This window comes from Novosphingobium guangzhouense (assembly GCF_002896965.1).
Lineage (GTDB): Bacteria > Pseudomonadota > Alphaproteobacteria > Sphingomonadales > Sphingomonadaceae > Novosphingobium > Novosphingobium guangzhouense.
In genome coordinates, this window is record NZ_LYMM01000027.1 from 56813 (window position 1) to 112322 (window position 55510).

Annotated in this window: 50 protein-coding genes and 1 pseudogene (1 of these 51 only partly in view); 18 read left to right on the forward strand and 33 right to left on the reverse strand. The window is 63.9% G+C overall.

Features of this window, described 5'->3' with window-relative positions:
- The 3 genes in view from A8V01_RS08460 to plsY are tightly spaced (at most 11 nt apart) and all read right to left on the reverse strand, a layout consistent with a single transcriptional unit that may run on beyond the window.
- A protein-coding gene (locus tag A8V01_RS08460; protein ID WP_103095484.1) for a hypothetical protein crosses the window boundary here: on the reverse strand, positions 1-406 show its 5' portion. Its footprint begins 230 nt before the window's first position; 406 of the gene's 636 nt are visible here — the first part of the coding sequence; it begins with the start codon at positions 404-406; its stop codon lies off the left edge, out of view.
- Positions 407-417: 11 nt separating this feature from the next.
- Positions 418-1533: a DNA-processing protein DprA gene (gene dprA, locus A8V01_RS08465; RefSeq protein ID WP_342747358.1), complete on the reverse strand. Its 1116-nt coding sequence runs from the start codon at positions 1531-1533 to the stop codon at positions 418-420.
- Positions 1530-2117, reverse strand: a complete 588-nt coding sequence (gene plsY, locus A8V01_RS08470; protein ID WP_103095486.1) for a glycerol-3-phosphate 1-O-acyltransferase PlsY — start codon at positions 2115-2117, stop codon at positions 1530-1532. The genes dprA and plsY overlap by 4 nt, the downstream gene beginning before the upstream one ends.
- Before the next feature lie 107 nt (positions 2118-2224).
- Between plsY and murI the strand changes: the two genes are divergently transcribed.
- The 4 genes from murI to A8V01_RS08490 all read left to right on the forward strand — a co-directional run bounded on the left by murI (position 2225) and on the right by A8V01_RS08490 (position 6506).
- Positions 2225-3076, forward strand: coding sequence for a glutamate racemase (gene murI, locus A8V01_RS08475; RefSeq protein ID WP_425437294.1), 852 nt, complete (start codon positions 2225-2227; stop codon positions 3074-3076).
- 23 nt (positions 3077-3099) lie between these two features.
- A complete protein-coding gene (locus tag A8V01_RS08480; protein WP_245892389.1) occupies positions 3100-3897 on the forward strand; it encodes an MBL fold metallo-hydrolase in 798 nt (265 codons plus the stop codon).
- 128 nt (positions 3898-4025) lie between these two features.
- Positions 4026-5240 carry a 5-aminolevulinate synthase gene (gene hemA / locus A8V01_RS08485; protein ID WP_103095529.1) on the forward strand — a complete coding sequence of 405 codons (1215 nt, stop codon included), beginning with the start codon at positions 4026-4028 and terminating at the stop codon, positions 5238-5240.
- Positions 5241-5405: 165 nt separating this feature from the next.
- Complete coding sequence (locus tag A8V01_RS08490) at positions 5406-6506, forward strand: NADH:flavin oxidoreductase/NADH oxidase (RefSeq protein WP_103095489.1); 1101 nt, start codon at positions 5406-5408, stop codon at positions 6504-6506.
- Here A8V01_RS08490 and A8V01_RS08495 read toward each other — a convergent pair.
- From A8V01_RS08495 to A8V01_RS08520, 6 genes are all read right to left on the reverse strand, one after another.
- Positions 6496-7962: a hypothetical protein gene (locus tag A8V01_RS08495; RefSeq protein WP_245892390.1), complete on the reverse strand. Its 1467-nt coding sequence runs from the start codon at positions 7960-7962 to the stop codon at positions 6496-6498. The genes A8V01_RS08490 and A8V01_RS08495 overlap by 11 nt on opposite strands.
- Positions 7963-8122: 160 nt before the next feature.
- Entirely contained in the window at positions 8123-9346 is a 1224-nt protein-coding gene (locus tag A8V01_RS08500) for a type III PLP-dependent enzyme (RefSeq protein WP_103095491.1), read from the reverse strand.
- 414 nt (positions 9347-9760) lie between these two features.
- Positions 9761-10939 carry a carboxynorspermidine decarboxylase gene (locus A8V01_RS08505; RefSeq protein WP_103095492.1) on the reverse strand — a complete coding sequence of 393 codons (1179 nt, stop codon included), beginning with the start codon at positions 10937-10939 and terminating at the stop codon, positions 9761-9763.
- Between the two features lie 12 nt (positions 10940-10951).
- Entirely contained in the window at positions 10952-11302 is a 351-nt protein-coding gene (locus A8V01_RS08510) for a DMT family protein (protein WP_008828838.1), read from the reverse strand.
- Positions 11303-11306: 4 nt separating this feature from the next.
- Positions 11307-11735: a hypothetical protein gene (locus tag A8V01_RS08515; RefSeq protein WP_103095493.1), complete on the reverse strand. Its 429-nt coding sequence runs from the start codon at positions 11733-11735 to the stop codon at positions 11307-11309.
- Entirely contained in the window at positions 11735-12946 is a 1212-nt protein-coding gene (locus A8V01_RS08520; protein ID WP_103095530.1) for a saccharopine dehydrogenase family protein, read from the reverse strand. Before A8V01_RS08520 ends, A8V01_RS08515 begins: the two co-directional genes overlap by 1 nt.
- Positions 12947-13217: 271 nt before the next feature.
- Between A8V01_RS08520 and A8V01_RS08525 the strand changes: the two genes are divergently transcribed.
- From A8V01_RS08525 to A8V01_RS08545, 5 genes are all read left to right on the forward strand, one after another.
- A complete protein-coding gene (locus A8V01_RS08525) occupies positions 13218-14444 on the forward strand; it encodes a BtaA family protein (protein ID WP_103095494.1) in 1227 nt (408 codons plus the stop codon).
- 19 nt (positions 14445-14463) lie between these two features.
- Complete coding sequence (locus A8V01_RS08530; RefSeq protein ID WP_103095495.1) at positions 14464-15105, forward strand: class I SAM-dependent methyltransferase; 642 nt, start codon at positions 14464-14466, stop codon at positions 15103-15105.
- A 106-nt stretch (positions 15106-15211) separates the two neighbouring features.
- The gene (locus tag A8V01_RS08535; RefSeq protein ID WP_103095496.1) at positions 15212-16180 is read left to right on the forward strand and encodes a threonine ammonia-lyase; all 969 of its coding nucleotides are present in this window, start codon (positions 15212-15214) and stop codon (positions 16178-16180) included.
- Positions 16181-16269: 89 nt separating this feature from the next.
- A complete protein-coding gene (locus tag A8V01_RS08540) occupies positions 16270-16494 on the forward strand; it encodes a hypothetical protein (RefSeq protein ID WP_103095497.1) in 225 nt (74 codons plus the stop codon).
- A gap of 21 nt (positions 16495-16515) precedes the next feature.
- Positions 16516-16776, forward strand: coding sequence for a hypothetical protein (locus A8V01_RS08545; protein ID WP_103095498.1), 261 nt, complete (start codon positions 16516-16518; stop codon positions 16774-16776).
- Positions 16777-16785: 9 nt separating this feature from the next.
- Here the strand turns inward: A8V01_RS08545 and A8V01_RS08550 are convergent, their stop codons facing one another.
- From A8V01_RS08550 to A8V01_RS08580, 7 genes are all read right to left on the reverse strand, one after another.
- Positions 16786-18045: a class I SAM-dependent RNA methyltransferase gene (locus tag A8V01_RS08550; protein ID WP_103095531.1), complete on the reverse strand. Its 1260-nt coding sequence runs from the start codon at positions 18043-18045 to the stop codon at positions 16786-16788.
- 40 nt (positions 18046-18085) lie between these two features.
- Positions 18086-19483 (reverse strand): NAD(P)H-hydrate dehydratase, encoded by a 1398-nt coding sequence (locus A8V01_RS08555; protein WP_103095499.1) that lies wholly within the window; start codon positions 19481-19483, stop codon positions 18086-18088.
- On the reverse strand, positions 19470-19844 hold the full coding sequence (locus A8V01_RS08560) for a hypothetical protein (RefSeq protein ID WP_103095500.1): 375 nt from the start codon (positions 19842-19844) through the stop codon (positions 19470-19472). Before A8V01_RS08560 ends, A8V01_RS08555 begins: the two co-directional genes overlap by 14 nt.
- A gap of 83 nt (positions 19845-19927) precedes the next feature.
- Positions 19928-21784: a dihydroxy-acid dehydratase gene (gene ilvD, locus A8V01_RS08565; protein ID WP_103095501.1), complete on the reverse strand. Its 1857-nt coding sequence runs from the start codon at positions 21782-21784 to the stop codon at positions 19928-19930.
- 105 nt (positions 21785-21889) lie between these two features.
- The gene (locus A8V01_RS08570) at positions 21890-22612 is read right to left on the reverse strand and encodes an N-formylglutamate amidohydrolase (protein ID WP_211294990.1); all 723 of its coding nucleotides are present in this window, start codon (positions 22610-22612) and stop codon (positions 21890-21892) included.
- Positions 22613-22643: 31 nt separating this feature from the next.
- Positions 22644-23465 carry a 4-(cytidine 5'-diphospho)-2-C-methyl-D-erythritol kinase gene (locus A8V01_RS08575; RefSeq protein ID WP_103095532.1) on the reverse strand — a complete coding sequence of 274 codons (822 nt, stop codon included), beginning with the start codon at positions 23463-23465 and terminating at the stop codon, positions 22644-22646.
- A 94-nt stretch (positions 23466-23559) separates the two neighbouring features.
- Complete coding sequence (locus tag A8V01_RS08580; RefSeq protein WP_103095503.1) at positions 23560-25209, reverse strand: electron transfer flavoprotein-ubiquinone oxidoreductase; 1650 nt, start codon at positions 25207-25209, stop codon at positions 23560-23562.
- 92 nt (positions 25210-25301) lie between these two features.
- On the opposite strand from A8V01_RS08580, the gene A8V01_RS08585 reads away from it, so the two are divergent.
- From A8V01_RS08585 to malQ, 4 genes are all read left to right on the forward strand, one after another.
- Positions 25302-26048: a uracil-DNA glycosylase family protein gene (locus tag A8V01_RS08585; RefSeq protein ID WP_245892391.1), complete on the forward strand. Its 747-nt coding sequence runs from the start codon at positions 25302-25304 to the stop codon at positions 26046-26048.
- A gap of 68 nt (positions 26049-26116) precedes the next feature.
- Positions 26117-27895, forward strand: coding sequence for a lytic transglycosylase domain-containing protein (locus A8V01_RS08590; protein WP_211294991.1), 1779 nt, complete (start codon positions 26117-26119; stop codon positions 27893-27895).
- Entirely contained in the window at positions 27879-28406 is a 528-nt protein-coding gene (moaB, locus tag A8V01_RS08595; RefSeq protein WP_103095505.1) for a molybdenum cofactor biosynthesis protein B, read from the forward strand. Before A8V01_RS08590 ends, moaB begins: the two co-directional genes overlap by 17 nt.
- Before the next feature lie 190 nt (positions 28407-28596).
- Positions 28597-30591: a 4-alpha-glucanotransferase gene (gene malQ, locus A8V01_RS08600; protein WP_103095506.1), complete on the forward strand. Its 1995-nt coding sequence runs from the start codon at positions 28597-28599 to the stop codon at positions 30589-30591.
- Here the strand turns inward: malQ and A8V01_RS08605 are convergent.
- The 3 genes from A8V01_RS08605 to A8V01_RS08615 form a co-directional block, all read right to left on the reverse strand.
- Positions 30581-31747, reverse strand: coding sequence for an alpha-hydroxy acid oxidase (locus tag A8V01_RS08605; protein ID WP_103095507.1), 1167 nt, complete (start codon positions 31745-31747; stop codon positions 30581-30583). The genes malQ and A8V01_RS08605 overlap by 11 nt on opposite strands.
- Positions 31747-33051: an NtaA/DmoA family FMN-dependent monooxygenase gene (locus A8V01_RS08610; RefSeq protein ID WP_103095508.1), complete on the reverse strand. Its 1305-nt coding sequence runs from the start codon at positions 33049-33051 to the stop codon at positions 31747-31749. Before A8V01_RS08610 ends, A8V01_RS08605 begins: the two co-directional genes overlap by 1 nt.
- 151 nt (positions 33052-33202) lie before the next feature.
- Positions 33203-34837, reverse strand: a complete 1635-nt coding sequence (locus A8V01_RS08615) for an alpha-D-glucose phosphate-specific phosphoglucomutase (protein ID WP_103095509.1) — start codon at positions 34835-34837, stop codon at positions 33203-33205.
- 218 nt (positions 34838-35055) lie between these two features.
- On the opposite strand from A8V01_RS08615, the gene A8V01_RS08620 reads away from it, so the two are divergent.
- Positions 35056-36036 carry a sensor domain-containing diguanylate cyclase gene (locus A8V01_RS08620; RefSeq protein WP_103095510.1) on the forward strand — a complete coding sequence of 327 codons (981 nt, stop codon included), beginning with the start codon at positions 35056-35058 and terminating at the stop codon, positions 36034-36036.
- 3 nt (positions 36037-36039) lie between these two features.
- Here the strand turns inward: A8V01_RS08620 and A8V01_RS08625 are convergent, their stop codons facing one another.
- Together A8V01_RS08625 and A8V01_RS08630 are read right to left on the reverse strand one after the other, a co-directional pair.
- The gene (locus A8V01_RS08625) at positions 36040-37011 is read right to left on the reverse strand and encodes a cytochrome-c peroxidase (RefSeq protein WP_103095511.1); all 972 of its coding nucleotides are present in this window, start codon (positions 37009-37011) and stop codon (positions 36040-36042) included.
- Positions 37008-37547, reverse strand: coding sequence for a hypothetical protein (locus tag A8V01_RS08630; RefSeq protein WP_245892394.1), 540 nt, complete (start codon positions 37545-37547; stop codon positions 37008-37010). The genes A8V01_RS08625 and A8V01_RS08630 overlap by 4 nt, the downstream gene beginning before the upstream one ends.
- 118 nt (positions 37548-37665) lie before the next feature.
- Here A8V01_RS08630 and A8V01_RS08635 point away from each other — a divergent pair, with 118 nt between their 5' ends.
- Entirely contained in the window at positions 37666-39699 is a 2034-nt protein-coding gene (locus tag A8V01_RS08635; protein ID WP_103095512.1) for a TonB-dependent receptor plug domain-containing protein, read from the forward strand.
- Between the two features lie 2 nt (positions 39700-39701).
- Here A8V01_RS08635 and A8V01_RS08640 read toward each other — a convergent pair whose 3' ends face one another.
- The 6 genes from A8V01_RS08640 to A8V01_RS08665 all read right to left on the reverse strand — a co-directional run bounded on the left by A8V01_RS08640 (position 39702) and on the right by A8V01_RS08665 (position 46587).
- Complete coding sequence (locus A8V01_RS08640) at positions 39702-40220, reverse strand: JAB domain-containing protein (RefSeq protein WP_245892395.1); 519 nt, start codon at positions 40218-40220, stop codon at positions 39702-39704.
- A gap of 17 nt (positions 40221-40237) precedes the next feature.
- Positions 40238-40768 (reverse strand): hypothetical protein, encoded by a 531-nt coding sequence (locus A8V01_RS08645; protein WP_103095513.1) that lies wholly within the window; start codon positions 40766-40768, stop codon positions 40238-40240.
- A 36-nt stretch (positions 40769-40804) separates the two neighbouring features.
- Positions 40805-41143, reverse strand: a complete 339-nt coding sequence (locus tag A8V01_RS08650; RefSeq protein WP_103095514.1) for a hypothetical protein — start codon at positions 41141-41143, stop codon at positions 40805-40807.
- Positions 41144-41227: 84 nt separating this feature from the next.
- Positions 41228-41785: a helix-turn-helix transcriptional regulator gene (locus A8V01_RS08655; protein ID WP_103095515.1), complete on the reverse strand. Its 558-nt coding sequence runs from the start codon at positions 41783-41785 to the stop codon at positions 41228-41230.
- Between the two features lie 186 nt (positions 41786-41971).
- The gene (gene lepA / locus A8V01_RS08660) at positions 41972-43774 is read right to left on the reverse strand and encodes a translation elongation factor 4 (RefSeq protein ID WP_103095516.1); all 1803 of its coding nucleotides are present in this window, start codon (positions 43772-43774) and stop codon (positions 41972-41974) included.
- An 89-nt stretch (positions 43775-43863) separates the two neighbouring features.
- Entirely contained in the window at positions 43864-46587 is a 2724-nt protein-coding gene (locus A8V01_RS08665; RefSeq protein WP_245892396.1) for a putative bifunctional diguanylate cyclase/phosphodiesterase, read from the reverse strand.
- A 186-nt stretch (positions 46588-46773) separates the two neighbouring features.
- Between A8V01_RS08665 and A8V01_RS08670 the strand changes: the two genes are divergently transcribed.
- Positions 46774-48078, forward strand: a complete 1305-nt coding sequence (locus tag A8V01_RS08670) for an FAD-dependent oxidoreductase (RefSeq protein ID WP_103095536.1) — start codon at positions 46774-46776, stop codon at positions 48076-48078.
- Between the two features lie 73 nt (positions 48079-48151).
- Here the strand turns inward: A8V01_RS08670 and dnaN are convergent, their stop codons facing one another.
- The 5 genes from dnaN to A8V01_RS08695 form a co-directional block, all read right to left on the reverse strand.
- Complete coding sequence (gene dnaN, locus A8V01_RS08675) at positions 48152-49270, reverse strand: DNA polymerase III subunit beta (RefSeq protein WP_103095518.1); 1119 nt, start codon at positions 49268-49270, stop codon at positions 48152-48154.
- A gap of 191 nt (positions 49271-49461) precedes the next feature.
- The gene (gene fabG, locus A8V01_RS08680) at positions 49462-50226 is read right to left on the reverse strand and encodes a 3-oxoacyl-[acyl-carrier-protein] reductase (protein WP_103095519.1); all 765 of its coding nucleotides are present in this window, start codon (positions 50224-50226) and stop codon (positions 49462-49464) included.
- A gap of 81 nt (positions 50227-50307) precedes the next feature.
- Positions 50308-51243, reverse strand: coding sequence for an ACP S-malonyltransferase (gene fabD / locus A8V01_RS08685; protein ID WP_103095537.1), 936 nt, complete (start codon positions 51241-51243; stop codon positions 50308-50310).
- A 116-nt stretch (positions 51244-51359) separates the two neighbouring features.
- On the reverse strand, positions 51360-51887 hold the full coding sequence (locus tag A8V01_RS08690) for a VOC family protein (RefSeq protein WP_103095520.1): 528 nt from the start codon (positions 51885-51887) through the stop codon (positions 51360-51362).
- A 44-nt stretch (positions 51888-51931) separates the two neighbouring features.
- Positions 51932-52741, reverse strand: coding sequence for an LD-carboxypeptidase (locus A8V01_RS08695; protein ID WP_103095538.1), 810 nt, complete (start codon positions 52739-52741; stop codon positions 51932-51934).
- Between the two features lie 57 nt (positions 52742-52798).
- Between A8V01_RS08695 and A8V01_RS08700 the strand changes: the two genes are divergently transcribed.
- Positions 52799-54232: a glutamate ligase domain-containing protein gene (locus A8V01_RS08700; protein WP_103095521.1), complete on the forward strand. Its 1434-nt coding sequence runs from the start codon at positions 52799-52801 to the stop codon at positions 54230-54232.
- Positions 54233-54269: 37 nt separating this feature from the next.
- Here the strand turns inward: A8V01_RS08700 and A8V01_RS08705 are convergent, their stop codons facing one another.
- Complete coding sequence (locus A8V01_RS08705) at positions 54270-55214, reverse strand: DUF808 domain-containing protein (RefSeq protein WP_103095522.1); 945 nt, start codon at positions 55212-55214, stop codon at positions 54270-54272.
- Positions 55215-55400: 186 nt separating this feature from the next.
- Between A8V01_RS08705 and A8V01_RS29185 the strand changes: the two are divergent.
- Positions 55401-55510: pseudogene (locus tag A8V01_RS29185) on the forward strand (flagellin FliC); the annotation flags it as partial.

Sequence of the window (55510 nt, forward strand, 5' to 3'; positions counted from 1 at the left end):
AGTCCGCAGTGGCTGTCCAGCTCGACGAAAGCGATTCCTGCGAACGGTTGTCCTCGACGATGATGAAAGCGGGAACAAGCGACCAGCGCGCCATCAGAAACAGGCCGGGCAGGACCAGCAGGACAAAGCCAAGCATGATGCCAAGACCCGACAAAAGCTGCGCCACGAACAGCGACCCGAGCCGCCAACGCTCTCCCCAGTGGCCAAGCAGCCGCTGCAGGACCGCATAATCGAAAATCAGCGCGACTATGCTGCCGACGAATATCGTCGTCGTAGGCGAAACCATGTCTGACGCTGTGTAAATCACAGCCTGCAGCATGCCGATCACAATCAGGAACGGCAGGTTTTGCCCGGCGATGACGGCGATCTCGCGCGTCAAATCGCCGACGCTGAACCGTGAATTCATTCTCGTCCCCCTTACCCCAGACTAACCCGCCCGCCCGCATGGCGTACCAGATCCCCCCTTAGTTCCAGCTCGACGAGCGCCAGTTGAACGGCGGACGGCGACGCGCCTGACTGACGGATCAGTTCGTCCACGCCAACCGGAGCGGTCGTCAGCAATCCGGCGATGTCACAGGATGCATCGACCTGCGCGGCGGGCTGGCCTTCAATCCAGAAGACCGGCGATTCGCGCAATGTCGTGCGCGCCACGCCGGAAAAGTCCGTCAGTTCCTCGATCACGTCATGCGCAGTCTGCACAAGCGTCGCGCCGTCACGGATCAACTGGTTGCAGCCATGGGCGCGGGCGTCGAGCGGAGACCCAGGGATCGCCATGACCTGCCGCCCCATTTCGCCGGCAAGCCGTGCGGTGATGAGCGAACCGGACTTCGGCGCAGCCTCGACCACTACCGTGCCCAGACATAGTCCGGCGATGATGCGATTGCGCGCGGGAAAGTTACGTGCCAGCGGCTCGGCGCCGGGCGGCTGCTCTGCCAGCAGCAGGGCACGCGTTGCGATTTCCTCCTGCAGTGCCGCATGCTCGGGTGGATAGATCACGTCGATGCCGCTGGCGATTACGCCGACGGTCGCGCCAGCCCCGGCTCCGGCCAGCGCACCTTGATGTGCCGCGCCGTCTATCCCCCTCGCCAGCCCTGACACGACCGTCCAGCCCTCTGCCTCCAGTCCATGCGCAAATTCCCGCGCCAGACGGATAGCAGCCGCCGACGCATTTCGTGCGCCGACAATCGCCACGCAGGGCCGCGCCAGCACCGAAAGGTCGCCGCGCCAGGTCAGGATCGGAGGCGCACCCTCCGTTTCCGCCAGCAGGCGAGGATAATCGGGCGAATCATGGAAAAGATAGCGGGCGCCCGCCTTGCGGGTAGCGGCGATCTCATCGTGGATACGCCATTCATCCGCCGGCTTGTAAGCGCGACCAGAGCGTCCTGCGACGTCGGGCAAGGCGGCGATAGCCTTCGCCGCATCGCCGAAACGCGCGATGAGATGCCGGTACGTCATGGGCCCTACATTGGGCGAGCGCAACAGCCGGATGCGGGCGAAGGCCTCTTCCTGCGAAAGACCGCCCGATCCGCTCACTTGTTCTTGCCGCCCCCGACGCGCGGCTCCGTGCCCGTCCGCAAACGGCCGATATTCTCGCGATGCAAATACAGCACCAGCAGGGCGATGACGGTGAGCACTAGCCCCGCCTGCGGGTAGCCCAGTACGAATGCCGCCAGCGGGGCGACGACCGCTGCAGCCATTCCTGCAACCGAAGAGATGCGCACCGTCGCCAGCAGCCCCAGCCACGTCACCGCATAAGCCAGGCCCACCGGCCATGCGAGCCCGAAGGCGACGCCCGCTGTAGTGGCAACGCCCTTGCCCCCCTTGAACTTCAGCCAGACAGGGAAGCAATGACCAAGGAACGCGCCCAGCGCGGCCACCGGCGCCCACTCGGGCCAGAAGTGTGCAGCAATCAGCACCGCCGCCAAGCCCTTGAGCAGATCAAGCAGTAGCGTCGCAGCGGCCAGACCCTTGCGGCCGGTGCGCAGCACGTTGGTTGCCCCGATGTTGCCCGAACCGATCGAGCGCAAATCGCCCGCCCCGGTCGCACGGGTAAGGAGGAGACCGAAGGGCACCGATCCGAGGAGGTAGCCGAGTAAGAGAGGAAGAATCCAAGCCATGTCACGCGCCTTAGCGCCCTATCGCGCTTTGCAGAAGACAGGTTGCAGCATTCGACGTTGCGGGAACAACCCCCGGGCGGTTAACAGGTGGCAAGGTCCAGGGATTGATGATGACTTCCGATATCAAGAGCGTGCCGCAAAGGTCCGCCGACATGTTCGACAAGGTAGATGCGACCGCACCGATCCTGCTCTTCGATTCGGGCGTGGGCGGCCTCAGCGTGCTTGAAGAAGTGCGCAAAGTGCTGCCTGACGCGCCGATAATCTACGCTGCCGACACTGCCGGCCTGCCTTACGGCACCAAAACCGAAGCGCAGATCGCCGCAAGGGTCGCGGGGCTTCTTGGCCGCATGACCGAACGGCTGCGCCCGCGCCTTGTCTGCATCGCCTGCAATACCGCCTCCACGATCGCGCTGGGCATGGTGCGTGAAGTGCTGGAAGTTCCGATCGTCGGCACCGTGCCCGCGATCAAGCCCGCTGCCGCGATGACGCAAACGGGCGTGATCGGCCTGCTTGGCACCGAAGCGACGATCCGGCAGGCCTATGTGGACCGGCTCGAACACGAATTCGCGGCCGACAAGCGCCTGCTGCGCCACGGTGCGCCGGGCCTTGTCGAAGCGGCAGAGGCCAAGCTGCGCGGCGAGCGAGTGGATCCTGCGCTCATCCGCCAGGCCGCCGAAGCGCTGCGCGCGCAGCCAGACGGCAATCGGATCGATACCGTGGTGCTGGCCTGCACCCACTTTCCTCTGGTCGAGACCGAACTGGCCGAGGCATTCGGTCCCGGAGTGCGTTTCGTGCATGGTGCGCAGGGTATTGCACGACAGCTGGCCCGTCTCACCGCAGGGCAGGAATACTCTCGCCAAGGCCCTGACCTCGCGCTATTTACCGGCCAGGGAGACATGCCCGATGCCTATGCTGACAAGCTTGCGCAATACGGGCTTTTGAGGATCGAGAGGTTTTGACGCGACGACTCAATTTATGGTTGTTGTCGGTACTGCTCATCATCGCCATCCCCTACTACTGGTTCCTGGTAGATGCCGGGCCGGGGCCGGGGCGTAACGATGCGAAGGCAGTGCCGCTGACCATTTCATCTCTGCGCGATCTGGCTGCGGCAAAGGAAGGCCAACGTCCCATCGAACTGCGCGTGGAAACAGTCGGCCTGCGCATGACTTCACGCAATATGCTCGTCGCTGGAGGCGGGCTGCGGCAAGTCCCCAACATCATCCGCGCTTATGAATTCATTGTGCCCGGCGGCGGCCCCATCCTCATCGATGCGGGTATTTCGCGCGCTTCAGCCAAAGCGCATGATTTCGAGAAGTTCGACGCAGCGGCACAGTCCCGTATCGATCTGGCTTTGTCGAAAGCGTCTCACACGGTCCTTCTTGCCGACAAGCCGCCCCACAACGGAGGGCACGAGGCGGGTACTCGCCGGGCAGGCAAGGAACTCGGACCGGCCGGCAGCGCCCCCTATGCGATAGCTCCCGGCGTGGTCGTGATCCCGACTGGTAAAGTCGCGCCGGGGTCGCAGATGGTGTACGTCCGACTGGCGGACGATCGCGAGTACCTGTTCGCCGGCGATGTCGCCAAGCTTGCGGTCAACTGGAAGGAACTGCGCCTTCCTGCCCGCATCGCCACCCGCGACGAAGCGCCATCGTTCCGTCGGGAAAACCTTTGCTGGTTGATGACGATCAATGCCTTGCACCGCGCGGCGCCCCAGATGACGGTGGTCGCGGGACACGAACCTTCGGATATCCCGTTTTCCGCAGGCACGTTTTCCGATTAGCCCTCAGGTACAAGCGACTGGCAATGAGAGACGCGATAAGCTATTGGCCCCAGCAAATGCAGTCCGGACAACGGACGCGACGCTTTGGGCAGGCGCCGGAACAGGCAAGGCAGGACAAAGTCGACACCGTGAACTACGAGCACATTTTCGACCAGGCGATTGAGCGCCTTCACTCCGAAGGGCGCTACCGCGTCTTCATCGACATCCTGCGCAACAAGGGCGCCTATCCGAACGCACGGTGTTTCGCCGGCCACAACGGTCCGAAGCCGATCACTGTATGGTGTTCGAACGACTATCTTGCGATGGGCCAGCACCCCAAGGTTATCGAGGCCATGGAAGAAGCGCTACATGATGTGGGCGCAGGATCTGGCGGCACCCGCAACATCGGTGGCAATACCCATTATCACGTGGATCTCGAACGCGAACTGGCCGATCTTCACGGCAAGCAGGGCGCACTGCTGTTCACTTCGGGCTATGTCTCGAACGACGCCACACTGTCTACGCTGGCCAAGCTACTGCCAGGCTGCGTGATTTTCTCGGACGAATTGAACCACGCCAGCATGATTGCGGGCATCCGCAATTCGGGCTGCGAGAAGAAGGTCTGGCGCCATAACGACCTTGAACATCTTGAAGAACTTCTGGCCGAAACAGATCCCAACCTGCCCAAGCTGATCGCCTTCGAATCGGTCTATTCGATGGATGGTGACGTCGCCCCGATCCACGCGATCTGCGACCTGGCGGAAAAGTACAACGCCCTCACCTACATCGACGAAGTCCATGCTGTCGGCATGTACGGCCCGCGCGGTGGCGGCATCACCGATCGTGACGAGGCGGCCCACCGCATCGACATCATCGAGGGGACGCTCGGCAAGGCATTTGGCGTGATGGGCGGCTACATCGCCACCAATACCAAGATCATCGACTGCATTCGTTCCTATGCCCCCGGCTTCATCTTCACCACGTCGCTGTCGCCGGTGCTGGTCGCGGGTGTGCTCGCATCCGTGCGCCACCTCAAGAGTTCCAGCGTGGAGCGGGATGGCCAGCAGCGCTCTGCGGCAATGATGAAGCAGATGTTCCGCGATGCGGGGTTGCCGGTGATGGATTCGGTTACGCACATCGTCCCGCTCATGGTGGGCGACCCGGTGCGCGCCAAGCAGATCAGCGATATCCTGCTCGCAGAATATGGCGCCTATGTGCAGCCAATCAATTTCCCGACCGTGCCGCGCGGCACCGAACGCCTGCGTTTCACCCCCGGCCCCGCACACACCGAAGAGATGATGCGCGAACTGACCGACGCACTCGTCGAAATCTGGGACCGACTGGAAATGCGCCTCGCCGCCTGAGCGGCTGCGTATCACGCGCAAGCAGTTGCAAGATATTCCAGTCCGAAAGGCCCCTCTCATTACGTGGGGGGCCTTTTTTCTTATGCCCTGCGTTCCCAAGTGCACATCCGTTGCGGCGCAGCCCTGCGCGCCCTCTCCTGCAACGAAATGACCAGAGGACCATCCATGGCAAAGCTCTTCGAGCCCCTCACTCTCGGCGATGTCACGCTCGCCAATCGCATCGTTATTGCCCCCATGTGCCAGTACTCCGCCGAAGACGGCCGCATGACTGACTGGCACACCCAGCATCTCGGCCAGCTTGCCCAGTCAGGCGCTGCGATCCTGACGATCGAAGCTACTGCCGTCGTGCCGGAAGGGCGCATTTCCTACGCCGACGTCGGTCTGTGGGATGATGCAACCGAAGACGCCATGGCCAAGGTCCTTGAAAGCGTGCGCCGCTGGTCTCACATGCCCATCGCCATTCAGCTTGCCCATGCCGGTCGCAAGGCCAGCACCGCAAAGCCCTGGGACGGCGGCGCACAGATAGCGCCTGACGCCCCCAACGGCTGGCAGACGGTGTCTGCGTCCGATCTACCCTTCGAAGCTCATGAAAATTCCCCCGTCGCGCTCGACAGCGCCGGGCTTGCACGCGTCCGCAACGCCTTTGCGGAAGCCGCGCATCGTTCCGCCCGCCTGGGGATCGACGCGATCCAGATCCACGCCGCGCACGGTTATCTGCTGCACCAGTTCCTTTCACCCCTTTCGAACACACGTACCGACGAATACGGCGGTAGCCTTGAAAACCGCATGCGATTTCCGCTGGAAGTCTTCGACGCGGTGCGCGCGGCGTTCCCGGCTGACAAGCCGGTCACCGTGCGCCTCTCCGGTACGGACTGGGTCGAGGGTGGCTGGGACATCGATCAGACCATCGCCTTCTCCAAGGCACTTGAAGCGCGCGGTGCGGCAGCGATCCACGTCTCCAGCGGTGGCTTGCATATCGATCAGAAGATCCCCGTCGGCCCCAACTACCAGGTGCCTCTGGCAAGGGCAGTGAAGCAGGCCGTGTCCATCCCGGTGATTGCCGTGGGCCTCATCACCGAACCCGAACAGGCCGAAGCCATTATCGCGACCGGTGATGCCGACATGATCGGGCTTGCCCGCACCGTGCTGTACGACCCCCGCTGGCCATGGCACGCGGCAGCCGCACTCGGCGCAAAGATCGCCGTGGCACCGCAGTTCCTGCGCAGCCAGCCCCGCGCCTACAAGGATCTGTTCGTCAGCGCCTGACGAACAGCGTGTCACCGCCAGCCCGCTTCGCCACCACGAAGCCGGGCGGCGGCGGCAGGTCCGCGGGAACGCCGCCCGACACCCAGACAGCATCGAAGCCGTCCGCCCGCATCGCCGCCATCTTCGTATGAAGGGTCGCAAGATCCGCCCGGTTCTGCGGGCAAAGCGGCGGCACGTCCTGCGAACCACTCACCCATCGCTGCGCCAGTAGTGGATCACGAATGGTCATCAACTTGGCGTTATCGACCATGAACAGCGTATTGGTGTAAGCATCCCTGCGCGTAAGCGCATAGCTGCCCAGCTTTTCGTCCGGCACCAGCCGCCAGGGGAAGCCGCATTCGGGCGCTGCCCATAGATAGCCAAGGCGGCTGCCGTGCGGCACAGCTTCCAGCACTGTCAGCCGTTGCTCCAGGCTTCGCCCGTGCACTGTCCAGTCGCGAGCTACTGTCCCAACCCGTACGCAGAACAGGGCAATGCCCGCAATCACGACAAGCCGCTCGCGCTCGGGCCGGGCGCTTGGGGCGATTGCAAGTACGAGGACGAGCAACGCTATGGGCGCGGTGCGCAGATCGGTGCCCCATGCGTTGAGAATAGTCGTGGGCGCTGCAACCGTAGCGATGACCAGCAGCATGCCGCTAATGAGCAGGCGACGCTCCAGCCTGCGTCCTGCGGCCCATACCAGGGCAACCACGCTTGCACCGCCGATCGCCGCCAGCAGAACCAAATCGACGAACTTGTCCGTGCCGCGCAAGGCACTGGCGAAAACGATCAGCTTGGTATTCACGAAATCGACATAAGCCGGCCCGCCGCCATTGCCTGAAGCCTCCGAGCGCCAGAGCAGCAACGGCACTATCGGGATCAGCAGGACCAGATTGCGACGGATCGCGGGCCATAGCTCGCGCCAGTTCCTGAGCCCGCCCAGTTCGTTTCCCAACGCCAGGATCAACAGGATCACCCAACTGGCCATATGCGCCGTCCAGACGCCAAGTGCAGCCACGGCCAGCAGTGCCTGGTCCCGGCTTCGGCCGCGCGGACGAGCGTAGAGCCAGGCCGCAACCAGTAGAGCCAGCGCCACGCCCATGCAGTAATTGAGGAAGCCCCACATCCATGCCTGATGCATGGCGAAGGGAAGCGCAACAAACGCGCTGGCGCTCACTCGCCCATGCGCAGCGCGTGAAAGCTGGAACAACCCCAGCACCATAAGCGGTGCAAGCAGCGCAGCTACAACCACCGTCGCCCGCTCGCTGCCCAGAAGTGGAGTCAGCAGCACCGAAGGCAAGTCTGCCCCCAGGTTGGCGATCCACTGCCAATGCACCGAGAACATTCTACCCAGCGCCGGATCGTGGGCAATGTTCGCCAGAACGTGATGGCGCGCCATGTGCGAGGGCATGTCCACAAAGCCGGGCACGGACGCCAGGAGCACAGGCGCAAAGGCCAGTGCTACCATTGCTGGCATCAGCAACCGCCAGCGCGGAAACGAAGATCGATCGTCATGGTTCGGCATCGCTGCCCGTCTAGCGCGGCGAGAGTTAAGATCGCGCCAACTTGTCCGCCACAAACGAAACCCCCGGAACCATGGGTTCCGGGGGCCTCTCGTTATTCGAATGGGATGCGGCTCAGCGCAGCGACACCACGTTGTCTGAAACCCGCGGATCCTTGCGGCCGGTGTAGAGGCTTGCCATCGGTTCGTCCTGAGCCAGAACAACTTCTCCGCCACCAAAGCCGTTGAAGGCCGTGCGCATTGCGGCACCATAGGCACCCAGCATGCCCACTTCGATCCAGTCCCCCGCCTTGATGTCGGCCGGAAGCAGGAACGGGCCTTCCATGAAGTCAGCATCGTCACAGGTCGGGCCGTAGAAGGAAAATTCCTTCAGTTCCGACGAACGCTCTGCATCCCCATGCTTGTCAACGCGGCCGATCGCCTTAACCGGGAAACGCCATGCAACGTGTGCCGCATCGTAAAGCGCGCCATAGGCACCGTCATTGATGTAGAGTTCGTCGCCGCGACGTTTCTCGACCTTGACGATCAGCGAGTTGTATTCGGCCGACAGCGCGCGACCGGGCTCGCACCACAACTCAGCGTTGTAGGCGATCGGTAGCGCTTCGAAGTGGCGATGGATGATCGCGAAGTAATCTTCCAGCGGCGGCGGTTCCATGCCCGGATACGAGGAAGGGAAACCTCCACCGACATCGACCATGTCGATAACCACGCCAGCTGCCGCAATGGCGGCGCGTGCACGCTCAAGCGCCTGCACATAGGCGAAAGGCGTCATGGCCTGCGAGCCGACGTGGAAGCAAACGCCCAGCCAGTCAGCGACCTGGCGAGTGGCCTGAAGCAGTTCGCCCGCATCCGCAACGTCAACGCCGAACTTAGAGGCGAGGCTCAGTTCCGAATATTCGGACGATACACGCAGGCGCACGCAAAGACGCAGGTCCGTAGCCCGGTTACCTTCAGCGTCGGTGGTCGCTTCGACGATCTTCTCGACCTCCTCGATCGTGTCGAGGCTGAAGGTGCGCACGCCATGCTTGAAGTAGGCTTCGCGGATCGCGCTTGCGGTCTTGACCGGATGCATGAAGCACAGGGTTGCGTCAGGCAGAACCCCGCGCACCATGCGCACTTCGGCAATCGAAGCTACGTCGTAGTGCGTGATGCCGTTGTCCCAGAGGATCTGAACGAGGTCGGGCGACGGGTTCGCCTTAACCGCATAGAGCGACTTGCCCGGAAACTTCGTGGCGAAGAAACGGGCAGCGCGCGCCGCAGCATGCGGGCGGTTCAGGATGACTGGTTCGTCAGGCGCGAGGGTGCGCGCTACGGCCGGTGCGTCGAGGAATGCGTGCAACTCAAGGGACCCCCAAACGGTGTGTTAACGACAAAGCTGCCTTGCGGTTTGGAAGTCCCCATGGGGCAGCGAGGGGCGGGATATAGGGCTCAGCGGGCGAATCGCAAGAAAAAAACAGGCGCCTTCACAAAAACGTCACACGAGACGACACTGTAACGGACACTGCGGCCGCAGCAAAAATTTTTCCCTTTTCCTGCAACATCTTGCATCGATCCACTCCGTTGCGCTGGGATGACGGTTCCGCGACGGCCCGTTCATCCTGGTCATCGTTTGCAACGCGACACGACAATCAAACGATCCGCGCCGAATCGTTGAAACGGGCCTGACTGCATCAGCTGTGCGATGGGCAGCTTGACGGTAGCAGGCACCCTGCCCGTATCGTCCTTAATTCACATATCCGCACAACTCCGGGGGTCAGCTCAAACGCCCTCGGAAATCCTCATAATCGAACTTGCGGATGCATTCGAGCGAGTCGGTTTCCGAGTCCCACAGCCAGATCGACGGCAACGGTACGCCGTTGAAGGTCGTCGTCTTGACCATCGAGTAATGCGCCTGATCGAGAAACGCGAAACGCTGGCCGGCTTCGGGATCGGTCGGAAGCACATAGTCGCCAATGACGTCGCCTGCCAGGCACGACGGACCGCCAAGGCGTACCGCCTCACCCTCGTCTTCGCTGCGCTCGCCCAGCAGCGCGGGGCGATAGGGCGCCTCGATTACGTCGGGCATGTGACAGGTTGCGGAAATATCGACGATGGCCACAGGCATGCCGTTCCAGCCCACGTCCAGCACTGTGCCGACAAGAATTCCGGCATCCAGCGCCACTGCCTCGCCCGGTTCGATATAGATTTCCGCGCCGGTATCCTCGGCCATGTCGGCCAGGAATTCGATCAGTTCCTCGCGCTGGTAGTCAGCGCGGGTAACATGATGGCCGCCACCGATATTGATCCATTTGAGCTGCCCGAAGAACGGTTCGAGGAAATCGAACACCTTGTCCCAGGTCCGCTGCAGCGGCTCGAAATCCTGCTCGCACAAATTGTGAAAATGGATGCCATCTATCAGTCCGACATGATCCTCGGTCAGCTGATCGATAGGGAAGCCCAGGCGCGAATGCGGCGCGCTCGGGTCGTATTTGGGCACTTCGCCTTCGGGGTGCAGCGGATTGACGCGCAACCCGATATCGAAGCTCTCGCCGCGCGCGCGCGCGCCTTCGATGAAGGGCCAGAAGCGTTCGATCTGTGCTGGCGAATTGAAGATCACGTGGTCGGAAAGGCGCAGGATTTCGTCCATGTCCTCTGCCTTGTAGGCCGCGCAATAGGTTGCGATCTCGCCGTCGTAGAACTCCGAGGCAAGGCGCGCTTCCCACAGGCCCGACGTGCAAACGCCGTCGAGATATTCTCCCACGATCGGTGCAGTCGACCACATCGAGAACGCCTTCAGCGCGGACAGCACCTTGGCACCGGACTGTTCGCCGATCTCGCTCAAAATGCGCAGGTTGGAGCGCAGCTTGGCAGCATCGACCACGAAAGCAGGGCTATCGACACGCGAAAGGTCGAAGTTCGCAAATGCGCCCGGATCGCCGGCTCTGGTTTCCATTGTATCAGTTCCCTAGCCCAGCGGGCCTTTGAAGATGAACCACGCCCCTGCCCCGACAAGGCAGAAGCCGACGATCTCGTTCCAGCCCGGCTTCTGCCCGAACAGCGCCCAGGCTACCAGCACGAAGCCCAGCAGCGAAAACGCTTCCTGCATGACCTTGAGCTGGCCGAGCGAATAAGCAGAACTGCCGATCCGGTTCGCCGGAACCGCAAGGCAATATTCGAAGAATGCGATGCCCCAACTCATGGCGATCGCCACCCACAGCGCCTTTCCCGGCACCTTGAGATGAAGATACCATGCGGTATTCATGAACAGGTTGGAGCCCGCCAGCAAAGCCACGGGCGCAACAAAGGACCAGTTCATCGGATCAGTCGACGCAGATCGCGTAGGCTGCCTTGCCGCCCTTGACCTCTGCATAACAGCCGAATAGCCGGTCATCGGCCTGGCACTGCCCGGTCGCCGCCTTGTCCGGCGAAACGGAGCCCGCGCTGCCAACGCACTTGCCTTCACATTGCGCGGAATCGCTGCACTGTCTGCCCGCATCCGCATAAGGATGCACGCACATCTCCATGCCCAGCATCCCGCGCCGCTGCGCGGTGCCACCGCCGGAGACGCAGGCTGCCTTGTCCGCAGCGCTCATGTCGCGCGCGTAGGACTGGTTGCCTGCGGGCTCTGCAGGACCTGCCGGTACCGCGGGTGCCACCGGTTGCGGCGCAGGCGCCTCGCCGGGCGTGCAGCCGCCAAGCGAGAGCGCACCCAGCGCGGAAAGGTACAGGAGGCGTGAGCGGCCGCCCATCAGAACGGCAGCGGCTCCGACAGTTCCTCGACGGTCCACGGCAGGCCATGCTTGTTGAGCATGTCCATGAAGGGATCGGGATCGAACTGTTCCATGTTGAAGACACCCTCACCCGACCACGCGCCGGTCATGACCATGGCGGCACCGATCATCGCCGGTACGCCGGTGGTGTAGCTGACGGCCTGGTTGCCGGTTTCTGCGTAAGCATCTTCATGGTCACAGATGTTCTTGATGTAGAACGTCTTTTCACCCGAACCGTCGAGCGCTTCGCCGGTCGCGATATCGCCGATGTTGGTCTTGCCCTTGGTCGTGGCGCCAAGCGAGGCGGGTTCAGGCAGCACGGCCTTGAGGAACTGCAGCGGCACGATTTCCACGCCGTTGTAGATCACCGGATCAATGCGGGTCATACCCACGTTCTGCAGCACGGTGAGGTGCTGGATATAGGCATCGCCGAAGGTCATCCAGAAGCGGCCGCGTTCCATCTCGGGGATGAATTTCGCAAGGCTTTCAAGCTCTTCGTGGTACATCATGTACATGTTCTTCGGGCCAACGCCCTCGAAGTCGAAGCTGACCTTCTTGCCCATCGCCGGGGTTTCGACGAAGTCGCCGTTCTCCCAGTGGCGGGCGGGCGCGGTCACTTCGCGGATGTTGATCTCCGGGTTGAAGTTCGTCGCGAAGGCCTGTCCGTGGTCACCGCCGTTGCAGTCGAGAATGTCGAGCGTGCGGATGGTCTTCAACTTGTGCTTCTTGAGCCACATCGCGAAGACGCTGGTGACGCCCGGATCGAAGCCCGAACCGAGCAGCGCCATCAGGCCCGCTTCCTTGAAGCGTTCCTGGTAGGCCCACTGCCAGTGATATTCGAACTTGGCCACATCCTTGGGCTCGTAGTTCGCGGTGTCCATGTAGTGCGTGCCGGTCGCAAGGCAGGCATCCATGATCGCAAGGTCTTGATAAGGCAGGGCAAGATTGACCACCAGCTTCGGGCCGATGCTGCGGATCAGCGCCGAGGTCGCCTCCACGTCGTCAGCGTCGATGGCATAAGTGGAGATCGTCACGCCCGTGCGCGCCTTGACCGATTCGGCGATCGCTTCGCACTTCGAGACGGTGCGGCTGGCCAGATGGATGTCCGGGAAGATGTCGGGGTTCATCGCCATCTTGTGAACCGCAACCGAGCCGACGCCACCTGCGCCGATCACCAGAACCTTGCTCACCAACCTGTCTCCTTGGACCTAGAGGCCCCGGGGGCCAATCGAAAGCGCGCCATATAGGGCCGTTCTGTGACAACTCAACTGTGCGGCACACAACCGCACCCAAGGTGTACACAACGATACCCCAAGCGCACTCAGAGGCACCCTAGCGCCACACGACGCGCCCGCAAAGACGCACGGCCCAGCCCGGCTGTCACAAACCGCCTTCAAGCCGTCATCACCCGGTCACTGCACGGTGTCATTCGCGCCGCATCCCTTCGCAGGAGCCAGTTCCATGACGCGCCCTCTTTCCGGCCCCCGTTCCAATCTGATCGAGAACGCGGTCGTCCGCGACGAAGCCTCGCGCAAGAGCAAGCTGCTCGACAAGGCCTTCGCCATGGCTTTCAAGGGCCTTGTCTATGCCCAGATCTGGGAAGACCCGGTTGCCGACATGACGGCGATGGAGATCACGCCGGACAGCCGCATCATCACCATCGCCAGCGGCGGCTGCAACGCGCTGTCGTACCTCACGGCGAACCCGGCGCATATCACCGTGGTGGACCTCAACACCGCGCACATCGCGCTCAACAACCTCAAGCACGCCGCGGTGCGCCATCTCAGCCACGCCGAAGTGCGCCGCTTCATCGCTGAGGCCGACCGCGCGGAGAACGTTGCGCTGTATCGCGAACGTCTGGCTCCTCATCTTGACGAAGCGACCCGCCGTTACTGGGAAGGCCGCGACCTCGTGGGCCGTCGCCGCATCGGAGCATTCACGCGCGGCGTCTATCGTCACGGCCTGCTTGGCGGCTTCATCGGCGCGGCGCATGTCATCGCCCGGTTGCACAGGGTCAACCCGGCCGAGATTCTCGACGCCGCTTCGATGGAGGAACAGCGCCGCATCTTCGACGAGCGCTTCGCCCCCGTGTTCGAGCGCCGCTTCGTGCGCTGGCTGACCAAGCACCCTGCATCGCTGTTCGGCCTTGGCATCCCGCCGGCGCAGTACGATGCGCTTGCAGGCGGCCAGTCCATGGCCGACGTGCTGCGCGGCCGGCTGGAAAAGCTGGCCTGCCACTTCCCGGTCAACGACAACTACTTTGCCTGGCAGGCATTCTCGCGCGGGTACGGCAAGGGCGTGGAAGCGCCCCTGCCCCCGTACCTGCAGGAAGCCAACCTGCCCCTGGTACGCGAACGGCTTGACCGGCTGGACCTGCGCCATGCCAACTTCACTCACGTCCTCGCCGCCGCGGACGCTGCCAGCTACGACCGCTACGTCCTGCTCGATGCACAGGACTGGATGACCGACGCGCAGCTGACCGAATTGTGGGCCGAGATCACCCGCACCGCAAAGCCGGGCGCGCGGGTGCTGTTCCGCACCGCCGCCGAACCCTCGCTGCTGCCGGGCCGGGTGCCCGACGCCATTCTCGATCGCTGGACCTACCGCGTCGAAGAATCGCAAGCCGCGACGCGGGCGGATCGTTCTTCGATCTATGGCGGCGTCCACCTCTACGCTTTCAACGGCTGATCCGGGGAACCGCTTCCAGATGGCCTCCACCGCACAGAACCATGCCGCGCTGATGGACAGCATCTATCGCTGGCAGCGCCCGATCTACGACCTGACGCGCAAATACTACCTGTTCGGGCGCGACCGACTGATCAACGAACTGGATGCCAAGCCCGGCATGGCCGTGCTGGAAATCGGCTGCGGCACCGGGCGCAACCTTGCGCATGTCGGCAAGACCTGGCGCGGGGTGCGGCTGTTCGGGCTGGACATCTCCAGCGAGATGCTGGCCGCCGCGCGCAAGACGCTGGGCACCGGCGGCACGCTGGCGCTGGGCGACGCGACCCGCTTCGACGCCGGGACGCTGCTGGGACGCGAGGGTTTCGAGCGGGTCATGCTGTCCTACGCCGTCTCGATGATCCCGGACTGGCAGGCCGCACTGTCGCAGGCTGCCGTTACGCTGGCGCCGCGCGGGGCCTTGCACGTGGTCGATTTCGGAGACTGCGCGGGCCTGCCCTTACCGCTACGCAAGGGCCTGCTGGGCTGGCTGGCGAAGTTCCATGTCACCCCCAGGCTGGACCTTGCGGAAGTGGCCGGGCGCGTCGCCGACGAACACGGCCTAACGCTGGAACATCGCCGTGGACCTTTCGGCTACTACCAGATGGTGCGCCTCGCACGAATATGACTTCGCTCTCAGAAGGTTTTAGCCACCCAGCCATTCCGCTGCCGGGCTTCATTTTCTGAAACAGCGGGGGTTTGCTGCCGTCCGGCGCGCGTCTAACACCGCGCCCATGACCCTGCGCACCCCCACGCCCGAAGGCATCGCCCTCGCCGCCCGCAAGGTGGCCGAGATTCTTCCCCGCACGCCGCTGCTGCCGCTTGATGTCGATGGGCGCACGATCTGGTGCAAGGCGGAAAGCCTGCAGCCGGTGGGCGCCTTCAAGATCCGTGGCGCCTGGCATCGTCTCAGCGCCCTTTCGCAAGAAGAACGCGCGCGTGGCGTCGTCGGCGTCTCCAGCGGGAACCATGCGCAGGGCGTGGCCTGGGCCGCGCGGCGGCTGGGCATCAGCGCGGCGATCGTCATGCCGGTTGATGCGCCCGAAGTGAAGCTGGCCAATACCCGCGCGCTGGGCGCCGAAGTGGTGCTTTACGACCGCCCCGGCGGCGAGGATCGCGATGAAGTTTCCCAGCGCCTCTGCGCGGAGCGCGGCGCCACGCTTGTCCACGCCTATGCCGATCCGTGGATCATCGAAGGTCAGGGTTCCACCGCGATCGAGATTACCGCGCAGCTGGCCGAACAGGGGCTCGCCGGGCCGGATCTGATCGTCGCCCCCTGCGGCGGTGGCGGACTGACGGCGGGCCTTGCCCTCGCCTGCCCCGATGCGCGGATCGTGCCGGTCGAACCCGAAGGCTGGGACGATGTGTGCCGCAGCCTTGCCAGTGGAGAGATCCGGCGCGTCGGTCCCGATGCGCCGCCCACGCCTTGCGACGCACTGCAGACGCCGGGCACATGGCCGATCAACTTCGCGATCCTTAAAGAGCGCTGCCCGTTCGGCGTAGTCGCCACTCCGGCCGAAGTTCGCGCCGCGCAGCGGCTTGCCTTTGCGAAGCTGCGGCTGGTGCTGGAGCCCGGCGGCGCGGCGGCGCTGGCGGCAGTGTTGGCGGGCAAGGTCGAACTGGGCGAACGCAGCGCGGTAATTCTTTCCGGCGGCAACACCGATGCGGCCGCGTTCGCACAGGTGCTTTCGTCCCAGGATTGAACGGAGCCACCCGCAAACTCCCGATGGAACCGGCAGGGATTGCGCGATATGTTCCCTGTATATCGGCATGATGTGTCGGGAGTATCGCGATGGACAAGGGAATGCCCGTCCACGCCCTGAAGCCGTTCAAGATCGTCTTCATCGGGGTGGAGCTGTTCTTCATCTGCATCACGCTGGCGGCGCTGGCGGACGTGGTAATGGCCGAAAACTGGGGCCTGGGCTGGAGCGTATTCTTCCTCGGCTTCATCGCCAGCGCTTGGGGCGCCGCGGCCTATCCGGTATTCTGCGGGTGCTGTGGCTGGAACCGCCGCTGAACGCCTGCTAGAAACCGCGCCATGGATTTAGACGACCAGCTGCGCCGCTACTTCGCCACCGACGACCTTTCCACCGTCACCCCTGCCGGGCTTGAAGCCGGGGTGGAGCGGATGAAAGTCGATTTCGGGATGGAACAGGACAAGGGCCGCCGCTTTGCGCTGTGGGCGCTGATGCACATCCTTGGCGCCGCGCCCGACCTCGACGTCGCGTTCGAAAACGAGGACGAACGCAACGTCGCGCGTGACTTCATGGAAATGATGGAAAAGGCGGCGGGGCTTTAAGGCCCCGCTTCAATCCCGCACGAAATAGCTCGCCAGTTCCACATGGGTGGACCAGCGGAACTGGCCGACCGGCCGCAATTCCACCAGCCGGAAGCCCGCCTCCACCAGCCGCGCGGCATCGCGCGACCAGCTTGACGGGTTGCAGCTGACATAGACCACGCGGGACACGGTGGAATCGGCGATGCATTCCACCTGCTCGCGCGCGCCGGCGCGCGGCGGATCGAGGACCACGGCGGCAAAGCGGCTCAGTTCGTCCGGCTGCAACGGGTTGCGGAACAAGTCGCGGTGGACGCTGAAGACGGGCAGCTGCGCACGGTCCGCACCCGCCTTGCAGGCAAAATGAACGTCGCGCGCGGCTTCTGCCGCCAGCACTTTCGTTTCCGGCCCGGCCAGCGCGAACGCGAACGTGCCAAGGCCGGAAAACAGGTCAGCCACCGTGGGCGCGCCCGCCAGCCATTCGCGCGCGGCGCCCACCAGCGCCTCCTCGCCATCCAGCGTCGCCTGCAGGAACGTGCCCGGCGGAAACGGCACTTTCACGCCTCCAAGGGTCACCGTGACCGGCACCGGCTCCCATACCGTTTCAAAGCCATAGCCGCCGTCCATCGTCAGGCGCGCCAGCTTGTGTTCGCGCGCGAAGTCCAGCATCGCCTCGGTCGCGGCAAGCCCTTCTGCGGTCAGGCCCTTGACGCCAAGGTCGATGCCCTGATCCACCAGCGTCATCTCGATGTCGGCGGCCATGCGCGCCTGCACCTTGCCCGGCGCGGGTTTGCCGTGGCGGCCCTTCTTGACCGGAGCAGCCTTGCCCATCGTGATGAGCAGCTTGCGCAAGGGGCCAAGCAGCGCCACGATTTCCGGCACCAGGACCGGGCACTCCTCCAGCTCGACCAGCCGGTGCGACTTCGCCTCGCGAAAGCCGATCACCACGCGCCCGCCCGAACTTTCCGCGCGCAGCGAGGCGCGGCGGCGCGAATGCGGCGGCGAAAGGTGCGGCGGGGCAAGCACTTCGGCCCCCAGTTCCTGCGAAGCCGACGCATTGGCGACGCGGCCTTCGACGAAAGCTGTCAGGCTCTCCTCGTCCAGTTGCTGCAACTGGCACCCGCCGCAGCTGCCGAAGTGGCGACACGGCGGCTCGACGTGGTGCGGCCCCCATTCAAGCGTGTCGTCGATGCGCAGCTTGTCGCCGGGCGCGGCGCCCCAGGCGAAGCGGCCGGACGCGGTGACGCCATCGCCCTTGGAGGCGATGCGCAGGATTTCCTCGGATTCGGTCATGGCGCTCGCGCCTATGCCCGTGGGCGTGCCCGCCTGCAAGTTACAGACATTCCGCCAGCGCCAGCGGCACCGCCTCGGCCAGTTGCCCCGCCGTGAAGGCAGGCGGGCAAAGCCGCGCCGCCTCGCCATGAAGCCACACTCCTTCGCAGGCCGCATCGAAAGCATCGCGACCGGTCGCCACGCGGCTGGCGATCACGCCTGCCAGCACGTCCCCGGTGCCTGCGGTGGAGAGCCACGGGCTTGCCCGCGCGGCGCAGGCGATCCGGCCATCCGGCGCGGCGACCACGGTGTCCGGCCCTTTGGCGACGACGACCATCCCGCTTGCCGCCGCCAGCGCCAGCGCGCGTTCGGGCCGCGTGCCTGCGCCGTCGAGGTCGAAGGCCCGCTCCAGCGCCACCAGTTCGCCTTCATGCGGAGTGGCGATGACGGCGGCGTCGCGCTCTGCCAGATGGCGCGGAGCCAGCAGCACCAGCGCATCGGCGTCGATCACCACCGGCACCGCGTCCGCCAGCGCCACCGCCAGCCGTTCACGCGCGGTGCCGTCGCGACCAAGGCCGGGGCCGACCAGCACCGCCGTGTTGCGGTCATCGACAAGAACGTCACTGAGGTGACCCTGATCGACCACGAGGTCGGCGGGCACGTTGCGCTTGCTTTCGGCGAAGAGCTTCACATAACCCGCCCCGGCCCGCTGCGCCGCGATCCCGGCAAGCACCGCCGCACCCGGCATCGCCCCGCCGACCACAGCAAGCAGCCCGCGCCGGTATTTGTGCGCGTCCGCCGTTGGCGCCTGAACCTGTGGCTTTGCGATCGCCAGCGCCGCGCCCGGCACCGCACCCACACCGATCGGCACGCGTTGCAAGCGCCCCATCCGGGCACTGGCAGGCATCAGGAAATGCGCGAACTTCCACGCCCCCAGCGCGATCGTCAAATCGTAGACCGGCAGCCGTTCGTTAAGCAGCATCCCGGAGTCGGACTGCACTCCGCTTGGCAGATCAACTGCCACCAGCCGCTGATGCGCGGCGGCCAGCCGGTTGAGCAGCTCTGCATGTTCAGCCGACAGGGGCCGTGTCAGCCCGGTGCCGAACAGACAGTCGACCAGCACGTCGCCGGTCGCGTCCGCATCGGGGCCAAGCACTTCGCCGCCGAACAGCGCACGCGCCTTGCGGCAAGCGTCGGTGGCAGGCTCTGCAGCGGCGACGACGCGGGCGTGGCCGCCCCGTTCACGGATAGCCTCTGCAAGGACGTAGCCGTCGCCGCCATTGTTGCCGGGGCCGCACAGCACCGTCACCCGGCGGTGCCCCGCCATGCGCCAGACCCATTCGGCAGCGCCCCGCCCCGCAACCTGCATCAGCGCATCGACGCTGGCACCGGCGTCGATCAGCGCCTGTTCGGCATCGCGCATCTGGTTGGCGGCAAGGATCTGGCTATCGTGGGGCATCTGGCTTCACCGTCGCGGGAAAAAGGTAGCGGTCGGTCCCGACGAGAACGTCGAGCCGGTCTCCCGCCAAGCGTACCCGCGGCGGCGTGGCGCTGTCCAGCGTGGTAACCCCGCTGCCGTCCTTCTTCACTGCAAAACGGCGATAGGCACCATCCGGGTGGTGCACGATCAGGGTGAGCCTGCCGCCCTTCTCGATCCGTTCGACCGAACAGGCGGGCTTGAGTTCGGGCGCACCGCCAACTGCACAGTCGATATGTTCACGCGCGATATCGACGGGCCCCGGCTCCTTCTCCCCCGAACAGGCGGCAAGGATGGCGAGGCAGGCCAGCGGCGCGAGCCGGGAATATATAGGGCAGGTCATGCCTCTGCCAACGCACAGGCAAGCGCGAGGCTCCGGGCCTGCTCAAGCAGCAGGGGGAAGGATGCCCCTCCCCCCGCCAGCCATTATCCGCGCTTCAGCTGGGTAACGTCGCGCACGGCGCCCTTCGAAGCGCTGGTGGTCATCGCCGCATAGGCCTGCAGCGCGGCCGAAACCTTGCGCGGGCGCGGGTGAACCGGCGACCATGCATCGGCACCGCGGGCTTCCTGTTGCGAGCGGCGGTGCGCCATGACCTCGTCCGAAATCATCAGGTTGATGGTACGGCCGGGGATGTCGATTTCGATGGTATCGCCGTTCTCGACAAGGCCGATCTCGCCGCCTTCGGCTGCTTCGGGCGAAGCATGACCGATCGAAAGGCCCGAAGTGCCGCCCGAAAAACGCCCGTCGGTCAGCAGGGCGCAGGCCTTCCCCAGCCCCTTCGACTTGAGGTAGCTGGTGGGGTAGAGCATTTCCTGCATACCCGGACCGCCGCGCGGCCCTTCGTAACGGATGACCACCACGGTTTCCGCCACGACTTCGCCGCCAAGAATGCCCGCGACCGCTGCGTCCTGCGATTCGTAGACCCGCGCGGTGCCGGTGAACTTGAGGATGCTTTCGTCCACGCCCGCCGTCTTCACGATGCATCCATCGCGCGCGATATTGCCGTAGAGCACCGCAATGCCGCCGTCCTGGCTGAAGGCGTGCTCCTTGCTGCGGATGACGCCGTTCTCGCGGTCGAGGTCAAGTTCCTTCCAGCGCGCCGACTGGCTGAAGGCCGTCTGCGTCGGTACGCCGCCAGGCGCGGCCTTGTAGAATTCCTGCACCGAAGCCTCGGTGGTGCGGCTGGTGTCCCAGCGTTCGATCGCCTCACCCAGCGTGCGGCTGTGCACGGTCGGCAGGTCGGTGTGCAGCAGCCCTGCCCGCTCCAGCTGGCCAAGGATCGCGTAAATGCCGCCTGCGCGGTGAACGTCCTCCATGTGGACATCGGCCTTGGCCGGGGCGACCTTAGACAGACACGGCACCTGACGGCTGAGACGGTCGATGTCGGCCATGGTGAAATCCACGCCCGCCTCATGCGCGGCGGCCAGCAGGTGTAGCACCGTGTTGGTCGAACCGCCCATCGCGATATCAAGGCTCATCGCATTCTCGAACGCCTTGAAGCTGGCGATGCTGCGCGGCAGCACGGATGCGTCGTCCTGCTCGTAATAGCGCTGGCACATGTCCACCGCGACGCGGCCCGCTTCCAGGAACAGGCGCTCGCGGTCAGAGTGGGTTGCCAGCGTCGAACCGTTGCCCGGCAGCGAAAGGCCCAGCGCTTCGGTGAGGCAGTTCATCGAATTGGCGGTGAACATCCCCGAGCACGAACCGCAGGTCGGACAGGCCGAACGCTCGATCGCCTTCACTTCCTCGTCGGTGTAGCTTTCGTCAGCAGCCGCAACCATCGCATCAACCAGATCGAGCGCATGCTCCTTGCCGCGCAGCACGACCTTGCCGGCCTCCATCGGACCGCCCGAAACGAACACGACCGGGATGTTGATACGCATTGCGGCCATCAGCATGCCGGGCGTGATCTTGTCGCAGTTGGAGATGCAGACCATGGCGTCGGCACAATGGGCGTTGACCATGTATTCCACGCTGTCGGCAATAAGATCGCGGCTGGGCAGCGAATAGAGCATGCCGTCGTGGCCCATGGCGATACCGTCATCGACCGCGATGGTGTTGAATTCCTTGGCGACGCCGCCCGCGGCCTCGATCTCGCGCGCGACCAGCTGGCCCAGATCCTTGAGGTGGACGTGGCCGGGCACGAACTGCGTGAACGAGTTCACCACCGCGATGATCGGCTTGCCGAAATCGCCGTCCTTCATCCCCGTCGCGCGCCAGAGCCCGCGCGCGCCCGCCATGTTGCGGCCGTGAGTCGAGGTGCGTGAACGAAGGGCGGGCATCGTGGGAACTCCAAACGTCATGGGTGCGCGGGTTTTTCGCGCTGGCTGGAGCCGCCCCTACACGGTGATTGATTTCAATTCAACGCTGGTTTCAGAAACTTTATTTCATTTCAGCTTGCCCACGACTTCACGGCACAGGCCTGTCATCACGCGCGCCCATTCCTCCTGCCCTGCTTCCTCGGCGATGAGATCCTGCCGGATCTCTATGCTGAGGTAGGGCAACCCGTTCGGTTCTGCATGGCGGTTCATCGATGCGTTGAGCAGCTTGCCCGAATAGGGCTCCTGATCGCCGGTGACGAAGCCCTGCGCCTCAAGCCAGGGAATGGCGATGCGCGCGGCGCGTTCATCCTCGTTATAGAGCACGCCCACCTGCCACGGGCGCGGGCGGGTGCAGGTGGCAAGGCCGGGGGTGAAGCTGTGCAGCGACAGGATCAGCGCCGGGGGAGTCTGTGCGAGCTGTGCGGCCAGCGCCGCGTGGTAGGGATCGAAGAACCGGTCCACCCGCGCCTGCCGCTCCTGCGGGGTCAGCATGTTGCCGGGTATCGCATGGCCGTCGCTGATCTCGGGCATCATGCCGGGAACGTCGTACGTGCGATTGAAGTCGCACACAAGGCGGCTGACGTTGCCCAGCCATGCGGCGGTGCCTGCTTCGACCATGCGCGCGCCGATGGCAGCCACGCCGATGTCGATCGCGATGTGTTCGTCCAGCAGCGCGGCATCGATGCCAAGATCGATATCGTCAGGCACGCGGTTGGATGCATGGTCGGATACGACCAGCACCCCGCCGGTCACGGGCGTGCCGAGCAGGCGGTGGAACTCGGTTTCCAAGTGTAACCTCCGATCGTTGCGCATTTACGCCTTAGCGCAACTTGCCCTGCATTTTCCACCAGCCCGGTTGACTATCCGCCAGCTTATCCCACGCTGCCTGCAATTGCGCCCCGGTTTCATAGAGCGCAAAGCACGTGCCCCCCGAACCGGACATGCGCGCAAGGAACGGGGCAGTATCCTGCAGCGCCGCCAGCACATCCGCCACTTCGGGGCAGATCGCGATGGCCGGAGCCTCAAGGTCGTTGCGGCCCTCCATCGCGATCCGCCGGACGGAGCCAGTCTGCCCGAAATCCGGCATTCCGCCACGATCGACGCCGTCCCACGCCTTGAACACCGGCCCCGTGGGCACTCCCACGCGCGGGTTGACCAGCAGTACCGGGGTGCCCGCAAGGTCGCTCTCTACCGGTTGCAGGTCCGTGCCGGTGCCGGTGCCGATGCAGGTGGTGGACAGGACGCAGGCCGGCACGTCCGCCCCGAGCCTTGCCGCGCGGTCCCGCCAGTCGTCAGGCAGGCCATGCGCGCCTTCGACCATGCGGAACACCGCGCCCGCGTCAGCAGAGCCGCCGCCAAGCCCCGCCGCAACGGGCAGGCGCTTTTCAAGATCGACCGACCACCCGGCGCCATGCGGCAGTGCGGTCAGCGCCTTGGCGACGATATTGCCGAACGGATCGTCGATCTTCCCCGCGAATTCTCCATGCGTGGCAAGCCAGTCTGCCCCGGCCGGCGACGCACACAGCCGGTCGCCGTCGTCGACGAAGGCAAACAGGGTTTCCAGTTCGTGATACCCGTCCTCACGGCGGCGGCGGACGTGGAGCGCAAGGTTGATCTTGGCGTAGGCAGTTTCGGTCAGCATCGCCCCGTCCATGGCGCGGCGGCGGGCGGGAGGCAAGGTGTGACGCAGGGTGCGGCGGAACGAGAAAGGGGAGGCGATGCCTCCCCTTTGCACGTCACATGTTCGGATAGTTGGGTCCGCCGCCACCTTCCGGCGTGACCCATTCGATGTTCTGAGTCGGGTCCTTGATGTCGCAGGTCTTGCAGTGGACGCAGTTCTGCGCGTTGATCTGCAGCTTCGGCCCGGAACCGTCGGCATCGACAAATTCATAGACCCCGGCCGGGCAATAGCGCGCTTCGGGTCCGGCATAGACCGGCAAGTTCACTTGCGTAGGGATCGAGGGATCCTTCAGCTTGAGGTGGACCGGCTGGTCTTCTTCATGGTTGGTGAACGAATACGACACGCTGGTCAGACGATCGAAGCTGATGACGCCGTCCGGCTTGGGATAGGCGATCGGCTTGTAAAGATCGGCGCGCTGCGTTTCGCTGGCGTCGGTGTGGTGCTTCATCGGCTTGGCGAGGCCGAAGCCGAACAGCGTACGCAGCCACATGTCGGCACCCGCAAGGATGGTGCCCAGTTCGCCCCCCCACTTCGCCACCATGGGCTCTGCGTTCTGGACGAGCTTCAGTTCCTTGGCGATCCAGCTGGAGCGCACTGCGTCGTCGTATTCCTGCAGGGTGTCCTGCTCGCGCCCGGCCTTGATGGCGGCGGCGATGGATTCGGCTGCCAGCATGCCGCTTTTCATCGCGGTGTGCGTGCCCTTGATGCGCGGCACGTTGACGAAGCCTGCCGAGCAGCCCGCCAGCACGCCGCCGGGGAAGGCCAGCTGCGGGACCGACTGCCAGCCGCCTTCGTTGATCGCGCGCGCGCCATAGGCCACGCGCTTGCCGCCTTCGAGGATGGCGCGGATTTCCGGGTGCTGCTTCCAGCGCTGGAATTCCTCGAACGGATAGATGTACGGGTTCTTGTAATCGAGTGCCGTCACGAAGCCGAGCGCAACCTGGTTGTTCGCCTGATGGTACAGGAAGCCGCCGCCCCAGGCGTCGTTCTCGCTCATCGGCCAGCCCTGCGTGTGGATCACGCGGCCGGGGACGTGCTTGTCCGCCGGGATGTCCCACAGTTCCTTGATGCCGATGCCGTAGATCTGCGGCTGGCAATTCGCTTCAAGGTCGTACTTCGCCTTCAGGCGCTTGGTCAGATGGCCGCGCGCGCCTTCGCAGAACACGGTGTACTTGCCCAGCAGGTTCATGCCGGGCTGATAGTCGCCTTTGGGATTACCCTCGCGGTCGACGCCCATGTCGCCGGTCTGCACGCCGATCACCGCGCCTGCATCGTCATAAAGGATTTCGGCTGCCGGGAAGCCGGGGAAAATTTCGATCTCAAGCGCTTCGGCCTGTTCGGCCAGCCACCGGCACAGGTTGCCCAGCGAGCCGGTGTAGTTGCCCTTGTTCGACATGAAGGGCGGCTGGATGATGTGCGGAAGGGAGAACTTGCCCTTCTTCGTCAGGTGCCAGTGCCAATTGTCGGTAACTGGCGTTTCCGCCAGCGGGCAGCCGTCTTCGCGCCAGGTCGGCAGCAGTTCGTCGAGCGCCTTGGGATCAATCGTCGCGCCCGAAAGAATGTGCGCGCCGATCTCGGAACCCTTCTCAAGCACGCAGACCTGCAGTTCCGGGTCCACCTGCTTGAGCCGGATCGCAGTTGCGAGTCCGGCAGGTCCACCGCCCACGACGACAACGTCGTAAGGCATCTCTTCGCGTTCGATCATGGAAGCCCCGTGCAATCTTTTCGTGTTTAGTCGAGCGATTAAAATACACGAATGCCTTGATTGCTCCCGCGCGTCAGGTCAAGACCCGCGCGATGGATCAATCGCCAAATCCGCAATTTCTGGACGATATCACAGGTGCGCTCGACTGGTGGCGGGACGCCGGGGTCGATTCCGACTTTCTCGACGAGCCCGTGGAATGGCTCGCGCCGCCTGAAGATGAAGGAACACCGGCGCCCCGCCGTCGCCCGGAGCCAAAACCGGACCCGGATGCGCCGCCCCCGCCTGCAAAGCTCGACCCGGCCAGCCTGCCGGCCGACCTTGCGGCCTTTACGCCATGGTGGCTGACCGAACCGCTGCTCTGCGAAGGCGGCCCTGCGGCCCGCGTTGCACCGCAAGGCAAAGCCGGTGCGGACCTGATGATCGTGGTCGAGCAACCCGAAGCAGAAGACGGGGAAACCCTGCTGTCCGGCCAGCACGGAAAGCTGCTCGACGCGATCCTCTTCGCCTGCGGCACAAAGCGCGAGGACGTTTACCTTGCCAGCGCCCTTCCCCGCCATACTCCCGGTGCCAACTGGGCGGCGATGGGGGAGCGTGGAATCGGCCAGGTTCTCAGGCATCACGTGAGTTTGGTGGGGCCGAATCGGCTGTTTGTCCTTGGCGGAAACGTCCTGCCGCTTATCGGCCACGAATCGCCGCATCGCCCTGCCATGTTAAGGACTTTCGATCATGAAGGGGGCTCGATACCCCTACTCGCCTCATGGGCGCTTGATGCCTTGCTTGCGCAACCGCGGGCAAAGCCGGTGCTGTGGAGGGCCTGGCTGGAATGGACCGCCGCCTGAGAGGCGCGGCCGCCGGTCGGTCGGAGCAGGTGAATCGCATAGGATCGCGGGGAATACCTTTGAAACGAATTATCAGGGCCGGACTGGTTACGGGCGCGTGCATCGCTGCCTGCGTGTCTGCAGCGCCCGCCTTCGCCAACAGCGCGGCAGTGGACTATTTCCGCACCCGCGCCGACCGTACTGCCGTTCCCTCACTGCTCAGCCAGGACGACCGGACCTACTACAAGGCGATGTTCGACGCGATCGACGCCAAGGACTGGTCGACCGTGCGCAAGATGCTGGCCGATCGTCCCGACGGCCCGCTGCACCAACAGGCCCGCGCCGAATACTACCTCGCCGCCGGTTCGCCCAAGATCGAACTGAACGACCTGCAGAACTGGCTTTCGCAAGGCACCGAACTGCCGGGCGCGGACCAGATCAGCCGCCTGGCGCTCAAGCGCGGCGCCACCAGTGTTCCCTCGCTGCCCAGCGAGCAGAGTTTCGCCCGCCTGCCCACCATCGCCAAGCGCGTGCGCCCCTCATCGATCGATGACGGCACGATGCCCGCAGGCATCGCCAACGGCATTAACGATCGCATCAAGAACGACGATCCGATGGGCGCGCGTCTGCTGCTTGACGGGATCGACGCCAACCTCTCGCCCTCTTCGCAGGCAGAGTGGCGGCAGAAGGTTGCCTGGAGCTTCTACATCGAGAACCAGGACGCCAACGCCTACCAGATGGCGCAGATCGCGGCACTGGGCCAGGGCCCCTGGGTCGGGGAGGCATGGTGGACCGCCGGGCTCGCCGCATGGCGCCTGGGCGACTGCGACGGTGCCTCCGATGCTTTCGCCAAGGCCGCACGGTCTTCGGACAATGCCGAACTGACGGCGGCTGCGCATTACTGGAACAGCCGTTCGCTGGTGCGCTGCCGCAAGCCCGAGCAGGCCAGCGCCGCGCTGCGCCTTGCCGCCGCGCGCGACGAGACTCTCTATGGCATGCTGGCCGCTGAACAGCTGGGCCTCAAACTGCCTGAACAGCACGCTGCGGCCGACTTTACGCAGGCCGACTGGCAGCAGCTGCGCGCCAGCCCGAACGTGCGTGCCGCCGTCGAACTGGCGGAGATCGGCAAGGATGGGCTTGCCGACGAAGTGTTGCGCCATCAGGCCCGCATCGGCGATGCTTCCCAGTACGCCCCGCTGACCCGCCTTGCCCGCGATCTCGGCTTGCCGGGCACGCAGCTGTGGATGGCCTACAATGCGCCCTACGGCGGCAAGCCCGAACCTGCCACGCGCTTTCCAACGCCAAAGTGGACCCCGGTGGGCGGCTGGAAGGTCGATCCCGCGCTGGTCTATGCCCATGCGCTGCAGGAATCGGTGTTCCGCGCCAGCGTCGTCAGCCCGGCAGGAGCGCGCGGCCTGATGCAGATCATGCCCGCTGCCGCGCAGGATCACGCGGGCTCGCTAGGCTATTCCGGCAACGCCTCCGACCTCAACAAGCCCGAGGTCAACCTCGCCTTCGGCCAGCGCCATCTTGAGGCGCTGAAAAACGATCCGGGCACACAGGGTCTGCTGCCCAAGGTCATGGCGGCCTACAATGCAGGGCCGCTGCCGGTGCGCCGTTGGAACACCGAGGTGAACAGCCAGGGCGATCCGCTGCTGTGGATCGAATCGCTCCCCTACTGGGAGACGCGCGGCTACGTGAACATCGTCATGCGCAATTACTGGATGTATGAACGCCAGGCCGGCGGCGCGTCCGAAAGCCGCATGGAACTCGTACAGGGCATGTGGCCGACCTTCCCCGGCCTTGCCGGATCGGAAGGCGTGCGCATGGCCGCTAATGGAGCAATCGTGCGTGGCCATCGACCCTGAACGTATCTTCAAACCGATCAACATCGCACTGCTTACCGTTTCCGACACCCGCACCGCCGCCAACGACACTTCGGGCGACATCCTTGCCCAGCGCATCGTCGGTGCCGGGCATACGCTGGTACACCGCACGATCCAGCGTGACGATGCAGGGCAGATTGCAGCGCTGTTCGGCCAGTGGATCGACGACCCGCAAGTCGACGCGATCGTTTCCACCGGTGGCACCGGGCTGACCGGCCGCGACGTCACGCCCGAAGCCCTCGGCATGCTGGGCGGGCGCGAGATTCCCGGCTTTGGCGAACTGTTCCGCTGGCTCAGCTACAAGACCATCGGCACATCCACGGTGCAGAGCCGCGCCATGGCCGTTGTCGCGCGCGGCACCTACGTGTTCGCGCTGCCCGGATCGAACGGCGCGGTGAAGGACGGGTGGGACGGTATCCTTGCCGAACAACTCGACAGCCGCAATCGCCCCTGCAACTTCGTGGAACTCATGCCCCGCCTTCTGGAAAGCTGAGGCGGCGGCCAGTCTCAACTGGACGACTGAGGGCAAGCTTGTGGATAAATCCGGGATAGCCTGAGTATACCCTGTGTATCCGCAGGGATAAGTCTGCAGCCTTTCCTTCGGGCAAAAGGTTGCGGGGGCAATTGCCGCCGCCCTTCGCGCGCGCTAGCCTGCCACCCGTCAGCGAGGAGCCTTCGCACGGATGCAGGAATTGCACGCACTTGCTCAGGCGATCGGCCTGCAACGCATCTGGTGGGACGTCGACGGCAGGGAACACGTAATATCCGATGCGTCGTTGCGCGCGATAGCCGCAGCGCTCGGCTACCCCGCTGAAACTGCCGCACAGACCACTGCCAGCCTTGCGCGGGTGGAGTTTGAAGATGCCGAACCGCCTGCGATGCTCGTCACCGAGGTTGGCTCCGAAACACATTTGCCCAAAGCGTTGGCCAACGCGGAAATCACCCTGCCGGACGGCTCTGCGAAGCGCCTGGACACCGCAAGCTGGACTCTGCCGCCGATCGACACGCCGGGTTACTACCCCGTCTCGGTCAACGGCCACGCCTTTACGCTGGCAGTCGCGCCGCGATCATGCCCCACCCTCGCCTCGCTCGGCAAGGAGCGTATCTGGGGGCCGGCGGTCCAGATACCCGCCCTGCGCGGTAAGCGCGCCCACCCTTTCGGAAACTTCGCAGAACTGGCCGAGGCCGTAGACCTCTTTGCCGGGAAAGGCGCAGACGCGCTGGCGATCAATCCGGTCCATGCGCTTTTCGCCGGCTACGGTCGTGATTTCAGCCCCTATTCTCCGTCGAGCCGCCTTTATCTCAACGGTGCGATGGGTGACCCTGCGCTGGTCGGGCTACCTCCGTTACCGGATGACCCGCAGGGCGATGGCCCGCTGATCGATTGGGAAGAGGCGTTGCCCCGCCGCCTCGAACAGTTGCGCGCCACGTTCGCAGGGCTTGACGAACCGACGCGGGCCCGGATCGCTCGCGACAATGCCGCACAAGGCGAAGGCTTGATCCGTCAGGCGATCTACGACGCGATAGACGTGCGCCTGCGGGCAGAGGGCGCCGCAGGGTGGCAGCAGTGGCCCCCGGAACTGCGCGATCCGGATGGAGAAGCAGTTGCCGCCTTCGCGCGCGACAATGCCGCCGAAGTGGAATTCCACCTTTTCACCCAATGGCTGGCGCGCGAAAGTCTGGCGCTGGTCCAGCATCGCGCACGAACTGCGGGAATGGCCGTAGGGCTGCTGGCAGACCTTGCGGTCGGTGTGCACACCGGCGGAGCCGACGCATGGAGCATGGGCGATGTGCTGCTGCAGGGCCTGACGATCGGCGCTCCGCCTGATCCGCTGGGTCCGCTGGGCCAGAACTGGATGCTCACCGGGTTTTCCCCGCGCGGCCTTGCCCGCAGCGGCTACGCGCCATGGATCGCCACGATCCGTGCAGCGCTTTCCACCGCAGGGGCCTTGCGCATCGATCATGCCTTCGGCCTTGCCCGGCTATGGGTAGTGCCCGAAGGCCAGCCCTCCAGTGCAGGCGCCTACCTGCACTACCCCTTCGCCGACCTCGTCCGCCTGGTCACGCTGGAGGCGCATCTCGCAGGTGCGCTGATCGTGGCAGAGGATCTTGGCACGATGCCGCACGGATTCGGCCCAGCCATCACCGGGCACGGCATGCTGGGGATGCGCGTCTTGTGGTTTGAGCGTGCGGCCGACGACGGATTCATTGGCGCGGCGGATTACGATCCGCAGGCGGTGGCAATGACCGGCACTCACGATACGGCCACAGTGGCAGGCTGGTGGAGCGGGCGCGACTTGCAATGGGCACAGCAATTGAGCCGCCTGCCCGATGGCACGACGATGGAGCAGGCAGAGGCCCGGCGGGCGTGGGATCGCGGATTGCTCTGGGCTTCGCTGACGCACGATTCCGCCGTTCGCCCCCGACCGGAAGATACTGCGCCGGTGGTACAGGCAGCCTTGCGCCATATCGGTAGCACACCTTGCGACCTTGCTATCGTGCCGCTGGAAGATCTGTTGGCGGAACCCGAGCAGCCGAACCTGCCGGGGACAATCGCGGAACACCCCAACTGGCGCCGCCGCCTGGACGCCCCGCTGTCGCAACTGCTGGACGATCCGGCGACGGCTGATCGGGTGAGTACGCTGGATGAAGCACGAAAGGCAGGAGCTACGCCCTGAATGTGCCGGGCATAAGGTAGCTGCGATCGAGTTGCTCCATCGCCGTTACGCCGATCATCGCCATCGCAATGTCGATTTCGTTGGCCAGCAGGTCGATCGCATGGCGCGCGCCGGCCTCTCCGCCCGCAGCGCAGCCATAAAGGGTCGCGCGGCCTACCAACACTGCCTTCGCGCCGATTGCCAGCGCTTTCAGCACATCTGCCCCTCGCCGCACACCACTGTCGAACAGTACGGTCGTGCGGTCTCCCACCGCATCGACAATGCCTGCCAGCACGTCGATCGCGGGCGGAGAGCTGTCGAAGTTGCGCCCGCCGTGGTTCGACACCGCGATACCATCTACGCCGTAATCCAGCGCCATGCGCGCATCCTCGGCGCTAAGCACACCCTTCAGCACCAGCCTTCCCGGCCAGCGGCGGCGCAGTTGCGCCACATCGTCCCAGCACACCGAGGCGGAGTTCGCCACGCGGCTGACGGTACCGGTCAGCTTGCCGCCGACCTCCTGCGGATAATTGGCGAACTGCGGCAAGCCGCCCTCAAGATAATACCGGCAAATCACCGAGACGAACCATGACGGCCGCTTCAGGAAATCCGTTACGAGCGTGGCGTTCGGCCGCACCGGGTTGGACATGCCCGCCCGCCGGTTGAACTCGCGTAGCGGCCACATCGGCGTATCGACCGTCAGCACCAGCACTTCCGCACCGCTGGCCTGCGCGGCTTCCACCACCTGCCATGACAGGTCCCGCCGTTCCCACAGGTACATCTGCATCCAGTGACCGGATGAGGCACACCGGGCGATATCGCCAAAACTCGTGGTGGAACTCGTCGTCTGCGTAAAGGGTATGCCGGCTGAGGCAGCCGCGCGCGCGATAGCCCGTTCGCCCCGGTGCCAAAGAAGATCCGACACCCCTGTCGGCGCAATCACCAGCGGCAGAGGCTGGCGGCGGCCGAACAGTTCGATCCCGGCCGAACGCCGCTCGACATCGCGCAAGGTGCGCGGCAGCAGTTGCACCGCTTGCAGTGCCGCGACGTTGCGTTCGATCAGCAGGTCATCCTCGGTCCCGCGTTCAATGAATTCCCATATGGCGCGTGGCAAACGACGCTTCGCCAGCGCCCGCACTTGCGCAATATTATGCGCCTTGCCGGCGATGCCACCCATCACAGGCCAAGGTTTTCGCGAAAGGTCTTGCCCTCGTATTCGGTGCGGTAGACCCCGTTGCGTTGCAGGATGGGAACCACCTCATTGACGAAATCGGTGACCGAACTGGCCATGACCGTCGGGGTCACGTTATAGCCGTAGCACCCCGTTTCGCGCCAGACGCGCTCCATTTCGGAGGCCACCTGCTCCGGCGTGCCGACGATCTGCGGCTTGCCCACCGCAAGGCCCCAGCGGATCGCTACTTCACGCAAGGTAAGCGGCCGGTCACCCTCGATATTCGCGAACGCTTTCATGAGCCCTTGCGAGGCCTGCGTCTCGATCTCGGCCAGCGGCTGATCAAGGTCCATCCCGGCGAAGTCCACCCCCATCGTGCCCGAAAGCCGAGCAAGGCAGCCATCAATGGGCAGCTTTTCGACCAGATCGGCAAGCTTGCGCTTCGCCTCTTCCTCGGTCCCGCCGACGATGGGCTGGATGCCGAAGCTGACGCCGGGGGTTACCTTGCCCGCCGCCTGCGCGGCCTCGGCCAGATTGGCCATGAAGCGCTTCATGCCCGCGATGTTGGGCTGGATGGAAAACACGACATCGGCGTGGCTAACCGCGAACTGCTGCCCGCGCCCGGAACTGCCGGCCTGGAACAGCACCGGATGCCCCTGCGGCGAAGGCGGCACCGGTGCTACGGTCTGGCAGGAAAAGAATTCTCCCGCATGATCGATGAATTCAACTTTTGCCGGGTCCGCGAAGACCCCCGCCTCCCGATCTGCAAGGATCGCACCCGGCTTTACGGAGTTCCACAGCTTGTAGCAGACCTCCATATACTCATCGGCACGGTCATAACGGCGATCGTGGTCAAGCTGCTGAAGGCCAAGCGCCCGGTGCTCCCCCCGCAAGTGGCCGGTGACGATGTTCCAGCCGACGCGCCCGCCGGAAAGATAATCGATGGTGCCCAGTTGCCGCACGATGGTCCACGGCTGGTACGCGCTGGTCGACATCGTCGTCGCCAGCCCCAGATGTGTGGTCGCGGCGGCCAGAGCAGAAAGCAGCACCACGGGGTCGAGCGAAGGCCAGCACACGCCGTACTTCACGGCGTCTTCATGACTGTCGCGATAGCGATCGAAGACACCGGGCGTATCCGCAAAGAACATGCCGTCGAAACGACCGCGCTCCAGCGTTCGCGCCAGATCTTGCCACAACCGCAGATCGTGCAGCGCATCGAGACGGTTATCGCCCGGCTGCGCCCAGCTCAGGACGGTGTGGTTGATGGGCGAATTGATCAGGAAGCTGACCAGATGGATATGCTTGCTCATGCCTGTGCCTCTCCTGCCTGCGTGATGAAGCCGGCAGGAAGAGGCCGCAAGGACAATGTATACACTGTCGTCGCGCAACGTCGGAGGAAGCGCGTTTTTTAGCGATATTTCGCAATCATCATATCCAATTCATCGCCCGAGCGTATGCTACTCAGGTAATCACGTCGGGTGCCGAGCGTCCAGTATTGGCCACGATTCCGGCAATCGCCTCAGCTGCGGCGATCTGGTGCTCCAACATCGCCGAAGTTTCCGCGTCGAGATTGCCGAAACGCGGCTCATAGCGTTCAAGGTACACGCGCAAGGTCGCGCCCTGCGTGCCCGTACCCGAAAGGCGGAACACGATGCGGCTACCGTCCTCGAACAACACGCGAATACCCTGGTTCGCGCTGACCGAACCATCGACCGGATCGGTATAGGAGAAGCTGTCCGCATGACTCACCGTCAGCGGGCCGAACGCCTTGCCCGGCAGCGTGGCGATCTGCGCCTTGAGCCCGTCCATCAGCGCATTCGCGCCTTCGGTCGCGATGCCTTCAAAGTCGTGGCGCGCATAGTAGTTGCGTCCGTAGCGCGCCCAATGTTCCCGAGCGAGATCGTCTACGCTGATGCCGCGCACCGCAAGGATGTTGAGCCAGAGCAACACTGCCCAGAGCCCGTCCTTCTCCCGCACGTGATCGGACCCGGTGCCGGCGCTTTCCTCGCCGCAGATGGTGACCTTGCCCGCGTCCAGCAGGTTGCCGAAGAACTTCCAGCCGGTCGGCGTCTCGAACACCGGCACGCCCAGCCCTTCGGCCACGCGGTCGGCGGCGCCGCTGGTCGGCATCGAGCGGGCGATGCCCGCCAGTCGGCCGCGATACGCGGGGGCGATTTCGATGTTCGCGGCCAGCATCGCCAGCGAATCCGATGGCGTGATGAAGCGCCCGCGCCCGATGATCAGGTTGCGATCCCCATCCCCGTCAGAAGCAGCGCCAAGATCCGGCGCATCTTCCGACATCATCAGGTCATAGAGTTCCTTGGCATGGATCAGGTTGGGATCGGGATGATGGCCGCCGAAATCTTCCAGCGGCACCCCGTTCACCACAGTCCCCGGCGCGAAGCCGAGGCGCCGTTCCAAAATCTCGTGCGCATAAGGGCCGGTCACCGCACTCATCGAATCCATACGCATGGTGAACCCGGAGGCGACGATCTTGCGGATCGCATCGAAATCGAACAGCTCTTCCATCAGATCCGCATAGTCGGCGACAGGATCGATCACCTGCACGGCCATGCCGCCCACCTGCACCTCACCTATGGCATCGAGGTCGATGTCAGGCGTCTCCACCGTCAGCCAGCGGTCGATCGTCCTGGTGCGATCTAGCACCGCGCCGGTCACATTCTCCGGCGCTGGACCGCCGTTGGCGATGTTGTACTTGATACCGAAATCTTCGTCCGGTCCGCCGGGGTTGTGGCTCGCCGAAAGCACCAGCCCGCCGCTGGCCTGGTACTTGCGGATCACGTGGCTGGCGGCGGGGGTGGAAAGGATACCCCCCTGCCCGACCAGCACGCGGTCATAGCCGTTGGCCGCCGCCATGCGGATCGCCTGCTGGATCACGGTACGATTGTGATAGCGCCCGTCACCGCCGATCACCAGCACCGCACCCGCCTGAGGCGCCACCACATCGAAGACCGACTGGATGAAGTTCTCGGCATATCCCGGCTGCTCGAACACCCTGACCTTCTTGCGCAGACCTGATGTACCGGGGGCCTGCCCGTCAAAAGGGGTGGTCGGGACTGTGACGATCTGGATCAAGGAAGATGTCTCCACTGGTTCTGAAACAGGCATGTGCGCAATAGGCGACACTTTCGTGTCATGACGCGCATTGTCAAATGGTTGCTCGCTGCAATGCGGCAATCGACAGGTGGTTGCAGCCGTTCCGAGTTCATTAACTATCTGCTATGTAAAGATGCGAGGATCGAACCCTTGTCTTTGCGCCGAGGACGACGGCGCGCCGCATGAGTACTTGCCGGATGCATCCCCAGCCCGCCCTGGCCGACGAACCCGCCCGCCTTGCCGCCCTGCAACGCCTCGCCATACTCGATACGCCCCGCGAAGAGGCGTTCGACAATGTCGTGAACCTTGTGCGTACAGTGCTTGGCGTACCGATTTCCGCCGTCACGCTGGTGGACAAGGACCGCCAGTGGTTCAAGGCGATCGAAGGCATCGACGCAACCGAAACGCCCCGCAACGAATCGTTCTGCGCTTATGCCATCCAGCAGAGCGCTCCCCTTCTCATTGCGGACGCCACGCAGGATCCGCGCGTCGCCGACTACCCGGCCGTGACACAGGACCCGCACGTGCGCGCCTATGCCGGCGTGCCGCTGGTGACCTCGGACGGCTACAACGTCGGCGCACTCTGCGCGGTCGACACCAAGACGCGTGAATTCACCGAAAGCGAACTCGACATCCTGCGCAACTTCGCGCGGATCGTGGTCAACGAGATGGAACTACGCCGCATCGCAGAGCGTGACCAACTGACCGGCGCCCTCACGCGCCGCGGCTTCCTCGAAAAGGTGAATCAGGAGATTGCACGCTGCCATCGCCATGGCCGTCCAGCCTCGCTGGTGCTGATCGACGTTGACCACTTCAAGTCCGTCAACGACACTTGGGGCCACCCGGCCGGAGATGCGGTGCTACGCGAGCTTGCCAACACGCTGGACGCTGCGGGTCGTTCGGCCGATGTGCTCGGCCGTCTTGGCGGTGAGGAATTCGCGATGCTGCTGCCCGAAACCGGCATTCCCGAAGCACTCACCGCAGCCGAACGCTTCCGCATCGCGATCGAGGGGCGACCGATCGTGGTCGCTCCTACGCGCACCATCGCAGTCACCGCCAGCTTCGGGATTGCCGCGCTCGATCTTGGCGTTACCGTTGCCGAGGAATGGATCGCGCGCGCCGACGGCCCGCTTTACGAAGCCAAGCGCGCAGGCCGTAACCGCTGCGTCCTTGGCTGAGAGTCAGGACAACTCGCAAGCCTTTCCCGGCCGCGCATAGCGTGGCTCGGCGCCCACCGTCGTATCGGTCAGAACATTGAGGAACGCCTCGATATCCGTTGTCTCTGCCGGCGAAAACGCAATTCCATGACGAGAGATCGCGTCAGCCAGAGTGTCGGCGCTACCATCATGCAGATAAGGGGCCGTCAGCGCCACATTGCGCAATGACGGCGTACGGAACTTCCCGCGATCATCTACCCGGCCGGTCGCGCGGGCGAGGCCGAAATCGCCGTTTGCAGGGACCGCCGGCTCTTGCGACAGGCGATGAAACGCAAGGTCGGTGAACTCCCTGCCCGAATGGCATCCAGCGCAGCCTGCCTTGCCGCGAAACAGCGCCTCGCCGCGCGCAGCTGCTGCGTTGAGTGCCGGGCCTCCCCTGACCGCATGATCCCAGTCTGTCTCATGACTGACGATGGTTCGCTGGAATGCCGCCAGCGCCGCAGAAACCGTCGCGAAGTCAATCCGGCCCCGCGTTGCCGGAAACGCGGCCCTGAACAGCTTACGATAGCAGGGATTGCTCGAAAGACGCCGGGTCAGTTCAGCTTCCTGGCCTTTCATGCCCATTTCCACAGGGTCCTCCCCGGCGATCGGCACCCGCGCCTGCTGCTCCAGCGTTAAAAGCGCAGCATTGCCCCAGGTCAGTGGAGACAAGCTGCCCACATTCACCAGCGACGGCACATTGCGAAGGCCCGGCTCTCCATGTGCGCCGGGATGGGCGCTTACGCCATCGGCAAAGCTGTGGCGCGGATCATGGCACGTCGCGCATGACAGCGTCCCGTTGATCGACAAGTCGCCGTCATGGAACAGCCTGCGACCAAGCGCGATCTGCGCTTCCCTGTTTGCCCCTGCATCGCGTGCCAGGCCCGCCCCGGCAACAAGGCAAAGACTTGCAAGCAGCAGCGCCCAGCCTCCGGCCCGCCCCCTCCCAATGCTCATCGAACCGGCGCGACCATCACCGTCAAAGCCTGTTCCCCATTTGCCGCGATCTGCAGCAAGTGACGGCCTGCCGGAAGGTCGTATTCGACCATCTTGGCAATGCCGGAGCAATCCGGCCCATGGCCGTGCGCTACCGAAGGAACCGCCTGGCCATCAACGATCACATCCACCCACGAGCGCCCACTCTGCGCCACGCGGTAACGCCCCGCCGCAGCGACATCGAACACGAAGAGCCCCCCGAAGCTGACCGAACCGCCGGGTTTTCCCGGCTCGATCGCGTAAGCCACCTTCGGGGTCGGAGCCAGTTCCACATCTGCGGGAACTCCCGGTGCAAGCAGCGCTTTCGGCACTGCCGATACCTTTACCGCCGCCTTCACCGGACGGTGCACCGCGCTCCAGCCCGCAAGGTCAGCGGGAATGGCTGCGGAAGCCGTGCAGGCCGCGTGATCATGCCCCGCCATCGGATCGGCAGCGTCGGCCGAACCTGCCGCCGCCATTACGAGAAGAAGTGCACCGAAGGTGCGTGTCATGATCATGGCTCGCGTCCATTCTATGTTTCTATGAATATAGATATACACTGCCCGACGTAATTATGTACGGCGGGATACAGATTCGTTCCAAGCGCGAATCCGACCAAGGTTCAAGGGGGATAATATGAAGTACGCCATCACTGCGGCGCTCGCCGCGTCGCTGGGCTGCGCGGGTGCGCCTGCATTCGCGGAAGAAGTGGGGAACAGCACTTTCGGCCTTGGCCAGATCGTGGTCACCGCACCGCGCGCAAAGGACAGCGACATCACCGCTTCTACCGTCAATGCCGAAGCGATCTATGACTTCTCTCGCGATACGCTGGACGAAGCGGTCAAGCTGATCCCCGGCGTGACATCGGGCCTGTCGGGCAATTCGCGCAATGAGCGGCTGATCTATGTGCGCGGCTTCGACCGCTATCAGGTGCCGCTGTCGATCGACGGCATCCGCGTCTACCTGCCTGCAGACGGACGGCTTGACTACGGCCGCTTCCTCACCCCCGATGTGGCAGAGATCCAGGTAGCGAAGGGCTATGTCTCGGTGCTCAACGGCCCCGGTGCAATGGGCGGCGCGATCAACCTCGTCACCCGCAAGCCGCAGAAGGAGTTCGACGCCGAAGCACGCTTCAGCCTGAACTTCGACAACGATGTGGACTATGCGGGCTATACCGGTTTCGTGTCGCTCGGGACCCGCCAGGAAAAGTGGTACGCACAGGCCAGCTACGCCCGTAATTTCACCGATCACTGGGATTTGTCGAACAAGTTCGATGCCACGGCCAACGAGGATGGCGGCGAACGCAACTTGTCGCGGTCAGAGGACTGGCGCGTAAATGCCAAGCTAGGCTTCACACCCAACGCCACCGACGAATACGCAATCAGCTTCACCCGGCAGGAAGGCGAGAAGCTCGCCCCGATCCACGTCTCCGACGCGACCGGCCTGCGGTACTGGACCTGGCCTTACTGGAACCTGCAGAACGTCTACTTCCTCTCGACCACGCAATTGGGAGAGATCGCGACGCTGCGCACCCGCGCCTATTACAACACCTTCAAGAACAGCCTCGACAGCTTCGACAATGCCGACCTGAACACGCAGACGCGTGGCAGTTCGTTCAACAGCGCCTATTCCGACCGCGCTTATGGCGGCTCTGCCCAGCTTGACCTAAACCCCAGCGAAGCGGAACGGCTGAGCGTCTCGTTCCACTATCGCAACGACCGCCACCGCGAAATCCAGCAGAGCTTCCCCGCCGGAACCTGGGAGCCGTGGCAGACCACGATCGAGGAAACCTACAGCGCCGCGATCGAGAACGGCTACAAGCTCAGCCCGCAACTGGAGTTGGTGGTGGGCGCCAGCTACGACTGGCGCGACCTGCGCCGAGCGGAAGACTACACTTCGGGCGCGTTCGTCTACTACGACTTGCGCAACGGCGATGCGTGGAATGCGCAAGGACAGCTGATCTGGACGCCTGACGAAGCGACCAGCATGCACCTCTCCGTCTCGTCACGGGCTCGCTTCCCGACCATCTTCGAACGTTTCAGCACCCGCTTCGGCGGCGCGACGTCGAACCCCGACCTCAAGGCCGAACGCGCCACGCAAATCGAACTGGGCGGGAGCCGGCAGTTCGGCGCGCTGCGCATCGAGGCTTCGGGCTGGTACTCCAAGGTGGACGACGCGATCGTCTCGTTCCCGTTCATCTATGAAGGGCAGTCCACCGCGCAGAGCCGTAACGTGGGCTCGGGCGACTATTACGGTGCAGACATCTCCGCGACCGCGCAGATTGCTGAGACGCTGCGGGTCGGCGCCAATTACGGTTGGGTCCATCGCAAGCTGAATGATCCCACGCTGTCGCAGGTCGCTTCGTTCCACATCACCGGCGTTCCCGAACACTCCGGATTCGTCTGGGCCGAATGGTCGCCGATCCCGGCACTGCACATCCTGCCCAGCTTCGACATCTCCTCGAAACGCTGGACGGTCAACACCGCCGGAACCCGCTATTACCAGACCGGTGACTATACCTTGGCCAACCTGCGCGTGGATTTCGACGTGACCGACCGAACCACCCTTGGCATCGGTGGACGTAACCTGTTGGACGAGAATTACACCACCGTCGATGGCTATCCCGAACAGGGGCGCACGCTTTTTGTCAGCTTGCGCCTGAAGAACTGAGCCTAGAAAATCCCCATCATCTTCATGCTGGCAACGGCATTGCTGGTGACGATGCAATGGTCGTCGAGCCGTATTTCCAGCGGCTCGCAGACCTGCCTGAACCTGGTGGTGGCGGTAATGTCGTCACTGCTGGGCAGTGCAGCGCCCGATGGATGATTGTGCGCAAGAACGATGCGCCGGGCGTCCAGATCGAAAGCCCGCCGGATGGTCCGGCGCAACGGGATCAGGCATTCGGCCCGTTTGCCGCCTGCATAGAAATCCTCCGCGATGTAGACGCGTTCGCCGTTTAGGTAGACCACCAGAACGCATTCCTCACGCCGACGGCCCAGCCGGTCAACGAGATAGCGACGAAATTCAGTAGCGCCGGTATCCAGCGGCAGCCCCAGCATGGCCTCTCGCGACGCCGCCTCTGCAAGCCGGCGCGCGGCGATGATCATGTCCACCAGACTCGCATAACGCACGCCGCTCTCGCCCAAAGCGAGCAGCAAGGCTTCGCGCGAAGCGGAATAGATCGTGCGCAAAGACCCGAAATGGTCGATCAGGCGCCGAGCGATATTTTCGCCGGCATCTCCTGCGTAGGGGGCGAGTAGATCCGCCAGGACGGATAACTGCCCAGCCTCTTGCGCCGCGACATGTGAAACACCACGCCTAGCAACAGCGCCACCAATTGGATGTACGACGGCGTTATCGCCATGACATCGTAAGCGAACGTGTTGATTTCCGTCAGCGCCAGCCGGTAAAAATGGCCGGACATCGCTATGATCTGCGCGCCGGCTATCCATAGCGGATAGACGCGATTGGCTTTGAGCGCGATGACGAAAAAGCATCCCATGGCCAGAGCATCGATACAAAGATGCCCAAGGTTCGCGCGATGCCAGAGGACCGCCCCGCCGACGGCAAGGTGATACAATCGATCGACCGGCCCCATCGCAAAGAGCAGCCCGGCAAGAATGCACTCGGGCGCAGGTAACCTGCGGACGAGGCAAAACAGGAAAAGCAGAGCGAAGCAGGCAAGCTGGATCTTATCCTTGTAGAACCACACCATCTCCATCCAGGAATGCTCAGGCATTGCACCCTCGCAGTCCCGGATGGGCGAAGCGAAGCCTCAGGCGCTGCGCAGCAGCGGCTCTGCCACAGAAAGGCCGGTTTCGGTAGGGCAGCTGCCCTCGTCGTCGGTAATAGCCTTCACATCGCGACCGATGCCGCGCAGTTCCTGATGAACGCGGATCATGTCGTTCTGGCTTTCGATCAGCGTGCGCTGCGCCTTGGCGAGACGCATCAGCGCGGTCTGCCCGGTGAACGTCTCCACCCCATCGGCCTGACGAGCCAGCAGCATCGATTCCATGAGGCGCGCCGATGCAAGCAGCGCGGAATCGAGCGAGAGTTCGGCTTCCGGAAGCTGGCGAGCGATCCGGGCGGTGGCAGCGGCAATGGTCATAGACATGGCAATATTCCCCCTGACGCCTGACCTGCTCGACGGTGGCGCCGTAAAAACTGGTTACGGGAGGTGGAAACAAAGCCATGACGATCAGATCAGATCGGTCAGCGCGCGAACGACACCAAGACCAACCATCGCAACCAGCATCATGCCCCCGGCGATAGCGACCATTGCGGCTGTCCGGCTTAGCCCGGCATTTGCTCCATCGAGCACCTCCGGAACGATCCGATCGTAAGCTTCGCGCTGCCAGGGTGCCGTGACCGTGTATGTCATGACATCCGAGAGAGCGAGGCCGCCGGCCGTTTCGTCCTGCGCTCTGACTGGTCCATCGGATGCCACTTCCGGAACCTGAGGAATCTTATCTGGTACTTGCTTACAGGCTGCTTCCTGATCCTGGAGATACTGCCGGTAGGCCCGCGCAAGCTCAGCACGCGGCGGCGAGCCGGCGCGAATGCGCACACCTTCGATCCGCTGATTGACGGCACTCTCGGAAATACCCAGTTCCCAGGCAATTTCCTTGCTGGTCCTGTTCTCCGAAACGAAGCGCAGCACTTCATGCTGTTTCGATGTCAGGCCCAGAAAGACGTGCTGGAGCTCTTTGCCCCTGGCACGAACACCTCCCTGCCCCGGAAGATTACTGTTCGTCATAAACCCGCCGCGACCCGGCCAACCCCTGCCCGACAACTAAGCAACAATGTTACATAGCAGCAAACATAAACATACTTATCGAATTGTTAATCAAAAATTTATGTTCCCCAACGTGCAGACACAAAAATGGCCTGGCGGTCTTTTCGGACTGCCAGGCCTTTTTGCGCCAGCTGCGGGCTGGAATTCTTACTCCTCGCCCATGCGCAGGGCGGCGATGAAGGCTTCCTGCGGAATCTGGACATTGCCATATTCGCGCATACGCTTCTTGCCTTCCTTCTGCTTTTCCAGAAGCTTCTTCTTGCGGGTGATGTCGCCGCCGTAGCATTTGGCGGTAACATCCTTGCGCATGGCCGAAATCGTCTCGCGTGCGATCACCTTGGCGCCGATCGCCGCCTGAATCGGGATCTTGAACATGTGCCGCGGGATCAGATCCTTCAGACGCTCCACCAGTGCACGGCCGCGCGGTTCGGCCTGGCTGCGGTGGACCACCATCGACAACGCATCGACCGGCTCGTTATTGACGAGGATGTTCATCATCACGAGGTCGCCCTCCTGAAGCCCGATCTGCTCATAGTCGAAGCTGGCATAGCCGCGGCTGATCGACTTCAGGCGGTCGTAGAAGTCGAACACCACTTCGTTGAGCGGCAGTTCATAGGTAACCTGCGCGCGGCCGCCGACGTAGGTAAGGTCCTTCTGGATACCGCGACGGTCCTGACAGAGCTTCAGGATCGAGCCGAGGTATTCGTCCGGCGTGTAGATCACCGCCTTGATCCACGGCTCTTCCATGAAGTCGATCTTCACCGGATCGGGCATGTCTGCCGGGTTGTGCAGCTCTTTCACCGTGCCGTCGGTCATCGTCAGGCGATAGACCACCGACGGTGCCGTAGTGATCAGATCAAGATCATATTCGCGACTCAGACGCTCCTGGATGATCTCCAGATGCAGCAGGCCCAGGAAGCCGCAGCGGAAGCCGAAGCCCAGCGCCGCGCTTGATTCCATTTCGAAGCTGAAAGAGGCGTCGTTGAGGCGCAGCTTACCAATCGATTCGCGCAGCTTTTCGAAGTCGTTGGCATCGACCGGGAAGAGGCCGCAGAACACCACCGGCTGCACTTCCTTGTAGCCCGGCAGCGCTTCGGTCGCGCCCTGCTTTACGGTGGTGATCGTGTCACCGACCTTGGCCTGCTCCACTTCCTTGATCTGCGCCGTGATGAAGCCGATTTCGCCCGGCCCGAGTTCGGGCAGGTCGATGCGCTTGGGGGTAAAGCAGCCGACGCGATCCACCAGGTGGTCGGTGCCGCCCTGCATGAACTTGACGTTGAGGCCCTTCTTGATGACGCCGTCGATGACGCGCACCAGAATGACGACGCCAAGGTAGGGGTCGTACCACGAATCGACCAGCATGGCCTTGAGCGGCTTGTCGCGCTCACCCTTCGGCGGCGGGATCTTCTTCACGACGGCTTCGAGCACTTCGGCGATACCGATGCCCGACTTGGCGCTGGCCATGACGGCTTCGGAGGCGTCGATGCCGATCACTTCCTCGATCTCGTTGCGTACCTTTTCCGGTTCGGCGGCGGGAAGGTCGATCTTGTTGATGACGGGCACGATCTCGTGGTCATGCTCGATCGACTGATAGACGTTCGCCAGCGTCTGCGCTTCCACGCCCTGCGCGGCGTCCACTACCAGCAACGCGCCTTCGCAGGCGGCAAGGCTGCGACTGACTTCGTAGGCGAAGTCGACGTGGCCCGGCGTATCCATGAGGTTCAGCTCATAAGTCAGCCCATCCGACGCGGTATAATTCAGGCGCACGGTCTGCGCCTTGATGGTGATACCGCGTTCCTTCTCGATATCCATGTTGTCGAGCACCTGCGCGCTCATCTCGCGCTCGGTCAGGCCGCCGGTGGTCTGGATCAGACGGTCGGCGAGCGTCGACTTGCCATGGTCGATATGGGCAATGATGCTAAAGTTACGGATCTGCGAGAGTTCGGTCATGGAAGCGCCGTTAGAGCATTTTACGGTCCTGTGAAATCACCTGACGCGCGCTCGAATACGAAAAATCTTACCTGCCATCTTTCAGGCCGTCATGCAGTCCTGCGCAGGGGTGGCACATCGGGTGTCTCACGCCGCGTCCGGACCGGCGCGAACAATACCGCACCATTACCGTCGAGGTCCAGCGGCTGCGCGAATTCCAGCCCCATCCGGTCCTCCTTGCACCACCGCGAAGTGGCCATGACGACATAACCTTCCGACAAGTGTACGCCGAAAGTCGTCCCCACCGGCACGTTCCATAGGCCCTCGATCATCGCGCCGCGCTGCGAGATGTTGCGCACCGTCCCTTCGTAGCTGTGCGTGCCATGCTCCAGAACGACCTTGCGCAGCATCGTCTGACGCGCCGGACGTGCAGAGCGCGGCCCCTTGGCCGCGGCGATCAGCCCTTCTGCCAGCTTGCCCAGAACCCCCTGCGCATTCAGCGGCCGTTCGTAGATATAGCCCTGCACGTGGCTGCACCCCAGCATTCGCACCAGATCCAGTTCGTCCAGCGTCTCGACGCCCTCCGCCGTCGTCTCCATGCCGAGCGCTTCGGCAAGATTGACGATCGAGGATATGATCGCGCCGTTGCGGCTGCCCTGAATTGTCGCACCGCGCACGAAGCTCTGGTCGATCTTGATCTTGTCGAACGGCGCCTTCTTCAGATAGCCGAGTGAGGAATAGCCGGTCCCGAAATCGTCCAGCGCCAATCGAACGCCCAGATTCTTGAGCGCCGAGAACATCGTCTCGGTGGTCTTGTCATCGCCGAGGAATACGCTTTCGGTGATTTCCAGCTCCAGCCTTCCCGGCGTCACCCCGGCAGCCGCTATGGCGCTGGTGACGATGGCCGGAAGTGCCGGATTGGCGAATTGCAGCGGCGACACGTTCACCGCCACGCGCACTTCTTCAGGCCATTTCGCAAGGTCTGCGCAGGCAGTGCGCAAAGCCCATTCGCCGATCTGGGCGACCAGGCCGGTTTCCTCTGCCACCGGCACGAACTTGGCAGGTGAGATGTAGCCGTGGACCGGGTGGTTCCAGCGCAGCAGCGCCTCGAACCCGGTGATCTTCTCGCTCGTGGTGCGCACTTGCGGCTGATAGTGCAGTTCGAGTGCGCCATTGGCGATCGCATCGCGCAAGTCCTGCTCCAGCTGCTGCCGCTCCTTGGCGTCGGAATGCAGATCCTCGTCGTAGAAATGATGCCGTCCGCGCCCCCCGCCCTTCGCCGCGTAAAGCGCAAGGTCGGCATTGCGGATCAGCGCGTCGGCTGTCATCCCGTCGTCCGGGCACAGCGCGATGCCCACGGAAGCGCCGATCGTGACCCGCGCCTCGTCGATGGTGTAGGGCTGCGACAGATTTTCGATGATGCGCCGCGCCAGATGGGCAAGACCTTCACGGTTTTGCGCGCCGTGCAGGATGACCTGAAACTCGTCTCCGCCAAGCCGCCCGACCCGGCCACGATCACCGACCGTGCCGCTCAGCCGCTCAGCCACCTGCTTGAGCAGCGCGTCCCCGGCCGGGTGGCCCATCGTGTCGTTGACCTGCTTGAACCGATCGAGATCAAGCAGGAATACCGCGCAGGCCCGCGTTTCGATACGCGGGCTGGTGAGGATTTTCTCAAGCCATTCCGACATCTGGAAGCGGTTGGCCAGCTTGGTCAGCGAATCGAAGCGCGCCAACTGCGTCACATGCGCCTGCGAACGGCGCTTTTCGGTCAGGTCCGTGCCCGACCCGCGAAAGCCCATGAAGTTGTTGAACTGATCGAGTACCGGTCGGCCGGAGATTGACCACCAGCGCTCATCCTTCTCCCCCGTCGCGGCCCGCACACCAAGATCCTGGAATGAGGACCGCGTGTTCAGGTGGAACACCAGCGTGCGCTCCCCCTCATGCCCGCCCGCTTCAAGCAGGAACATGCCGGTGAATGGCTTGCCCTCGATGTCGGATGGACTGCCTCCCAGCAGCGCCGCGATGCTCTTGGTGACGTAAGTGATCCGACCCTGTCGGTCAGTCTCCCAAAACCAGCCCTGCCCGGTCTGTTCGTATTCGTGAAGCAGCTGTTCTGCGCGGCGCTGTTCACGCTCGCGCTCGGCGTTCTGCAGTGACTGCGACGCGGCGTTGGCGGCCTGACGAACCGCCATCAGCAGGCCGATAATTCCGCCGATGGCCAGCAGAGTGAAGGATGCCAGCGAAGCCTCGTCAAGCGAGGCGCCGCCCCAAAGGCCGATCGTCGCCCCGATTATCGAAGTCAGACGATTCGCAAGCAGCGCGGTCGCCATCAACACGACGATCACGAAAACGTTAACGGTGATGCTCCAGCCGAGTTCGGGATGCAGGTTCGTCCACCGCGCAGCACCAAAACCGAACAGCGCCATCGGCAGGAAGATAGCGATGACCATCAGGGGATAGCGTCGCCAGCCGTCATGGACAACGCGGCGTTCCAGCCTCGCATGGATCGATGCGGGCAGGCACAGCGCCGCCCCCAACCCCATGCACAAGGCCGACAGCGCGCCTGGTATCGTGCCTGACAGGATGCTCATGAGCACCGCGCCGACCAACAGTACAGGTGCCATCAACGCCCAGCGGCGGCACGTGAAATAATGAAGATAATCGCTGGCATCCGCCTGTGCCCGCCACCGCGCGAAGCCGGCGAACGAAGGGGCAGCTTCAGCAGCACCATCAACCTCCGCGCCCTGCGCCTCCTCCTGCGATGCAGGCACAAGCCTGCGCCCGGCACCCGAGAGCGCCGCCTGTCGTTCACCACGCAGACCCAGTTTCACCATGCCTGCCACCATGGCCCTGCCGCCATTGCGAAACCGTTAAGCCCGAATGCGTGCGAAGAGCTTCAACCGCCTATTTCGGCAACGATCCTGCCGCCGGTGCATTTCACTTGATACCGCTTCGCCACCGTGCTTGCATCCATGCAACCGGCCGCGCGCGAAGTCGGCCGGAAGACGGGAGACATAGCCATGCGGCACATCGCCATCGTCGGATCAGGCCCGGCGGGCTATTACACTGCCGAAGCCGCCCTCAAGCAATGGGGCGAAGATGTTCACGTTGACATATTCGACACTTTGCCCGTGCCCTTCGGCCTTATCCGCACCGGCGTTGCGCCCGATCATCAATCGATCAAGGCCGTTGCCCGGCGTTACGAAAGCACGGCCCTGACCCGCAATGTGCGTTTCGTCGGCAACGTCATGCTGGGGCGAGACCTTTCGGTGGCCGAACTTCAGGAACTTTACGACGCGGTAGTGTTGGCAACCGGCGCGCCGTCGGACCGCAAGCTGGGCGTGTCCGGCGATGGCTTGCCTGGCGTGTTCGGCTCTGCGGCGTTTGTCGGTTGGTACAACGGACACCCCCAGTTCACGGATCTGGCGCCTCAACTCGATCAGGATACCGCCGTCATCGTCGGTAACGGCAATGTCGCACTCGACGTTGCGCGTATCCTTGCAAAATCGGAGGGCGAATTCGCGGGCTCGGACATTGTCGCCCATGCGCTGGCAACCCTGCGCCAATCGCGGGTGCGCCGAATCGTGATCCTCGGACGGCGCGGCCCTCACCAGATCGCGATGACCCCGAAAGAACTCGGCGAACTGGCCAAACTCAACCGCGCGCATCCTGTCGTCAGTTCCGATGACCTGCCCTCAGTCGAAGAAGACGCTGCGCTGGACACCGGTCTGCGCAAATCGCTGGGGCTGCTGCGCAATTTCGCGAAGAATGAAAATCCGCGCGCAGACGACGTCACCGTCGAGTTCGACTTCTTCGCTGCTCCACACGCGATCCTCGGCGATTCGCGCGTCGAGGGCATCGAGGTGGAACGAACCCGGCTGGAAAACGGCAAGGCGGTTGGAACAGGCGAAACCTATACAATTCCGGCGGGGATCGTGATCTCCTGCATAGGTTATCAGACCTCCCCTATCCCTGCCGTGCCCTACGACGAACAGGGCGGGCGCTTTGCCAATGTCGATGGTCGTATCGCCCCGGGCCTTTACTGCGTCGGTTGGGCACGGCGCGGGCCAACCGGCACTATTGGCACCAATCGCCCGGACGGCTTCGCCATCGTGGAGAAGATCGCGGCTGACATGTCCGGAAACTCCGGCAAGCCCGGCCGCCCCGGCTTCGATGCCCTTGCAGAGCAGCGCGGCATTCAGGTGGTCAAGTTCACCGACTGGCAGAAGATTGACGAGGCCGAAGTTGCCGCCGCCCGAAACGGCGCGCCGAGGGAGAAGTTCGTCGAACTGGAAAAGATGATCGAGGCGTCCGGCCGGGTTTGACCCCTGCCCCCCTTGTACCAACAAAAAAGGCCGGAGCTTTCGCCCCGGCCTTTTTTGTTGGTTGTCCGATCAGTCAGACGCGCATCGGCATCAACACGTAGAGCGCAGGGCTCTTCTCGTCCTGACGGATCAGCGTGGGCGCCGCAGCATCGGCAAGGTGGAGTTCCACCGTATCGCCGTCGATCTGGCCAAGGATGTCCTTGAGATAGTTGGCGTTGAAGCCGATCTCGAAGCCGTCCGCTGCATACTGCGCGGGGACTTCTTCGGCCGCCGTGCCGTTGTCCGGCGACGTGACCGAAAGCGTCACGCGGTCGGTCTCCAGCGCCATCTTCACCGCGCGCGTCTTTTCGGTGGCGATCGTCGCCACGCGGTCCACGCCTTGGAAGAAGGTCTTGGGATCGACCTTGAGCAGCTTGTCGTTACCGGTCGGGATAACGCGGGTGTAATCGGGGAACGTACCGTCGATCAGCTTGCTGGTCAGGACCACGCCATGTTCACCGCCCAAAGTGAAGCGGATCTTGCTTGCCGACAGATCAACGAGGACGTTGGTATCCAGCGCCTCTTCCAGCAGCTTGCGCAATTCGCCCACGCACTTGCGCGGCACGATCACGTCCGGCATGCCTTCCGATCCGTCGGGACGGGCGATAGTGAAGCGCGCCAGACGGTGACCGTCAGTGGCGGCAGCCTTCAGTTCCTCGTCGCTTACATGCAGGAAGATGCCGTTAAGGTAATAGCGGGTCTCTTCGGTCGAGATCGCAAAGCGGGTCCGGTCGATCAGCTGCGCCAGCGTGGCGGCCGGAATCTCGAAGCTGGTCGGCAGTTCGCCTTCCGCGATCATCGGGAAGTCATCGCGCGGCAGCGTCGGCAGCTGGAAGCGGCTGCGCCCTGCCTTCACGACCATGCGGTTGTCCGCAGAATCGAGGCTGACCTGGCTGCCTTCGGGCAGTTTGCGCGCGATGTCGAACAGCAGATGCGCCGACACGGTGATCGCGCCAGCCTGCTCTACCGATACGGCACCCAGCGTTTCCACGACCTGAAGGTCGAGGTCGGTCGCCATGACCTTCAGCGCGCCGCCGGCGGCCGCTTCGATCAGCACGTTCGAGAGAATCGGAATGGTATTGCGGCGCTCGACGACCGACTGCACGTGAGAAAGGCAGCGCAGCAGCGTGGAACGTTCGATAGTGGCCTTCATGACAGCCTCAAGTCCCCCTTGGTCGGGCACGGGATACGAAGATCCCTGAAATTCGGACGACTATCTCTAACGGGAGTCAGGGGCGCGGCAAGCTGGAACTGGCCGGAACACGGCGAATCTGGGGATAAATCGGGGGTTTGCGCGCATTCGTTGACGTCCCGAACGCCGTCCGGGACGTCAACGGCATCAGATCACACCATTACCATGCCGCCGTTGACGTGCAGCGTCTGGCCGGTGACGTAGCCTGCTTCCTTGCTCGCCAGGAATACGGCGGCCGAAGCGATATCGGCGCCCTCGCCCATGCGACCCATCGGGATGCGGCCGTTGAGCGCGTCCTTCTGCGCGTCGGGCAGAACATCGGTCATCGCGGTGCGGATGAAGCCCGGCGCGATGCAGTTCACCGTCACGCCCCGGCTGGCGAGTTCCTGCGCAAGGCTCTTCGACATGGCCGTGATGCCACCCTTGGCCGCGCAGTAGTTCATCTGGCCGGGGTTGCCGGTGGTGCCGACCACCGAGGTCACGTTGATGATGCGGCCGAAGCGCGCCTTCATCATCGGCTTGGTTGCGGCGCGCATCAGACGGAAGGTCGATTCGAGGTTGATCTTGATGACCTGGTCCCACTCATCATCCTTCATCCGCATCGCGAGATTGTCGCGCGTGATGCCGGCGTTGTTGACGAGGATATCGATCTTGCCGAGCGATTCGAGTGCGGCAGGCACCAGCTTCTCGACCTGTTCGGCATCGCCCAGGTTGCAGGCGATGGCGACGTGGTCGACTTCCTGCAGGTGCTGCGGGGTGTGCTCATCCAGCTCGTCGCGGAAGGCGCGCAGCTTGTCGGCGTTGGAGCCCGAGATTGCGAGACGTGCGCCCTGCGCCGCCAAGGCGCGGGCGACGGCTGAGCCGATCCCGCCGCTTGCGCCGGTCACCAGGGCAGTCATTCCGTTGAGGTTGAACATGGGAAACTCCTAGATCGCCATCCCGGCGATGCTTCATCAGATGGCCTATGGCCCCGGTCAAGCCCGGAGCCATGCGGAAAATCAGAGGCTCTTGGCCAGTTCTTCGATCTCGGCCATCGAGGTTGCGGCAATGACATCCACCTCGCCGGCGGAGCGCTTGATCATCGGGCCAACAACCTTGCCGCCGATCTCGACGAACCGTTCCACACCCGCTTCGCGCATGGCAATCGCGCTTTCGCGCCAGCGGACGCGGCCGGTGACCTGCTCCACCAGCAGGCGCTGGACTTCCGCCGGATCGGTGACGACAGATGCGGTGACATTGGCGAAAAGCGCCACCCGCAGCGCACCCGGAGGAGTGGCGGCCAGCGCTTGCGCCATGGCATCGGCGGCGGGCTGCATCAACGGACAATGGAACGGCGCGGAAACCGGCAACGCGATACCGCGCTTGATGCCGTGATCCTTGACCAGCGCAATCGCGCGCTCGATCGCTTCCTTGTGGCCGGAAATCACGACCTGCGTGGGGTCGTTGTCGTTGGCAACGGTGCAGACCTGACCTTCGGCAGCGGCCTGGGCAAGCGCGGTAGCCTTGTCGATATCTGCACCCAGCAATGCGGCCATCGCGCCGACACCCACCGGCACGGCGGCCTGCATCGACTGGCCGCGCAGCTTGAGCAGGCGAGCGGTATCGGCAAGACTGAACGCACCGGCCGCGCACAGCGCAGTGTATTCACCCAGCGAGTGCCCGGCGACGAAGTCCGCCTTGTCCGCCAGGCTGATTCCGCCTTCCTTCTCCAGCACGCGCAGCACGGCGATGGCGTTCGCCATGATGGCCGGCTGAGCATTTTCGGTCAGGGTCAGCTGATCCTCGGGCCCTTCGGACATGATGCGGAACAGGTGCTGGCCGAGCGCGTCGTCGACCTCCTGGAAAACCTCGCGCGCGACGGCGCTGGCCTGTGCGAGTTCGGCACCCATGCCGACCTTCTGGCTACCCTGACCGGGGAAAACGAATGCACGCATTTGCGACCGCTCCTTGGCTTGCACGGCGGGCCGAGGCCATGCGCCGCTTGCGAATCGATTGTGGCGCGGCGGGTTATTGCCCTTGGCCGCCGAGGGCAAGTCCCCGGACGTCTTCGTCAACCAAAAGCGATGTCATGAACGACACCCTCCGAGAAGTCGCCCGCCTTGCGCCGCACCTGTTCGTAGAACCCTTGAAGGTTCTCAGTGGGTTCGTACAGTTCGAGCATGTGCCCGCAAGCCTCCACCATGTCGACAAAAACGTAACGAAATCCATCGGTCATCCGCGCGTCGAGCGCCAACGGCGCGCCGCGCGCGGCAAAATCCGCGATCGCCGCGCCCAGATTGTCGACGAAGAGCGCAACGTGATGCAGCCCCGTCCTGCCCGACCCTTCCGGATAGATATCGTGAAAGGCGGAAGGCCCTGGATTGTTCTGCTGGCAGAATTCGATCATCACTTCGCCCCACTGGCCGTAAGCACTGGAGTGATCGAGTTCCCGTTCCACCCCGCGATGGACCGCGTGTGTCAGTGCGATGTGGTCGGCCACATAATACGGCCCTGATCCGAAGGCGGCGGAATGCGCCCGTGCAGCAGCGCGCACGTCGGGAACGAAGTAGGCGATCTGACGGATCGGCAAAGGCGCCATTCGGGTCTCTCCCATTCTGTTTGGAAGAGAGGGTGCCGCCTTCGTCAGCCGAAAGGAACTATCTTATTTGCACCGTCATGGCCGATGTCCGCCGTGCCCAGGAACGCGATCGAATGTCTTTCGCACCAGTAGCGCGCAATCTGCTGCGCATCGGCACCGAACGGGCGGTCATTCTCCGGTACATCGCTAACCCGCCCAAGGCGCAGCCCCGCGATTCCGCCAAGATGCGCGGTCGCATGAAAGAACAGCCGGTCGATGGCGTAGAGATATTCTGACACCTCCTCCACCATGACCACATGGTTGGCGAGCCCCGGCATCAGTCGCGTTCCGCCCAGCATCGCCAGAGTCATGAGGTTGAAAGCGGCCACGGAATGCCGCTCCGTTGCCAGCGAAGGTTCGATACCCTCCCCGCCGCCGGACAGGAACGCGAGCGCACGGCGCACCGCATCGTCTCCGCCAGCGCGGCGGACATCGGCAAGCATCGGGCCATGCACCGGCTTGCCGATGCGTTCACGATAGAGACCCCCCAGCAGGTATCCGGCATCGGAATAGCCCAGGTAAGTCTTTGCGCCCGCAGCGTGGTTCATTCGGGACAGCGCGGTTTCGGCGATGCGGCAGGCTCCATAGCCACCCCGCGCGAACCATATCGCGTCAAACGAAGGATCGTTGGCGCATTCCACCAATGCATCCAGACGGGCTTCGTCGCTGCCCGCGAAATGCCCTTCGACCGCAAAGCACTGGTCATGGATCACCAGTTCGACGCCGGGAAATTCCGCAAGGGCAAGCGCAGACACTCTCTCGGCATCCTCGCGGGTGATCGGGGTGGACGGTGCGCAGACGGCGATACGTGTCATGGCATCCATTCCTATCGAGGTTGTCACGGCGAGCAAGGCCGCATACGGCTTTACGCCATGACTGATGTGACCACTGCCGTGACCGAAGCCACCGATCTGACCACCCACCCCTGGTTCTTCTGCGGGATCGGCGGCTCCGGCATGTTGCCGCTTGCGCTGATCCTGAGAGGCCACGGCGCGCGGATCGGCGGATCAGATCGCAGCCGCGATCAGGGCCGGACGCCGGAAAAGTTCGCATGGCTCGAATCGTTAGGGTTTGACCTGTTCCCTCAGGACGGCAGCGGCGTCGTCTCCGCCGCGCAGACGCTGGTGGCCTCTGCGGCAGTGGAAGACACTGTGCCCGAAGTGGTTCGCGCCTCCGAACTCGGCTGCCCGCGAATGAGCCGCGCGCAGTTGTTGGCCACGCTGTTCAACGCCGCCCCCTTCAGCATCGCTATCGGCGGCACTTCGGGCAAGTCCACCGTCACCGGCATGACCGGCTGGATCATGACCGTCGCCGGCCGCGATCCCACGATCATGAACGGCGCGGTGATGAAGAACTTCGCCAGCCCGGATGCGCCTTTTGCCAGCGCCCGCGTGGGGCAAGGCAATGGGTTCGTGTCGGAAGTGGACGAGAGCGATGGGTCGATCGCGCTCTATCGCCCGAAGGTTGCGGTACTGGGCAATGTCAGCCTCGACCACAAGAGCCTTGAGGAACTGCGGCAGCTTTTCGGCGACTTCCTTGCCCGTGCCGACGTTTCCGCCGTCAATCTTGACGATGCAGAAACCTCCGCGCTTGCAGGGCGGGCGCGGGCGCTGGTGACGTTCGGCATCACCTCGGACGAGGCGCAAATCGCCGCTGTCGACGTGGTGGAAGGCCCCACCACACTCACCGCAACGATCGTGGACCGGCGTGACGATACGCAGCACCCGCTTACGCTCAAGGTGCCCGGCCGCCATAACCTTTACAACGCGCTGGCCGCCATCGCTGCTGCCAATGCCGCCGGAGTGCCCGTTGCGGAGGCGGTGGCCGCGCTCGCTTCGTTCGACGGCCTAGCCCGGCGGTTCGACATCGTCGGCACTTCCCCATCGGGCATCGCGGTGATCGATGACTTCGGCCACAACCCGGACAAGGTCTCGGCCACGCTCGCCACGCTCAAGGCACATCCGGGGCGCGTCATCGCGTTCTTCCAGCCCCACGGCTATGGCCCGTTGCGCCAGATGGGCGCCGAACTGGCCGAAGTCATCGCCCGCAAGCTGGGACCGGACGACGTGACGATCCTGTGCGATCCCGTCTATTTCGGCGGCACGGTGGACCGATCCGAAGGCTCCGAGCGGATCGTGCGCCTGATCGAAAGCCACGGCGGCAGGGCCGAATATGTCCCCTCCCGCGCCGATTGCGGCAAGCGGATCGCCGCGATCGCGAAGCCCGGTGACCGCGTGGTCATCATGGGCGCGCGTGACGATACGCTGACGGTATTTGCCCGAGAAGTGCTGGCGGCGCTGCCCTGACCGGGTAGCGCCGCTTATCCGTCAATCGGTGTGGGGCTCAGTGCCCCTTGCCCCGCGCCTTGGCGATAAGATGGACGATCACCGCAACGACCGCGCCCAGCACCAGCCCGACAATGGCCGAGGCGAAGGCATAGCCCAGCCAGCCCGCGACCGGACCTAGCGGACCGGTAGCTTCGGCCAGCGCATGCTCGACAGCATGGGCGACATGGGCAGGCCCAGGCACGCCCAGTTCCTCAAGCCCGTGCAGGATGATGCCGCCGCCGACCCACAGCATCGCCACCGTACCCACGCTGCCCAGCAGCTTGAGCACCACCGGCATCGCCTTCAGCAGACCGCGCCCCAGCGCCTGCGCGCTGGCCCCAGGCTTCTTCGTCAGGTGCAGGCCGACATCGTCCATCTTCACGATGAGCGCCACCGCGCCATAGACCGCGACCGTGATCGCTACGCCAACCAGCGCCAGCGTCACTGCACGGGCCACCAGCGTCTCGTCGCCGACTTCGTTCAGCGCGATCGCCATGATTTCGGCCGAGAGGATAAGATCGGTGCGCACAGCGCCCGAAACGCGTGCCTTTTCGAAGCTGACGGCGTCCTCGATCGGATCTTCAAGCGTTTCGCCGTGCTTTTCGCCGCCCAGCTTCTCGATCACCTTTTCCGCCCCTTCGAAGGCAAGGAAAAGGCCGCCCGCCATCAGGATCGGGGTGATCGCACCGGGAAGGAAGGCGCTCAGCAGCAGGGCGATCGGCAGCAGGATCAGCAGCTTGTTGCGCAACGAGCCCTTGGTGATCTTCCAGATGATCGGCAGTTCGCGGTCCGGGGTAAAGCCGGTGACGTAGCCGGGCGTCACCGCCGCGTCGTCGATCACCACGCCGGCGGCCTTGGTGCCGGCCTTGGCCACGCCCGCACCCACATCGTCAAGCGATGCGGCGGCGGCGCGGGCGATGACCGATACGTCGTCAAGCAGGGCGACAAGGCCGGAAGGCATTCTAATTCCTTTGTTTGCAGCTGCGAACGGAGCGCCAGCGAAGGCGCCAGCCATGCAGGGCGAATGAATTTCGATCAAGCGAAAGCGGAACCGTCTTAAAAGCCATCGGCTCCCACCGTTCTTCTGGACATGCGAAGGGCGCTCCACTTCCGGGGTCGTCCAAAGGGCTTACCGGGGTTTTTCAACATGTCTGTCATCAACACCAATATCAGCGCGATCCGCGCTTCGAATGCTTCGAATTCGGCCAGCAAGGCTCTGGGCACGGCGATGGAGCGCCTGTCGACCGGCAAGCGCAT

Bases quoted from the DNA above. Each gene is read 5' to 3' on its own strand.
- plsY (WP_103095486.1), bottom strand. From the start codon at position 2,117: ATGGCTTGGATTCTTCCTCTCTTACTCGGCTACCTCCTCGGATCGGTG.
- murI (WP_425437294.1), top strand. From the start codon at position 2,225: ATGATGACTTCCGATATCAAGAGCGTGCCGCAAAGGTCCGCCGACATG.
- A8V01_RS08490 (WP_103095489.1), top strand. From the start codon at position 5,406: ATGGCAAAGCTCTTCGAGCCCCTCACTCTCGGCGATGTCACGCTCGCC.
- A8V01_RS08495 (WP_245892390.1), bottom strand. From the start codon at position 7,962: ATGCCAGCAATGGTAGCACTGGCCTTTGCGCCTGTGCTCCTGGCGTCC.
- A8V01_RS08505 (WP_103095492.1), bottom strand. From the start codon at position 10,939: ATGGAAACCAGAGCCGGCGATCCGGGCGCATTTGCGAACTTCGACCTT.
- A8V01_RS08510 (WP_008828838.1), bottom strand. From the start codon at position 11,302: ATGAACTGGTCCTTTGTTGCGCCCGTGGCTTTGCTGGCGGGCTCCAAC.
- A8V01_RS08515 (WP_103095493.1), bottom strand. From the start codon at position 11,735: ATGGGCGGCCGCTCACGCCTCCTGTACCTTTCCGCGCTGGGTGCGCTC.
- A8V01_RS08525 (WP_103095494.1), top strand. From the start codon at position 13,218: ATGACGCGCCCTCTTTCCGGCCCCCGTTCCAATCTGATCGAGAACGCG.
- A8V01_RS08530 (WP_103095495.1), top strand. From the start codon at position 14,464: ATGGCCTCCACCGCACAGAACCATGCCGCGCTGATGGACAGCATCTAT.
- A8V01_RS08535 (WP_103095496.1), top strand. From the start codon at position 15,212: ATGACCCTGCGCACCCCCACGCCCGAAGGCATCGCCCTCGCCGCCCGC.
- A8V01_RS08540 (WP_103095497.1), top strand. From the start codon at position 16,270: ATGGACAAGGGAATGCCCGTCCACGCCCTGAAGCCGTTCAAGATCGTC.
- A8V01_RS08545 (WP_103095498.1), top strand. From the start codon at position 16,516: ATGGATTTAGACGACCAGCTGCGCCGCTACTTCGCCACCGACGACCTT.
- A8V01_RS08550 (WP_103095531.1), bottom strand. From the start codon at position 18,045: ATGACCGAATCCGAGGAAATCCTGCGCATCGCCTCCAAGGGCGATGGC.
- A8V01_RS08555 (WP_103095499.1), bottom strand. From the start codon at position 19,483: ATGCCCCACGATAGCCAGATCCTTGCCGCCAACCAGATGCGCGATGCC.
- A8V01_RS08560 (WP_103095500.1), bottom strand. From the start codon at position 19,844: ATGACCTGCCCTATATATTCCCGGCTCGCGCCGCTGGCCTGCCTCGCC.
- ilvD (WP_103095501.1), bottom strand. From the start codon at position 21,784: ATGCCCGCCCTTCGTTCACGCACCTCGACTCACGGCCGCAACATGGCG.
- A8V01_RS08575 (WP_103095532.1), bottom strand. From the start codon at position 23,465: ATGCTGACCGAAACTGCCTACGCCAAGATCAACCTTGCGCTCCACGTC.
- A8V01_RS08580 (WP_103095503.1), bottom strand. From the start codon at position 25,209: ATGATCGAACGCGAAGAGATGCCTTACGACGTTGTCGTCGTGGGCGGT.
- A8V01_RS08585 (WP_245892391.1), top strand. From the start codon at position 25,302: ATGGATCAATCGCCAAATCCGCAATTTCTGGACGATATCACAGGTGCG.
- malQ (WP_103095506.1), top strand. From the start codon at position 28,597: ATGCAGGAATTGCACGCACTTGCTCAGGCGATCGGCCTGCAACGCATC.
- A8V01_RS08605 (WP_103095507.1), bottom strand. From the start codon at position 31,747: ATGGGTGGCATCGCCGGCAAGGCGCATAATATTGCGCAAGTGCGGGCG.
- A8V01_RS08610 (WP_103095508.1), bottom strand. From the start codon at position 33,051: ATGAGCAAGCATATCCATCTGGTCAGCTTCCTGATCAATTCGCCCATC.
- A8V01_RS08620 (WP_103095510.1), top strand. From the start codon at position 35,056: ATGCATCCCCAGCCCGCCCTGGCCGACGAACCCGCCCGCCTTGCCGCC.
- A8V01_RS08625 (WP_103095511.1), bottom strand. From the start codon at position 37,011: ATGAGCATTGGGAGGGGGCGGGCCGGAGGCTGGGCGCTGCTGCTTGCA.
- A8V01_RS08630 (WP_245892394.1), bottom strand. From the start codon at position 37,547: ATGATCATGACACGCACCTTCGGTGCACTTCTTCTCGTAATGGCGGCG.
- A8V01_RS08635 (WP_103095512.1), top strand. From the start codon at position 37,666: ATGAAGTACGCCATCACTGCGGCGCTCGCCGCGTCGCTGGGCTGCGCG.
- A8V01_RS08645 (WP_103095513.1), bottom strand. From the start codon at position 40,768: ATGCCTGAGCATTCCTGGATGGAGATGGTGTGGTTCTACAAGGATAAG.
- A8V01_RS08650 (WP_103095514.1), bottom strand. From the start codon at position 41,143: ATGTCTATGACCATTGCCGCTGCCACCGCCCGGATCGCTCGCCAGCTT.
- A8V01_RS08655 (WP_103095515.1), bottom strand. From the start codon at position 41,785: ATGACGAACAGTAATCTTCCGGGGCAGGGAGGTGTTCGTGCCAGGGGC.
- lepA (WP_103095516.1), bottom strand. From the start codon at position 43,774: ATGACCGAACTCTCGCAGATCCGTAACTTTAGCATCATTGCCCATATC.
- A8V01_RS08665 (WP_245892396.1), bottom strand. From the start codon at position 46,587: ATGGTGAAACTGGGTCTGCGTGGTGAACGACAGGCGGCGCTCTCGGGT.
- A8V01_RS08670 (WP_103095536.1), top strand. From the start codon at position 46,774: ATGCGGCACATCGCCATCGTCGGATCAGGCCCGGCGGGCTATTACACT.
- dnaN (WP_103095518.1), bottom strand. From the start codon at position 49,270: ATGAAGGCCACTATCGAACGTTCCACGCTGCTGCGCTGCCTTTCTCAC.
- fabG (WP_103095519.1), bottom strand. From the start codon at position 50,226: ATGTTCAACCTCAACGGAATGACTGCCCTGGTGACCGGCGCAAGCGGC.
- fabD (WP_103095537.1), bottom strand. From the start codon at position 51,243: ATGCGTGCATTCGTTTTCCCCGGTCAGGGTAGCCAGAAGGTCGGCATG.
- A8V01_RS08690 (WP_103095520.1), bottom strand. From the start codon at position 51,887: ATGGCGCCTTTGCCGATCCGTCAGATCGCCTACTTCGTTCCCGACGTG.
- A8V01_RS08695 (WP_103095538.1), bottom strand. From the start codon at position 52,741: ATGACACGTATCGCCGTCTGCGCACCGTCCACCCCGATCACCCGCGAG.
- A8V01_RS08700 (WP_103095521.1), top strand. From the start codon at position 52,799: ATGACTGATGTGACCACTGCCGTGACCGAAGCCACCGATCTGACCACC.
- A8V01_RS08705 (WP_103095522.1), bottom strand. From the start codon at position 55,214: ATGCCTTCCGGCCTTGTCGCCCTGCTTGACGACGTATCGGTCATCGCC.